This window comes from Micromonospora sp. LHW51205 (assembly GCF_003315815.1).
Taxonomy (GTDB): Bacteria; Actinomycetota; Actinomycetes; order Mycobacteriales; family Micromonosporaceae; genus Micromonospora; species Micromonospora chalcea.
This window is the reverse complement of sequence record NZ_QMEZ01000008.1, coordinates 1-57,671: the sequence shown is the minus strand read 5'-3', so window position 1 is coordinate 57,671 and position 57,671 is coordinate 1. Positions and strand designations below refer to the sequence as shown.

General features: G+C 71.9%; 49 protein-coding genes and 1 pseudogene (1 of these 50 running past the window's edge). 30 read left to right on the top strand and 20 right to left on the bottom strand.

What is annotated here, in order from left to right:
- The 5 genes and pseudogenes from DQE82_RS24955 to DQE82_RS24935 form a co-directional block, all read left to right on the top strand.
- A protein-coding gene (locus DQE82_RS24955) for a Na+/H+ antiporter subunit D (RefSeq protein ID WP_113974305.1) crosses the window boundary here: on the top strand, window positions 1-495 show its end. The gene continues 1,077 nt to the left of window position 1, outside the view; only the last 495 of its 1,572 coding nucleotides appear in the window; the start codon falls outside the window, past its left edge; the stop codon is at window positions 493-495.
- Complete coding sequence (locus DQE82_RS24950) at window positions 492-1,094, top strand: Na+/H+ antiporter subunit E (protein WP_113974303.1); 603 nt, start codon at window positions 492-494, stop codon at window positions 1,092-1,094. The genes DQE82_RS24955 and DQE82_RS24950 overlap by 4 nt, the downstream gene beginning before the upstream one ends.
- Complete coding sequence (locus DQE82_RS24945; RefSeq protein ID WP_043324755.1) at window positions 1,091-1,354, top strand: monovalent cation/H+ antiporter complex subunit F; 264 nt, start codon at window positions 1,091-1,093, stop codon at window positions 1,352-1,354. Before DQE82_RS24950 ends, DQE82_RS24945 begins: the two co-directional genes overlap by 4 nt.
- On the top strand, window positions 1,351-1,749 hold the full coding sequence (gene mnhG / locus DQE82_RS24940; protein WP_043324754.1) for a monovalent cation/H(+) antiporter subunit G: 399 nt from the start codon (window positions 1,351-1,353) through the stop codon (window positions 1,747-1,749). The genes DQE82_RS24945 and mnhG overlap by 4 nt, the downstream gene beginning before the upstream one ends.
- A gap of 31 nt (window positions 1,750-1,780) precedes the next feature.
- A pseudogene (locus tag DQE82_RS24935) lies at window positions 1,781-3,369 on the top strand (amidohydrolase).
- Between the two features lie 43 nt (window positions 3,370-3,412).
- On the opposite strand, the gene DQE82_RS24930 reads toward DQE82_RS24935, so the two are convergent.
- Both DQE82_RS24930 and DQE82_RS24925 read right to left on the bottom strand, forming a co-directional pair.
- Window positions 3,413-5,164, bottom strand: a complete 1,752-nt coding sequence (locus tag DQE82_RS24930; protein WP_113974301.1) for an exo-alpha-sialidase — start codon at window positions 5,162-5,164, stop codon at window positions 3,413-3,415.
- Window positions 5,165-5,351: 187 nt separating this feature from the next.
- On the bottom strand, window positions 5,352-6,083 hold the full coding sequence (locus DQE82_RS24925) for a FadR/GntR family transcriptional regulator (protein ID WP_104114786.1): 732 nt from the start codon (window positions 6,081-6,083) through the stop codon (window positions 5,352-5,354).
- Between the two features lie 137 nt (window positions 6,084-6,220).
- Between DQE82_RS24925 and DQE82_RS24920 the strand changes: the two genes are divergently transcribed.
- From DQE82_RS24920 to DQE82_RS24885, 8 genes are all read left to right on the top strand, one after another.
- Window positions 6,221-7,843 carry an ABC transporter substrate-binding protein gene (locus DQE82_RS24920; RefSeq protein WP_043324748.1) on the top strand — a complete coding sequence of 541 codons (1,623 nt, stop codon included), beginning with the start codon at window positions 6,221-6,223 and terminating at the stop codon, window positions 7,841-7,843.
- A 101-nt stretch (window positions 7,844-7,944) separates the two neighbouring features.
- A complete protein-coding gene (locus tag DQE82_RS24915) occupies window positions 7,945-8,901 on the top strand; it encodes an ABC transporter permease (protein WP_064446265.1) in 957 nt (318 codons plus the stop codon).
- Entirely contained in the window at window positions 8,901-10,859 is a 1,959-nt protein-coding gene (locus DQE82_RS24910; RefSeq protein WP_113974300.1) for a dipeptide/oligopeptide/nickel ABC transporter permease/ATP-binding protein, read from the top strand. Before DQE82_RS24915 ends, DQE82_RS24910 begins: the two co-directional genes overlap by 1 nt.
- A complete protein-coding gene (locus DQE82_RS24905; protein ID WP_043324745.1) occupies window positions 10,856-11,923 on the top strand; it encodes an ABC transporter ATP-binding protein in 1,068 nt (355 codons plus the stop codon). Before DQE82_RS24910 ends, DQE82_RS24905 begins: the two co-directional genes overlap by 4 nt.
- Window positions 11,920-12,858, top strand: coding sequence for a dihydrodipicolinate synthase family protein (locus tag DQE82_RS24900; protein ID WP_113974298.1), 939 nt, complete (start codon window positions 11,920-11,922; stop codon window positions 12,856-12,858). The genes DQE82_RS24905 and DQE82_RS24900 overlap by 4 nt, the downstream gene beginning before the upstream one ends.
- Window positions 12,859-12,860: 2 nt before the next feature.
- Complete coding sequence (locus DQE82_RS24895; RefSeq protein WP_113974296.1) at window positions 12,861-13,790, top strand: ROK family protein; 930 nt, start codon at window positions 12,861-12,863, stop codon at window positions 13,788-13,790.
- Window positions 13,787-14,476 (top strand): N-acetylmannosamine-6-phosphate 2-epimerase, encoded by a 690-nt coding sequence (locus tag DQE82_RS24890; RefSeq protein WP_113974294.1) that lies wholly within the window; start codon window positions 13,787-13,789, stop codon window positions 14,474-14,476. Before DQE82_RS24895 ends, DQE82_RS24890 begins: the two co-directional genes overlap by 4 nt.
- Window positions 14,467-15,438: an acetylxylan esterase gene (locus tag DQE82_RS24885; RefSeq protein WP_113974292.1), complete on the top strand. Its 972-nt coding sequence runs from the start codon at window positions 14,467-14,469 to the stop codon at window positions 15,436-15,438. Before DQE82_RS24890 ends, DQE82_RS24885 begins: the two co-directional genes overlap by 10 nt.
- Here the strand turns inward: DQE82_RS24885 and DQE82_RS24880 are convergent.
- The 10 genes from DQE82_RS24880 to DQE82_RS24835 all read right to left on the bottom strand — a co-directional run bounded on the left by DQE82_RS24880 (window position 15,435) and on the right by DQE82_RS24835 (window position 26,029).
- Window positions 15,435-16,478 (bottom strand): polyprenyl synthetase family protein, encoded by a 1,044-nt coding sequence (locus DQE82_RS24880; RefSeq protein WP_113974290.1) that lies wholly within the window; start codon window positions 16,476-16,478, stop codon window positions 15,435-15,437. The genes DQE82_RS24885 and DQE82_RS24880 overlap by 4 nt on opposite strands.
- A gap of 7 nt (window positions 16,479-16,485) precedes the next feature.
- Window positions 16,486-16,896 (bottom strand): hypothetical protein, encoded by a 411-nt coding sequence (locus DQE82_RS24875; protein ID WP_013477142.1) that lies wholly within the window; start codon window positions 16,894-16,896, stop codon window positions 16,486-16,488.
- A 191-nt stretch (window positions 16,897-17,087) separates the two neighbouring features.
- Window positions 17,088-18,470, bottom strand: coding sequence for a hypothetical protein (locus DQE82_RS24870; RefSeq protein WP_147265164.1), 1,383 nt, complete (start codon window positions 18,468-18,470; stop codon window positions 17,088-17,090).
- Complete coding sequence (locus DQE82_RS24865; protein WP_113974287.1) at window positions 18,467-19,708, bottom strand: OmpA family protein; 1,242 nt, start codon at window positions 19,706-19,708, stop codon at window positions 18,467-18,469. The genes DQE82_RS24870 and DQE82_RS24865 overlap by 4 nt, the downstream gene beginning before the upstream one ends.
- On the bottom strand, window positions 19,705-20,547 hold the full coding sequence (locus tag DQE82_RS24860) for a hypothetical protein (RefSeq protein ID WP_113974285.1): 843 nt from the start codon (window positions 20,545-20,547) through the stop codon (window positions 19,705-19,707). Before DQE82_RS24860 ends, DQE82_RS24865 begins: the two co-directional genes overlap by 4 nt.
- Window positions 20,544-22,727 carry a hypothetical protein gene (locus DQE82_RS24855; RefSeq protein WP_113974283.1) on the bottom strand — a complete coding sequence of 728 codons (2,184 nt, stop codon included), beginning with the start codon at window positions 22,725-22,727 and terminating at the stop codon, window positions 20,544-20,546. The genes DQE82_RS24860 and DQE82_RS24855 overlap by 4 nt, the downstream gene beginning before the upstream one ends.
- Window positions 22,728-22,969: 242 nt before the next feature.
- Window positions 22,970-23,818 carry a hypothetical protein gene (locus DQE82_RS30715; protein WP_158560006.1) on the bottom strand — a complete coding sequence of 283 codons (849 nt, stop codon included), beginning with the start codon at window positions 23,816-23,818 and terminating at the stop codon, window positions 22,970-22,972.
- Window positions 23,819-23,857: 39 nt separating this feature from the next.
- Window positions 23,858-24,559, bottom strand: a complete 702-nt coding sequence (locus tag DQE82_RS24845; protein WP_147265163.1) for a Crp/Fnr family transcriptional regulator — start codon at window positions 24,557-24,559, stop codon at window positions 23,858-23,860.
- 29 nt (window positions 24,560-24,588) lie between these two features.
- Window positions 24,589-25,164 (bottom strand): Pycsar system effector family protein, encoded by a 576-nt coding sequence (locus DQE82_RS24840; RefSeq protein ID WP_113974279.1) that lies wholly within the window; start codon window positions 25,162-25,164, stop codon window positions 24,589-24,591.
- A 61-nt stretch (window positions 25,165-25,225) separates the two neighbouring features.
- Window positions 25,226-26,029 carry a Crp/Fnr family transcriptional regulator gene (locus DQE82_RS24835; protein WP_233514776.1) on the bottom strand — a complete coding sequence of 268 codons (804 nt, stop codon included), beginning with the start codon at window positions 26,027-26,029 and terminating at the stop codon, window positions 25,226-25,228.
- Window positions 26,030-26,490: 461 nt separating this feature from the next.
- On the opposite strand from DQE82_RS24835, the gene DQE82_RS24830 reads away from it, so the two are divergent.
- The 5 genes from DQE82_RS24830 to DQE82_RS24810 all read left to right on the top strand — a co-directional run bounded on the left by DQE82_RS24830 (window position 26,491) and on the right by DQE82_RS24810 (window position 33,562).
- A complete protein-coding gene (locus tag DQE82_RS24830; RefSeq protein ID WP_113974275.1) occupies window positions 26,491-28,053 on the top strand; it encodes a phenylacetate--CoA ligase family protein in 1,563 nt (520 codons plus the stop codon).
- Between the two features lie 3 nt (window positions 28,054-28,056).
- Complete coding sequence (locus DQE82_RS24825; RefSeq protein WP_064446256.1) at window positions 28,057-28,497, top strand: hypothetical protein; 441 nt, start codon at window positions 28,057-28,059, stop codon at window positions 28,495-28,497.
- Window positions 28,494-29,576: a hypothetical protein gene (locus DQE82_RS24820; protein ID WP_113974273.1), complete on the top strand. Its 1,083-nt coding sequence runs from the start codon at window positions 28,494-28,496 to the stop codon at window positions 29,574-29,576. Before DQE82_RS24825 ends, DQE82_RS24820 begins: the two co-directional genes overlap by 4 nt.
- 2 nt (window positions 29,577-29,578) lie before the next feature.
- Entirely contained in the window at window positions 29,579-30,595 is a 1,017-nt protein-coding gene (locus tag DQE82_RS24815; RefSeq protein WP_113974271.1) for a nitroreductase, read from the top strand.
- Window positions 30,596-30,751: 156 nt separating this feature from the next.
- Window positions 30,752-33,562 (top strand): glycoside hydrolase N-terminal domain-containing protein, encoded by a 2,811-nt coding sequence (locus DQE82_RS24810; protein ID WP_113974270.1) that lies wholly within the window; start codon window positions 30,752-30,754, stop codon window positions 33,560-33,562.
- A gap of 52 nt (window positions 33,563-33,614) precedes the next feature.
- On the opposite strand, the gene DQE82_RS24805 is transcribed toward DQE82_RS24810, so the two are convergent.
- Window positions 33,615-34,328: a hypothetical protein gene (locus DQE82_RS24805; protein ID WP_043324727.1), complete on the bottom strand. Its 714-nt coding sequence runs from the start codon at window positions 34,326-34,328 to the stop codon at window positions 33,615-33,617.
- Window positions 34,329-34,401: 73 nt separating this feature from the next.
- Here DQE82_RS24805 and DQE82_RS24800 point away from each other — a divergent pair, with 73 nt between their 5' ends.
- Window positions 34,402-35,229 carry a PIG-L family deacetylase gene (locus DQE82_RS24800; RefSeq protein ID WP_113974268.1) on the top strand — a complete coding sequence of 276 codons (828 nt, stop codon included), beginning with the start codon at window positions 34,402-34,404 and terminating at the stop codon, window positions 35,227-35,229.
- A 46-nt stretch (window positions 35,230-35,275) separates the two neighbouring features.
- On the opposite strand, the gene DQE82_RS24795 is transcribed toward DQE82_RS24800, so the two are convergent.
- On the bottom strand, window positions 35,276-36,421 hold the full coding sequence (locus DQE82_RS24795) for a glutamate--cysteine ligase (protein ID WP_113974466.1): 1,146 nt from the start codon (window positions 36,419-36,421) through the stop codon (window positions 35,276-35,278).
- Window positions 36,422-36,569: 148 nt separating this feature from the next.
- Here DQE82_RS24795 and DQE82_RS24790 point away from each other — a divergent pair, with 148 nt between their 5' ends.
- Window positions 36,570-37,541 carry a hypothetical protein gene (locus DQE82_RS24790; RefSeq protein WP_113974266.1) on the top strand — a complete coding sequence of 324 codons (972 nt, stop codon included), beginning with the start codon at window positions 36,570-36,572 and terminating at the stop codon, window positions 37,539-37,541.
- 138 nt (window positions 37,542-37,679) lie between these two features.
- Here the strand turns inward: DQE82_RS24790 and glnA are convergent, their stop codons facing one another.
- On the bottom strand, window positions 37,680-39,104 hold the full coding sequence (gene glnA / locus DQE82_RS24785; protein ID WP_113974264.1) for a type I glutamate--ammonia ligase: 1,425 nt from the start codon (window positions 39,102-39,104) through the stop codon (window positions 37,680-37,682).
- Between the two features lie 234 nt (window positions 39,105-39,338).
- Here glnA and DQE82_RS24780 point away from each other — a divergent pair, with 234 nt between their 5' ends.
- Entirely contained in the window at window positions 39,339-41,123 is a 1,785-nt protein-coding gene (locus DQE82_RS24780) for an N-acetylglutaminylglutamine amidotransferase (RefSeq protein ID WP_113974262.1), read from the top strand.
- A gap of 32 nt (window positions 41,124-41,155) precedes the next feature.
- Window positions 41,156-41,419: a hypothetical protein gene (locus tag DQE82_RS24775; protein WP_222948895.1), complete on the top strand. Its 264-nt coding sequence runs from the start codon at window positions 41,156-41,158 to the stop codon at window positions 41,417-41,419.
- 67 nt (window positions 41,420-41,486) lie between these two features.
- Here DQE82_RS24775 and DQE82_RS30890 read toward each other — a convergent pair whose 3' ends face one another.
- From DQE82_RS30890 to DQE82_RS24760, 4 genes are all read right to left on the bottom strand, one after another.
- Window positions 41,487-41,657 carry a hypothetical protein gene (locus DQE82_RS30890; protein WP_013285860.1) on the bottom strand — a complete coding sequence of 57 codons (171 nt, stop codon included), beginning with the start codon at window positions 41,655-41,657 and terminating at the stop codon, window positions 41,487-41,489.
- Between the two features lie 449 nt (window positions 41,658-42,106).
- Window positions 42,107-42,364, bottom strand: a complete 258-nt coding sequence (locus DQE82_RS24770; protein WP_233514775.1) for a hypothetical protein — start codon at window positions 42,362-42,364, stop codon at window positions 42,107-42,109.
- Between the two features lie 31 nt (window positions 42,365-42,395).
- Window positions 42,396-43,391, bottom strand: coding sequence for a nitroreductase (locus DQE82_RS24765; protein WP_069090147.1), 996 nt, complete (start codon window positions 43,389-43,391; stop codon window positions 42,396-42,398).
- 106 nt (window positions 43,392-43,497) lie between these two features.
- The gene (locus tag DQE82_RS24760) at window positions 43,498-44,721 is read right to left on the bottom strand and encodes a CdaR family transcriptional regulator (protein ID WP_113974260.1); all 1,224 of its coding nucleotides are present in this window, start codon (window positions 44,719-44,721) and stop codon (window positions 43,498-43,500) included.
- 83 nt (window positions 44,722-44,804) lie between these two features.
- On the opposite strand from DQE82_RS24760, the gene DQE82_RS24755 reads away from it, so the two are divergent.
- From DQE82_RS24755 to DQE82_RS24720, 8 genes are all read left to right on the top strand, one after another.
- Entirely contained in the window at window positions 44,805-45,896 is a 1,092-nt protein-coding gene (locus DQE82_RS24755) for a ferredoxin reductase (protein ID WP_113974258.1), read from the top strand.
- A 14-nt stretch (window positions 45,897-45,910) separates the two neighbouring features.
- On the top strand, window positions 45,911-47,050 hold the full coding sequence (locus DQE82_RS24750) for an acyl-CoA desaturase (RefSeq protein WP_043324718.1): 1,140 nt from the start codon (window positions 45,911-45,913) through the stop codon (window positions 47,048-47,050).
- A 185-nt stretch (window positions 47,051-47,235) separates the two neighbouring features.
- Window positions 47,236-48,639, top strand: a complete 1,404-nt coding sequence (locus tag DQE82_RS24745; protein WP_113974465.1) for a glycosyltransferase family 4 protein — start codon at window positions 47,236-47,238, stop codon at window positions 48,637-48,639.
- A 437-nt stretch (window positions 48,640-49,076) separates the two neighbouring features.
- Window positions 49,077-50,246, top strand: a complete 1,170-nt coding sequence (locus DQE82_RS24740; protein WP_113974256.1) for an alanine--tRNA ligase-related protein — start codon at window positions 49,077-49,079, stop codon at window positions 50,244-50,246.
- Between the two features lie 145 nt (window positions 50,247-50,391).
- Window positions 50,392-51,855, top strand: coding sequence for a 26S protease regulatory subunit (locus DQE82_RS24735; protein WP_113974254.1), 1,464 nt, complete (start codon window positions 50,392-50,394; stop codon window positions 51,853-51,855).
- Window positions 51,856-51,871: 16 nt separating this feature from the next.
- Window positions 51,872-53,692 (top strand): acyl-CoA dehydrogenase, encoded by a 1,821-nt coding sequence (locus DQE82_RS24730; protein ID WP_113974252.1) that lies wholly within the window; start codon window positions 51,872-51,874, stop codon window positions 53,690-53,692.
- A 642-nt stretch (window positions 53,693-54,334) separates the two neighbouring features.
- Entirely contained in the window at window positions 54,335-55,051 is a 717-nt protein-coding gene (locus DQE82_RS24725) for a hypothetical protein (RefSeq protein ID WP_147265162.1), read from the top strand.
- Between the two features lie 280 nt (window positions 55,052-55,331).
- Window positions 55,332-56,273 (top strand): toll/interleukin-1 receptor domain-containing protein, encoded by a 942-nt coding sequence (locus DQE82_RS24720; RefSeq protein ID WP_113974248.1) that lies wholly within the window; start codon window positions 55,332-55,334, stop codon window positions 56,271-56,273.
- Between the two features lie 117 nt (window positions 56,274-56,390).
- Here the strand turns inward: DQE82_RS24720 and DQE82_RS24715 are convergent, their stop codons facing one another.
- Window positions 56,391-57,254 (bottom strand): tyrosine-type recombinase/integrase, encoded by an 864-nt coding sequence (locus DQE82_RS24715; protein ID WP_043330232.1) that lies wholly within the window; start codon window positions 57,252-57,254, stop codon window positions 56,391-56,393.
- Window positions 57,255-57,671 lie beyond the last annotated feature (417 nt).

Genomic DNA, 57,671 nt, shown 5'->3' with positions numbered 1-57,671 from the left:
CTCGGCGGGCTGGCCCGGCTGTCACCGCTGCTGGCGTTGCTGTTCTTCGTACCGGCGCTCAACCTGGCCGGCATCCCACCGTTCTCCGGGTTCCTGGGCAAGCTCGGCCTCGTGCAGGCCGGGGTGGACGACGGCGGGTTCCTGGCCTGGGCGCTCGTCGCGGGCGGGCTGCTGACCAGCCTGCTCACCCTCTACGCCATCGCCCGGGTGTGGAACCTGGCGTTCTGGCGGGCGCCGCACCCGGACATGCCGGAGGCCGGCGACGCCGACCGGGCCGCCCGCACCGGCGGCGCCGAGCAGCCGCACGAGGGCGCCTCGCCGGCCGGGGCCGTGCTGCCCCGGCTGATGACGGTGCCGACCGCCGCCCTGGTGGTGCTCGGTCTGGCGCTGACAGTGGTGGCCGGGCCGCTGTTCGAGATCAGCACCGACGCCGCAGACGACCTGCTGCGCCGTGCCCCGTACGTGGAGGCCGTGTTCCCGGAGGGACCGCCGTGACCAGTCAGCCGAAAGCGCCGCTGACCCCCCGCGACCGCTGGCGCAACCGCGCGATCGCCGTGACCGGCCTGGTCACCGTCTGGGTGCTGCTGTGGGGCACCTTCAGCTGGGCGAACGTCATAAGCGGACTGGTGGTCGCCGCCGTGTTGCTCGTGGTCTTCCCGCTGCCCCCGGTGACCTTCGCCGGCCGGATCCGGCCGGTGCCGCTGCTGAGATTCCTGGCCCGCTTCCTGCGCGACCTGGTGGTCGCGTCGGTCCAGATCGCCTGGCTGGCCGTCCGGTCCAGACACCCGCACTCGGCGATCATCGCGGTGCCGCTGCGGGTGAACACCGACCTCAACCTCACCCTCAACGCCGAAGCCCTGTCGCTGGTGCCGGGCAGCCTGATCCTGGAGGCCGACCGGCGTACCGGCACCCTCTACGTGCACGTCATCGGCATCCGCAGCCTCGACAAGGTGGAGCGCTTCCGGCAGAGCGTGCTGGAACTGGAGGGGCGCATCGTCGCCGCCGTCGGCTCGGCCGAGGAACTGGACCTGATCCGTCGATCCGCACCCACCGGCCCGTCCGGGTCGGTCGAGCTGGAAGGAGCACCGACGTGACCGTCGTCGCCGTGATCGTCACCGCGCTGCTCGTCGCGGCCGGTGGGCTCACCCTCGTCCGCATCATCCGTGGGCCGTCGATCCTCGACCGGGCCGTCGCCACCGACGTGCTGCTCGCCGTCGCGGTCGCGGCCATCGCCACCGAGGCCGCGTACAGCCGGGACGCCACCGCGCTGCCGGTACTCGTGGTCCTCGCCCTGGTCGGGTTCGTCGGCTCGGTGAGCGTCGCCCGCTTCGCGGCTCGGAGAAACCCGAAATGACGCTCGACACGATCCTGGACACTGTCGCCGGCGTCTGCCTGATCGCGGGCGCCCTGCTCTGCCTGGCCGCCGGCATCGCGCTGATCCGCTTCCCGGACGTGCTGTCGCGGATGCACGCGGCGGCCAAGCCGCAGGTGCTCGGGCTGCTGCTGGTGCTGCTCGGCTGCGCGTTGCGGCTGCGTACCGGGGTGGACATCACCACGCTGGTCCTGGTGGGCCTGTTCCAGCTCGCCACCGCCCCGGTCGCCGCGCACATGGTCGGGCGGACCGCGTACCCGCACGACGACATCCGGCGGGACCTGCTGATCACCGACGAGTTGGCCGGCGACATCGACCGGATCCGGGCGGACCGGGCCGGCGAGCCGCAGGACACGTCGCCGGCCCGCACGTCCTGAGACTCCGCCCCAGCGTCGAGGCAGGGAGCCCATGAGCGGCACGGTCTACGAGAACGCCCGCATCCACACGCTCGACCCGGCCCGCCCGCACGCCGAGGCGATGCTGGTCCGCGGCGAGCGGATCGTCGCCGTCGGCGACCTCGCCGAGTGCCGGGACCGGGCCGGCGGCGGCGCGCGCCGGGTCGACCTCGGCGGGATGGCCGTGCTGCCCGGGCTGATCGACAGTCACATCCACGCCGCGTCCTACGTGCGCGGGCTGGACCAGGTGGACCTGCGCGGCACGGCGAGCCTGGACGAGGCGCTGACCCGGATCGCGCGGCACGCCGCCACGCTGCCGCCGGACGCCTGGCTGTTCGGCGGCGGGTGGGACAGCAACAGGTGGACCCGGCCGGCGCAGCCGACCCGTACCGACCTGGACCGGGTCTGCCCGGACCGCCCGGCCGCGCTACCCAGCGTCGACGGCCACACCATCTGGGTGAACAGCGCCGCGCTGGCCCGCCTCGGCATCGACGCCGCCACCCCCGACCCGCCCGGCGGGCAGATCGCACGCGACGAGCACGGCGAGCCGACCGGCATCCTGCGCGAGGCGGCGGCCGACGCGGCGTACGCGGTGGTGCGCTCCCCGCACGCCGGTGACCTGGTCGCGCAGTTGCGCGCCCACCTGCCCCGGCTGCTCGCCGCCGGCCTGACCGGCATCCACGACCTGGACGGGCAGGACGCCCGCGCCGCCTACGAGACGCTGTACGCCCGGGGCGAGCTGCCGCTGCGGGTGCACAAGACGATCCCGGCCACGGCGCTGGACGAGGCGATCGACAGCGGCTGGGCCACCGGCGACGGGGACCGGTGGCTGAGCACCGGCCCGGTGAAGATCTTCACCGACGGCGCGCTCGGCTCGCACACCTGCCTGATGAGCGAGCCGTACGACGGCGAGCCCGGCAACCACGGCATCGCCGTCACCCCGGCCGAGGAGTTCGAGCGGCTGCTGGCCACCGCCGCCGGGGCCGGCATCGCGGTGGCGGCGCACGCCATCGGCGACGCGGCGAACCGGATGGTGCTGCGGGCGTACGCGCGCTGGCGCGATTCGGCCGGGCCTGGCGCGGCGCGGCTGCGGCACCGGATCGAGCACACGCAGCACCTGCTGCCCGAGGACGTGCCGCTGCTCGCCCGCTCCGGCGTGATCGCCTCGATGCAGCCCACCCACTGCACCAGCGACATTCCGCTGACCAGCCGGATGCTCGCCGGCCGGGATCTCGCCTCGTACGCCTGGCGCAGCCTGCTCGACGCCGGGGCCGTCGTGGCGTTCGGGTCAGACGCCCCGGTGGAGGACCCCGACCCGTTCTTCGGCGTGCACGCCGCGGTGACCCGGCAGCAGCCCGACGGGACCCCGCCCGGCGGCGTCGACCCGCACGAGCGGCTCGACCTCACACGGCGCTGCGCTGCTTCACCGGGGCCGGCGCGTACGCCTCCTACGAGGAGCACCTGAAGGGGCGGCTGCGCCCCGGCATGCTCGCCGACTTCATCGCGCTGCCCACCGACCCGTACCGGGTGGAGCCGGCGCGACTGCGGGACCTGACAGTGGCGCTGACCGCGGTCGGCGGCGTGGTGCGCTGGCAGCGCTGACCGTGTCCCGCCCGGACGCCGCTGTCCGGGCGGGACACGGCTCTCAGGCGCCCTTCACCCAGCCGAGGCTGAACCGGGCGAAGTAGATGCCGCCGGTGTCGCCCACCTCGTACAGGTTGCCGACCGTGCCGTCGGCCAGCACCGCCATCGTCGAGTAGCCGGCGCCGCCGGGCTTGACCAGTGCCCGCGCCGGCCAGCTCGCGCCGTCGTCGGTGGACAGCCGTACGGTGAGGTCGTTGCGCGCGCTCGGGTGCGCGTTGTTGCTGAACAAGGCCGTGCGGGTCCGCACCGGCGCCCGGTTCGCGCCGACCTCGGACGGCCGCAGGTAGGACATCTCGTCGGCGTTGCACAGCGGGTCGGTCAGCAGCGTGCTGGCCGTGGCCGCGCCGAACGTCGCGGCGCCGTCGGTGGAGGTGGCGTAGAAGCGGCTGCGGGTCGAGTTGTGCCGCATGTTCTGCACGATCGCGCCGGTGCCGCGCTCGATCGCCTTGCTCTCGTTGATGTTCCCGCCGGCGGATCCGCCACGGCGCCAGGTCGCGCCGTTGTCGTCGCTGTAGATGTTCGCGGCGTGGCTGGTGCCGGCCGAGTCCCGGTAGGCGATCGGCTGGATCAGACGGCCGGTGCTGGTCTGGATGCCGTGACCGGAGGAGAAGAACACCTGCCGCCAGGTGGGGTCCTTGACGGCCGGGTTCAGCTCGACGGGCGCGCTCCAGGTGGCGCCGTTGTCCCGGCTGGTGATGTAGCGCAGGTGCATGCTGTTCGGGTCGTCGGCGGTGTTCAGGCCGGAGCCGCCGGACCAGAAGCTGATGCCGGGCCGGGGGGAGTAGGTGAAGAAGCAGTAGACGACGCCGGTGGCGCGGTCCACGAGCAGGCTGGGGTCGCCGACGCCCTCGCTGGTGGTGGGCGGGGCGTGGATGACCCGGGGCTGCTCGAAGGTACGGCCGCCGTCGGTGCTGCGGATCATCACGATCTGGATGTTGTTGGTGCCGCCGCCGAGGTCGTACGAGCCGTTCACGCGGGCGTCGGCGACGGCGATGACGGTGCCGTTGTTGGTGACCGCCAGGCCGGGGATGCGGACCGAGGCGACGGTGCCGTCGTACCGGCCGCCCGGGCCGTTGAGGTCGCGGATCACGGTCTGCGTGGTGAGCAGCGTGGTGCTGGTCATCTGCGGGTTGCCGGTGGCCAGGTCGCAGGAGGTGGTGCCGCGCAGCGTGGTGTCGAAGCCGGGGGCGGTGACCCGCAGCGTGTAAGGGGCGCCGGCGCCGACGGTCCAGTAGTGCAGGTAGTTGCCGCCGGCGGCGATGGTGCGGGTCCACGGCGAGCCGGTGCGTCCGGGCCACGTGACGGTGAAGTCCCGGGCGGTCGTGGTGCGGTTCTCCAGCGCGAGCTGGAGGCGGCCGTTGGTGCAGTCGAAGCTGGTGAGCGCGGACATGCCGGTGCCGCAGTGGAAGAGGCCGGAGGCGGTCTCGTCCAGGCCGGTCGGGGTCGTGGTGCGCAGCGTGTACGGCGTGCCGGGGGCCAGCGTCCAGTACAGCTCGGCGGTGCCACCGGCGGCGACCGTGCGGGTCCACGGCGAGCCGGAGCGACCCGGCCAGGTGACTGTGTAGGTCTGGGTCGTGGTGCTGCGGTTGTCGAGGTCGAGCAGGAGCCGGCCGGCGGTGCAGTCGGCGCCGACGGTGGCGGTCACGCCGGCGGGGGCGGCGTGGGCCGGGGTGGCGGGGAGCACCGTGAGCAGGCCTAGGAGGACGGCCAGGACGGCGGTCACCCGGCGTGGTATCGCACGGACAGGGGGCACGGGGGATTCCTTCCGGACGGGTGGGGGATCGGAAGCGATGGCATCTGACGTCGGACGTCCGATGTTGGGTACGTACGCTAAGCCGATCGATGGGACCCGTCAAGGAATCGGACGATGTGGACCGTGCACAAAGGGCGCACGCAGGCCGGCCGGTCCGCGGCCGGCCTGCCGGTGTCCGGTCGCCGGCTCAGGCCTGGGCGGCGCGGGCGATGCTCGCCCGGATGGGCGCGTAGTGCTCGGCGATGGCCGAGCGCAGCGCCGCCGCGTCCCCGGCGGTGAGGGCGGCCACGATGGCCTGGTGCCGCTGGGCGGTGATGACCCGGTCCTCCGGCTCGGTGCGCAGGGTCGGCGCGACGATGGCCTGCACCTGCCAGAACGCCTCGGTCAGCTGGACCAGCAGGTCGTTGCCGAGCGGCTCCATCAGCTTCAGGTGGAAGGCCCGGTCGACGTCGAGGAAGTCCTCGCCCTGTGCCGCCCGGCTGCGCATCTCGTCGGCGAGCGCGGACAGCTCCGACCGGTGCTCCTCGTCCAGGGCGTCGATGACGGTGGCCGCCAGCCCCTGCTCCAGCGTCTGCCGGATGTCGACGACCTGGGCCAGTACGTGGTGGTCGTCCTCGCCGCTGAGCAGCCCTCGGAACGTCAGGCTCTCCACCAGGGCGTTGAGGGACATCCGGCCGACGAACGTGCCGTGGCCGTGGCGCACCTCGACGATGTCGAGCGCGGAGAGGATCTTGACGGCCTCGCGGACGCTGGAGCGGCTGGCGCCGACCGCCTCGCACAGCTCCGTCTCGGTGGGCAGGAGATTGCCCGGCTTGAGGCGGTTGCGCAGGATGTACTCCTTGATCCTGGTGGCGACCTCCTGCCGGCGAGGGCTCGGCCGCTCGGCGCCGCGTAGCGGACTGGCGTCAATGGTCGTCATCTGCCCCTTGCCCTTCGTTCCCGAATCTGACACCCTCACCCTACCGGCATCAGACGTCAGACGTCATACACCTTACACTTCACATCCCCGGCGCGAGCGGCGACGCGAGCGCATGAAGAGCCTATGGAGGCATCTACGTGAGCACCACCGGTAAGTCGCGGAGCTGGCGCGTGCCGCGCCGCCGCGTCCGCCCCCTGGCCGTCGCCTCCCTCGGAGCGACCCTCGCCCTCGGGCTGGTGGCCTGCAGCGGCGGTCCCGCCTCGACCAACGCGGTCAGCGGCGGGAAGGCGGGCACGTCGATCGAGGCCACCCTGGCGTTCACGCTCTCCAGCGGTTTCGACCCGGGCAACGCCTCCTCCGCCGTGGCGACCGCCGTCAACCAGCACGTCTTCGAGGGTCTCGTGGACCTCGACCCGATCACGCGGGAACCCTACAACGCGCTGGCCAAGAGCGACCCGACGCCCGGCGCCGACGGCCTCACGTACACCGTGACGCTGCGCGACGGCGCGAAGTTCTCCGACGGCACCCCCGTCACCGCCGAGGACGTCGCCTGGTCGTTCACCCGCGTGCTGAAGCCGGCGGACCCGAAGGCGCCGCCGCTGATGCAGGGCTTCGTCTCGTTCCTCGACAGCGTCACCGCCAAGGACGCGGCCACCGTCGAGTTCAAGCTGAAGTACCCGTTCGCCCTGTTCAGCGAGCGGATCTCGGTCATCAAGGTCGTGCCCAAGGCCAAGACCGGTGACGCGGCAGCGGCCAAGGCGTTCGACACCGCGCCGATCGGGTCCGGCCCGTTCAAGGTGGACAGCGCGTCCAAGGAATCCGGCATCAAGCTGAGCAAGAACGAGACCTACAACGGCCCGCGCCCGGCCAAGGTCGAGACGATGACGTGGAACACCACCACCGAGGCGTCGGCCCGGGTGTCGGACCTGCAGGGCGGCCGCGTGCAGGCCATCGAGGCCGTGCCGTACCTGAACGTCGACTCGCTCAAGGACAAGTACACGATCGACGTGAAGCAGGCCTTCAACCAGGTCTTCCTCATGTTCAACAACGCCGCCGCGCCGTTCAGCGACAAGCGCGTCCGCCAGGCCCTGCACTACGCCATCGACAAGGACGCGGTCATCAAGACCGCGCTCAACGGCTACGGCAGCCCGGCGACCAGCTACCTCGACGAGGGCAACAAGGCGTACCAGAAGGCCGCCACCGTCTACGACTACAACCCGGACAAGGCCAAGGCCCTGCTCCAGGAGGCCGGCGTCACCAACCTGTCGTTCCGGCTCGACACCACCGACAACTCGGTGGTCAAGGACGTCGCCCCGCTGGTCATCGAGCAGTGGAAGAAGATCGGCGTCAACGCCACGCTCAACACCGTGCCGTCCTCGGCCATCTACGGCGACATCGTCCCCAAGGACACGTTCCGGGTGCTCATGGCCACCGGTGACCCGAGCGTCTTCGGCGTCGACACCGACCTGCTGATGCGCTGGTACTACTTCGGCGAGACCTGGCCGGGCCAGCGTTACCGCTGGAGCGACGCCAACCGCAAGGCCATGGGCGACCTGCTGGACAAGGCCGCGCAGACCTCCGACGAGGCGGCCCGCAAGGCGCTGTGGAAGCAGGCCCTGGACATGGTGGCGGACGACGCCCCGCTCTACCCGATCCTGCACACCAAGGTCGTCACCGCGTACGACCCGGCCAAGCTCGACGGCTTCTCGGGCGCCTCGACCACCGGCCTGTACTTCCTGGGCACCGGCCGGACCGGCTGAGCCCACTCGGGGCTCCGCCCCCGCCTCCGTCCCGTCCGGCCGCACGTGACCCGTGCGGCCGGACGGGACGCCCCGGCGCCCCGCCACGAGAAAGAGAATCCATGCTGACCGTCCTGAACCTGGTCGCACGACGATTCCTGACGCTGATCCCCCTGGTGCTGGGCATCACGCTCTTCGTCTTCGTGATCATGCAGTTCTCCCCGATCGACCCGGCGCTGTCCGTCCTCGGCGACCAGGCCACGCCGGCGCAGGTCGAGGCGTTCCGCGCCGCGAACGGGCTGAACGACCCGCTGCCGCTGCGCTACCTGCACTTCCTCGGCGACCTCGTCCGCGGCGACCTCGGCATGACGTTCCCGCCGTCGGTCCCGGTCGCCGAGAAGATCGCCATGGCGCTGCCGCTGACCATCCAGCTCACCGCGCTCGGCGTCGTCGGCGCGCTGGTCATCGCGCTGGCCCTCGGCATCCCGGCCGCCCTGTACCGGGACCGCTGGCCCGACCAGGTCATCCGGATCGTCTCCATGGCCGGCATCGCCACGCCTTCGTTCTGGCTGGCCCTGCTGTTCATCCAGGAGTTCTCGGTCCGCCGCCCGATCTTCCCGACCGGCGGATACGTCAACCCCGCCGACTCGGTCGGCCTCTGGCTGCAGTCCCTCGCGCTGCCCGCGCTGGCGCTGGCCGTACCGGTCGGCTGCTCGCTGGCCCGCATCGTCCGCACGTCGATGGTCGAGGAACTCGACAAGGACTACGTCCGCACCGCCGTCGGCGCCGGACTGCCACCGCGCGTGGTGATCGGCCGCAACGTGCTGCGCAACGCGCTGGTCAACCCGCTCACCGCGCTCGGCCTGCGGATCGGCTACCTCATCGGCGGCACCGTCGTCATCGAGGCCATCTTCTCGCTGCCCGGCATGGGCACCCAGATCATGAGCGCCGTCCAGCAGAACGACACCGCGCTCGCCCAGGGCACCGTGCTCACCATCGCGCTGTGCTTCGTCCTGGTGAACCTGGTCGTCGACATCCTCTACCTCTTCGCCAACCCCCGACTGCGCGGAGGCCACTGATGCGCCGGTCCCTCACCACGCGGCTGTCCCGCCCCGGCATGGCCTTCGCCCGGCTCGGTCTCGCGGCCCGGTTCGCGCTCGGCTTCGTCGCGCTCATCGTCGTGGTCGGCGTGCTCGCCCCGCTGCTGCTGCGCCACGACCCCACCCAGACCGGCCTCGGACCGGCGCTGACCGGCCCGAACGGCGACTTCTGGTTCGGCCTGGACAAACTCGGCCGCGACGTCTTCTCCCGGCTGGTCGCCGGCACCCGGCGCTCCCTGATCGTCGGTTTCGGCGCGGCCGGCATCGCGCTGGTGCTCGGCGCGATCCTCGGCGCGCTCGCCGGCAGCAGCCGCACCGTCGTCGACGAGATCATCATGCGCTGCCTCGACGTGGTCATGGCCTTCCCCACGATCGTGCTCTCCGCGCTGCTGATCATCTCGTTCGGCAAGAACAGCCTGCTGGTCCTCGTCATCGCGATCGGGTTCGTGTTCACCCCGTCGGTCGCGCGCATCGTCCGCGCCAACGTGCTGTCCCAGTACGGCGAGGACTACGTGGCCGCCGAGCGCATCATCGGCGCCCGCCGCCCGCACATCCTCTGGCGGCACGTCCTGCGCAACTGCGCCGCCCCGATCCTCGTCTTCGTCACCGTCATGGTGGCCGACGCGATCGTCTTCGAGGCGTCCCTGTCCTTCATCGGCGGCGGCCTCGCCCCGCAGGAGGCGGCCTCCTCGTGGGGCTCGGTCATCGCCTTCGGCAAGGAGATGGTGCAGATCGGCGGCTGGTGGGCCACGTTCTTCCCCGGCCTGCTGATCCTGCTCACCGTGCTGGCGCTCAACGTGCTCTCCGAGGGCATGTCCGACGCCTGGGCCGCCCCGGCCGCGCGCCGCGCCACGTCCACCACCAGCGGTGACGCGCTGGAGCAGGCGCAGCCCGGCACCGGCGAGGTGGTCGAGCTGCCCGGCCTGGCCGAGGCGGCGCAGCGGCTGCGTGAGCGCGCCCGCCCGCTGCCGCAGGGCAAGCCGGTCCTTCAGGTCAGCGACCTGTCCATCGGCTTCGAGGGCCGCCACCGCGGCGTCGACATCGTCGACGGGCTCACCTTCGACGTACGCCCCGGCGAGGTCGTCGGCCTGGTGGGGGAGTCCGGCTCCGGCAAGTCGCTGAGCGTCCTCGCCGTCATGGGTCTGCTGCCGCAGGGCACCCGGGTACGCGGCGAGATCCGCTTCCAGGACACGGACCTGCTGAAACTCAACGCCAAGGGCCGCCGCGCCCTGATGGGCCGCGAGATCGCCATGGTCTACCAGGACGCGCTGTCGGCGCTGAACCCGGCGCTGCGCGTCGGCGCCCAGCTCGCCCAGATGATCCGCCGCGGCGGCACCCGCTCGGCCGAGGAACTGATGCGGCTGGTCGGGCTGGACCCGCGGCGCACGCTCGCCGCGTACCCGCACGAGCTGTCCGGCGGGCAGCGGCAGCGCGTGGTGATCGCCATGGCGCTGTCCCGCGACCCGAAGCTGATCATCGCGGACGAGCCGACCACAGCGCTCGACGTCACCGTGCAGGCCCAGGTGATGGCGCTGCTGCTGGAGCTGCGCGAGCGGCTCGGCTTCGCCCTCATCCTGGTCAGCCACGACCTCGCCCTGGTCAGCGACGTCTGCGACCGGGTCGTGGTGATGTACGGCGGGCAGATCGTGGAGACCGGCGTGACCGCCGACGTGATGGAGGCGCCCGCCCACCACTACGCCCGCGGGCTGCTCGGTTCCGTCCTGTCCCTGGAGACCGGCGCGGAACGGCTCACCCAGATCCGCGGCGTGGTGCCCTCACCGGCCGACTTCCCGAAGGGTTGCCGGTTCTCCGACCGCTGCCCGATGGCGACCGAGATCTGCCGGGACACCGCGCCCACCATGGCGGGCACGGACGGCCACGGGTACGCCTGCCACCACCCCGCCGTCACCGTCAGCGAGAAGGAGCCGGCCCGATGAGCGCCACCGCCGAGCACCGGCCGATCGCCGAGCTGAGCGACGTGCACGTGGTGCACGCCGCGCGCGGCGGCGGCATGTTCAGCCGGGAGAAGGTCTACGCGCTCACCGGCGCCGACCTGGTCATCCGGGCCGGCGAGACGGTCGGCATCGTCGGCGAGTCCGGCTGCGGCAAGTCCACCCTCGCCAAGGTGCTCGTCGGCCTGCAACGGCCGACCGCCGGCACGGTGTCCTTCGCCGGCAAGGACGTGTGGTCGATGACCGCCACCGAGCGGCGCGAGCACATCGGCGCCGGCGTCGGCATGATCTTCCAGGACCCGGCCACCTCACTGAACCGCCGGATGCCGGTACGCGACATCCTGCGCGACCCGCTCGACGTGCACCGCCGGGGCACCCGGCAGCAGCGCGAGCAGCGGGTGACCGAGCTGATGGCCCTGGTCGGCCTGCCCCGCTCGGTCGCCGACGTGCTGCCCAGCCAGCTCTCCGGCGGCCAGCGCCAGCGGGTGTCCATCGCCCGCGCGCTGGCCCTGGAACCGGGGCTGGTCATCGCCGACGAGCCGACCAGCGCGCTCGACGTGTCGGTCCGCGCGCAGATCCTCAACCTGCTGCTGGACCTCAAGGACCGGCTCGGCCTGGCCATGGTGCTGGTGTCGCACGACATCCAGACCGTCAAGCGGGTCAGCGACCGGGTCGTCACCATGTACCTGGGCCGCATCGTCGAGCAGACCCCCGCCGACCTGCTGCCCGAGGGCGGCCGGCACCCGTACACCCGGGCCTTGTTCTCGGCCACGCCGGGCCTGCTCTCACCGATCGAGCCCATTCCGCTGGTCGGCCCGGTCCCGTCGGCGACCCGGCCGCCGAGCGGCTGCCCGTTCCGGACCCGCTGCTGGGCCGCCACCGACGGCTGCGCCGTGGACATGCCCGCGCCGCGCCCCGCCGAGGGCGCGGGCCACGAGTTCCGCTGCCACCACCCGGTGCCCGCCGGCACCGCCAACACCGAACTGGTCGCGCTCGCCACCTCGGCGACCGGCCGCACCACAACTGAGTCTGTCGAGGAGAACCTGTGACCACCCCAGCCCCGCGGTTCGCCGGAGTCGTGCCGCCGGCCGTCACCCCCCTGACCGAAGAGGGCGAGGTCGACGTCCACTCCCTGGAACGGCTGGTCGAATGGCTGCTCGACGCCGGCGTCGACGGCATCTTCGCCCTCGGCAGCTCCGGCGAGACGGTCTTCCTCACCGACCGGCAGCGGGACCTCGCGCTGGAGACCATCGTCAAGACCGCCGGCGGCGCCGTGCCGGTCCTCGCCGGCTGCATCGAACCCACCACCCGCCGGGTCGTGGAGCGGGCCGAGGCGTCCACCCGGCTGGGCGCGGACGGCCTCGTCGTGACCGCCCCGTTCTACGCCATCGTCGGCCCGCACGAGATCGAGCGGCACTTCCGCGCCGTCGCCGCGGCGGTCGAGCTTCCGCTGCTGGCGTACGACATCCCGGTCTGCGTGCACAGCAAGCTCTCCGTCGACCTGCTGACCCGCCTCGCCACCGAGGGTGTGCTGGCCGGCGTCAAGGACTCCAGCGGCGACGACGTCGCGTTCCGCCAGCTGGCGCTCGCCATCGCCGAGCACGCGCCGGAGCGCGACTTCAGCCTGCTCACCGGCCACGAGGTCGTGGTCGACGCGATGATGCTCGCCGGTGGCTCCGGCTCGGTGCCCGGACTGGGCAACGTGGACCCGGCCGGGTACGTGCGGCTGCACCGCGCCTGCGTGGCCGGCGACTGGGCCGCGGCCCGCCGGGAGCAGGACCGCCTGACCCGGTTGTTCCGCATCGTCGACGCGGCCGACCCGGCCACCTCGGCGGGCGCCACCCGGGGCGTCGGCGCGTTCAAGACCGCGCTGTCCCTGCTCGGCGTCATCGCCGGCAACGCGGTGTCGCTGCCGCTGCGGCCGCTGGACGACGCCGAGACGGGCCGCGTGCGTACCCAGCTGGAACTGGCCGGGCTGCTCTGACCATGCCCGAGGTGAGCACGACCGGTCTGGTCGCCGCGCTCGACATCGGCGGCACCAAGACCACAGCCGCGCTGGTCACCGCCGCCGGCGAGGTCGTCGGCCGGCGTACCGCGCCGACACCCGGTCGCTCCGGCGCCGCAGCGGTGCTCGACACCGCCGCCGGCCTGGTCGAGAAGCTGCGGGCGGACGCGCCGGACGTCGTACGGGCGCTCGGCGTGGGCAGCGCCGGTGTCATCGACAGCGGCTCCGGCCTGGTGCTGTCCGCCACCGATGTGCTGACCGGATGGGCCGGCACGGACCTGCGCGGCGACCTGGGCCGGCGCCTCGGCGTGCCGGTCACCGTGGTCAACGACGTGCACGCCCACGCGCTGGGCGAGGCGCGTCACGGCGTCGCGGCCGGGTACGACACGGTGCTCTACGTCGCCGTGGGCACCGGTGTCGGGGCGTCGTTCGTCCTCGGCGACACAGTGCTCGCCGGTGCGCACAGCGCGGCCGGGCACGCCGGGCACCAGCCGTCGGCGTACGCCGGAACGCTTGCCTGCACCTGCGGCGGGCGCGGGCACCTGGAGGCGATCGCCGCCGGGCCCGCGCTCACCGCCGAGTACGTCCGGCGTACCGGCCGTCCGGTGGCCGACCTGCGGGCCGTCGCCGCGCTCGCGGCAGGTGGCGACGAGACGGCCCGCGACGTCGTCCGGCTCGGCGGCACGGCCGTCGGGTCCGCCGTCGGCGGCCTGGTCAACGTGCTCGACCCCGCCGCCGTGGTGATCGGCGGCGGCGTCACCGGCCTCGGCGAGCCGTGGTGGCGGGCGCTGCGTGACGCGGTGCCCGCCGAGACGCTGCCCGGCCTGGCCGGCGTGCCGGTCCTCGCCTCCACCCTCGGCCCCGACGCGCCGTTGCTCGGCGCCGCCTCGCTCGCCTGGAAGGTCTCATGAACTCCCTCGTCGACCAGATCCGCCACCGCCTGGTGGTCTCCTGCCAGGCGTACCCGGGTGAGCCCATGCGCGACCCGGACACCATGCGCCGGGTCGCGCTGGCCACCGCACGCGGCGGCGCCGCCGGCATCCGCGCCCAGGGACTGGCGGACATCGCGGCCATCCGCGCGGCGGTGGACCTGCCGCTGATCGGGCTCTGGAAGGACGGCGACGACGACGTCTTCATCACCCCGACGCTCGAACACGCGCTGGCCGTCGCCGACGCCGGGGCGCACGTCGTCGCGCTCGACGGCACGTCCCGGCCCCGGCCCGACGGCCGTACGCTCGCCGAGACGATCGCCGCCGTGCACGAGCGCACCGGCGCGCTGGTGATGGCCGACTGCTCCACGTTCGACGAGGGCATCGCCGCCGCCGCTGCCGGCGCCGACCTGGTCGGCACCACGCTCTCCGGGTACACCGCGTACACCACAAAGGGCGACGGACCGGACCTGGACCTGGTCGCCCGGCTCGCCGCCGCGGTCGACGTCCCGGTGGTCGCCGAGGGACGCATCCACACCCCGGAGCAGGCCGCGCAGGCGCTGCGGGCGGGCGCGTGGACGGTGGTGGTCGGCACCGCCATCACCCACCCGAGCACCATCACCGGCTGGTTCGCGTCCGCCGTACGGGAGGCCGCGTCGTGCCGCTGACCGACCTCGACCTGGCCGGCTGCCTCGCGTACCGGCCGGAGCTGGACGTGCCGGCGGACCTGGACGGATTCTGGGCGCGCACGCTCGACGGCGGCGGCGACCCGGCGGCGGCGGTCTACGAGCCGGTCGACACCGGGCTGACCCAGATCCGGACGTACGCGGTCACGATCCCCGGTTTCGCCGGTGAGCCGGTACGCGGATGGCTGCACCTGCCCGCCGGTGCCGACGGGCCGCTGCCCTGCGTGGTCGAGTACCTCGGCTACGGCCGGGGCCGCGGCCTGCCGCACGAGAAGCTGTTCTGGGCGGCGGCCGGCTTCGCGCACCTGATCATGGACAGCCGCGGCCAGGGGTGGAGCGCCGCCACCGGCGGCACGCCCGACCCGCACCCCTACCCGGCCGGCACCGTGCCCGGCTTCCTCACCCGGGGCGTCGCCGACCCGGCGGAGCACTACTACCGGCGGCTCATCACCGACGCGGTCCGGTTCGCCGAGGCCGCCCGGCGGCACCCGGCCGTCGACCCGGCGCGGGTGGCGGTGACCGGCTTCAGCCAGGGCGGCGGCCTCGCCCTGGCCGTCGGCGCGTTGTGCCCGGACGTCGTGGCCGTCATGCCGGACGTGCCGTTCCTGTGCGACATCCGCCGGGGCGTGCGCGTCGCCGGGCCGGACAGCCCGTACGCCGAGGTCGTCGAGTACCTCGCGCTGCACCGCGACCGCGCCGACCAGGTGTTCCGCACGCTGTCCTACCTGGACGCCGCAGTGCTCGCGCCGCGCGCCACCGCGCCGGCGCTGTTCTCCATCGCCCTGCGTGACCAGGTCTGTCCGCCGTCGACCTGCTTCGCCGCCTACCACCGCTACGGCGGCGACAAGGACGTGCGGGTGTACGAGTTCAACGACCACGAGGGCGGCGAGGCGGCACACCAGGGCGAACAGCTCACCTGGCTGCGCGGGATCCTGGGCGGCTAACGGGCCCGTTCCACCACGTAGTCGGTCAGCTCCAGCAGGAAACGGCCGTCCTCGGTGTCGGCGGCGGCGCCCAGCGCCCGCTCACCCTCACGCCGGGCCGCCAGCGCGAGATCCCGGGCGCTGCGCCGCGCCGACTCCACACAGTCGTACGCGAGCAGCCGCCCGTGCAGCCAGCGCACCTCGGCGTCGGTGCGCTGCGCGCGGGTACGGCTCAGCAACCGCACGAGCCGTTCACGTTCCTCCGGTGTGCACCGCCGCATGAAGTCGATCAGGATCAGCGTGCGCTTGCCCTCCCACAGGTCACCGGCGATCTCCTTGCCGTAGCGGGCGTAGTCGCCGGTGAGGTTGAGCGCGTCGTCCTGGATCTGGAACGCCGCGCCCAGATACCAGCCGTACCGATCCAGCACGTCGACCGCGTTCTCCCGGCCGGTCGCCACGAGGACGCCGGTGCGGCACGGGTAGATGCACGTGTACCAGGACGTCTTCTTCAGGCACATCCGGTAGTAGTCGTCGGCGTCCAGGTCGCACACGTTGTCGCGGATCCAGCCGATCTCGAGCGCCTGCCCCTCCAGCGAGTGGCGCATCATCAGCTCGGTCTCGGTGAACAGCCGCCAGGCGATCCCGGAGCCGAGGGCCGCCCGGTTCGCCGCCAGCCGCCGCAACGCCAGCAGGTTCGTCATGTTGCCGACGTTCAGCGCCACGCCCACGCTGTACTCGGCGTGCAGCGTCCGCCCGCCGCGCCGCTGCTCGCTTTCGTCCTGGATGTCGTCGTGGATGAGGAAGGCGTTGTGGAACAGCTCCACTGTCACCGCGGCGTTGAGGCCCACCGCGTCGCCGCCGCCGAACGCCCGGCACGTGGCCAGGCACAGCGCGGCGCGCAACCCCTTGCCCCACCGGCGCGGATACTCCGCGACCAGGTCGTAGAGGTATCGCGGGCCGCCGTCGGGCACGTCGTCGAGCAGCGCGCCGAGGGCGAGCCCGCGATAGCGCTCCAGCATCCGTTCCACGTGCCCGCCGGCCACCCCGGTGGTCGGCGCCATCGCGCGGCTACCGGTCCGTGGGCCGCTTCGGGGCCGGCGACGCCAGCCGGTCCGCGAGCCCGTTTGCGACCTCGGGGGCCAGCCGCGCCAGATTGAGTACGGTGTCCAGCGCGTCGTGCGCGTCCGACGTGTACCGCCGGATCACCTCACCGCGCTGGTCGTCGGCCATCTTCAGCTGCCCGACCACGGTGTCGATCAGGGCGTGCCCGTCGGTGCGGACCCGCGCGACGAGTTCGTCGAACGCCTCCGGGTCGACCCGGCGGCTTTCGGTCAGCTTCTCCTCGAGCCGCCGGGCGCCGGCCAGCCCCGCCGCGAGTTCCTCCTCCAGGACCGTGGCCGCGTGGGTCACGGTCTCCGAGGTCTCCTCGGCCACCTTCTCGAAGCGCTCGTTCGTGCGCTCACGCTCCACGTTCTCCATGCGGCGGAGTCTCCACCCGGCTCCGGTCGACGGGCTAGGCATGTGTCGCGATGGTGACCGACCGTCACTGTTGCGGATTGCTGTGCGGGAAAGCCGATGCGAACGGTGGTCACTTACCGGGCGGCTAACCCGGCCAGGCGGGGGCGGGCGGCGTGGGCACCCGGGTCGGGCCGGGCGCCCACGCGGCTGGGTCACGTGTTTTGGGCCTCGCCTGGCCCGCTGGCGGGTCCGCCGCCGATCGCCAGCACCGGCCGCCAGCCAGCGGCGAGCTGTGCGTCCAATTGCCGGCGCAAGCTGTCCAGTTCCTCGGCGAGGTCTTCCGGCCGATATCGGTTCAACAACTCAAGCGAGTGCCGCAACGCCGTCACCCGCAGCGCCGGGCTGGTCAGGCCCTCGAACATCCGCCCGTCGGCCGGGTCGTCGGCGCCGGGCGCGAGGAATCCTGGCGCAACCATGCCGGTCAGGCCGTGCCGGGCACGCGCCTCGGCTATCTCGGCCCAGGCTTCGGCGACATGCCGCTGGACCGCCGTCGCGGCCTCCTCCACGGCTAGGCGGAGTTCCTGCCAGCGTTTGGCGTGCAGGCCCAGGTACCGGTTCGCTTCATCGAGCAGGGCCTGGTAGCGAGCGACGGCGGCTTCGCGCCGCTGTTCGATCCGGGCTTTCCGGTCGGCGTACGGGTTGTGCGCGCTGGCTTTGAAAGCAACCGCTGCGACGGTGAGCAGCACCAACAGGCCCACGAGCGGCCAGCGCAGCTCGGGCTGGGGCAGCTTGGCTCCCCGCAGCCAGGCCCACAGGCCGAGCACCCCGACGACCAGGATCGCGAAGCTCACCGGCAGTGGCCAGCTCGCCCAGGGCAGCGCGTCATGTCCGCGCTCCTCGTCCTCGGGCCGCCACTCCACGAACACGCGGCGGAACAGCAGCCGCCAGCCCAGACGGCGTCGCAGCGATCGCCGGTCGGCCCGGCTCCGGTGCCGGAACAGGGGTATGGCCAGCCAGCTGCCGGCGAGGATCAGCGCCATGGCGATGCTGAATCCGGGCAGGTAGGAGATCCAGTACTCGAAGCTGAGCTTGTCGTCCGGGGCGTCGATCGCGTCCCGGAACGACGTGGCGAAGAAGACCGTGTCGTAGACCGCACTGACCAGGATCACGGCCCAGACGACCCAGGAGCGTTGCCATTGGGGCTGATCCCGCCGGTCCTCCGCGCCGTCGTCGGCGTGCTCCTGGTCGTTGCGGCGCTGGTCACGCGCCGCGTCGTGCAGCTCCCGCTCGGCTACGAGCATCGACAGCGGATGCAGCGCACTCTTCGCCCCATGCCAGGCGTCGATCAGGCGTTCTCCGGCCTCCCGCAGCGCCGGATGGGCGTCGGCCAGGGCCTGCTCCGCCTCGTTCCGCGAGCGGATAAGCCGGGCGGACTCGTGGTGGGACAGCTGATCGGGTCGGTGGGGTTCGGGCTCGGAGACGGGTCCGCCGGCCGCGAGCCGGGTGACCCCGAGTGTGATCGGCCGGGGGCAGGGGACCGGTAGGTATCGGCGGCCGTTCGGGCTGCCGGTCGTGCGTACGTCGTCCATCGTCATCCGCTCTCTGTGGTCATCACGATCTCCACCCTGCGGTTGCGTTGCAGGCACGCCTCGTCCCACGACCCGTTCGGCAGTTGTTCCCGGGTGCACAGCCGACCGGTCTCGCCGGCACCCCGGGTCCTGGGGGTGGGAAGACCGAGGCTGGTCAACTCGCGACCCACCGTGACGGCCCGCCGCTCCGACAGGTCCCTGTTGTACTGGTCGCTGCCGCGCGAATCGGTGTAACCGATCACCTCGAGTGCGGTGACCTTCGACCGGTCGACCTGCTTCGCAATCTCGGCGAGTCGCTGCCGGCCGGCTGCGCCGACCTCGTCGGAGCCGGTGGCGAAGAGCGCCGCCGAGTCGATGTTGAAGGTTTTCCGATCGGCCGGCGGGTTGGGCGGGCCGGCGCCGGGCGTGAAACGAACGACCGGGTCGGCGGGCGGAACGCCGCTGCTGCCGTCTCCACGCCGCACGACGGCAACCGGGGCGGTGGACACCTCGCACGATGCCGCCGCGGCGACCAGGCACAGCCGCTCCCAGTACTGCTGGAGCCAGGCCAGGTGGCCGGTTTCCAGCACCGGCTGGCCGTCGGCCGGGTGCCCCACCCCGAGCATCCGCAGGTGCACGCCCTTAACCGACGTCGGCCAGTCGGGTCGTTTCGGGCAGTCGTCCGCGGACGCCTCGATCAGCCGGGGAGCACCGACCGGTTCACGGCTCAGGTCGGCGCAGCCGGCGGTGGCGAGCCCGTCGGTGGCGAGGACGACGGTGCGCCGCGCGTCGCCGGCCGCCCCGGTGTGGGTGGCGGCGACGCTCATCGCTCCGAGCACGTCCGTGCCGGCCGTACGTGCTGTGATAGTGGCGGCTCGGGCGGCGAGCCGGCCGAGGCAGGCCTTTGTGTCCTTCCGCTCCACCGCCTGGTTGCTCGGTCGCTTGCTGGTCGCGGCGGTGGGATAGCTCTCGACGGTCCACGTCACGGTGGCGGCGGAGCCGTCGAAGGTGCCGATGGAGACCACGTCGGCGCGCTCGACGGCCGCGTCAAGCGTCGGGGCGACGGCGGCGGCGTAGTCGGGCGCGGGCCCGGCGGACCGGACGGACGCCGTGACGTCGAGCAGGACGACCGTGTTACCGACGCCCTCGACCGGCAGGCCCGGCTGGCTGGCGCAGTCCGGCTCCTCCTTGTCCCCGCCGCAGGCCACGGCTGCGCCGAGTGTCGCGACGAGCGCGGTCGCGAGCGCGATCCGGGCGGCCCTCATGAGGCGACCGTCGGCTGCGGCTCGGTCTCGACCGGAGCGGGGAAGGTGCGGTCGATGCCCATCTGCTTGCAGAACGTCTGGTACGCCAGGTCGTAGGCCGTGGCGAACTCGTACATGCCCACGTGCTCGTGGTCCTTGGCCGATTGGCGCAGCACGTCCGCCAGTTCCAGGACGGAGGCACGCCGGTGGTTGACAAGCCGGGCGAGGACGCCGGCGAATGCCGGATCGGTGAGCTGGGCGGCGTATGCGACCTTGGCGTCGTACCCGAGGCTGTCGAGCAGATCCCGCCACCGGCCGGTGAGTTCCCCGAACCGTACGGCCCGCAGCGTGCCGAGTGTTGCGTTGGCCTCCACGTCCAGCTCCTGCAACGCGTACGGCAGCAGGTGTTCCCGTACCCGCGGGTCGGGCAGCACCCGCACCTGGGCGCGGCAGCGCACCTTGCCGGCGTCGCCCGAGTAACACCAGTCGCTTTTCAGAGCCTCCTGCATGGCCTGCTCGGCGGCCGCCGAGTGGTACGGGGAGAACGTCCGGCCGATCGCCCAGATCCGTTCCCGCACGCTGTCCCGGGCGCTGCTGCTGAACACGCCGGCCTGCTCGGTCAGCTCGTCGTAGGTCATGTCGCGGCTGGACCAGATCAGGTGGGCGTGCACCTGGAACTCGAAGACGTCGCCGGCGCAGAGCGCGGTGACCAGGCTGCCGTCCCCAGCGGGCTGGTAGACGACCTCCGGCAAGGGGTGGGGCGGAACCGGCCCCGTCGGCGACGTGCCGCGGAACCAGTCGACCAGCCGGCGCCAGAGGTTACGCCGCGGCGTGTCGGGTCGGGGCTTCGTGCTGCTCACGGGTTACCTCCGGTGTCGGGTTCGGCCATCGGTCGAGTCGCGGGTGGTGCGCCCCAGCGCATGCCGGCCAGCCGGCGCGCGGTGGGGGAGTCCTTCCATCGGTGCGTCAGGTGGAACCGGCCGCGGACGGCCACTGGCCCGACAAGCACGCGGCTGACCAGGTCGACGACCCGTTCGGCCAGTTCCGGGTCGTCGTCGGCGAGTCGGAGCCAGGCGTACAGGATGTTCCAGGCCCGGTACGCGGTGGTCGGATCGGTGAGTGCCGCCCGCCAGAGCCGAGCCAGTTCCTCGGTGTCCGGAATGAAGTCCGCAGCCCCGGCCAGCAGCAGCGGCCAGCTCTCCCAGGGGGAGGGGCCGGCGCGACGGGCCAGCAGCGTCAGCCCTCGGGCGGCGTGTACCCGCAGCCGGTGCAGGTCGTCGTCGTGCCAGGCCAGCAGAGTTCGCCAGGTGGCCTCCGGGTCTCCCGGCGTCTCGGACAGGTATGCCTCGGCCGGGCGGTAGAGCACGAGCAGTGAGCGCGCCACGGATGCGCTGGCGTTCAGATCGTCACGGCTGGCCAGCGTGCGCAGTTCGCGCAGGGCATCCGTCGGGGCGAGCAGGCCGATCCGGGTGCCGTACGCGCGGGCTGCGGTGTCGTGGAGTTGCGCGTCGTTGCTGCGGACCCAATCGCGGATCCGGCTCTGTATCCGGCCGGCGATCTGGGCATCTCGGGCGGCAATATCCAGCGCCGACGCGGCCGCCTGTCGGACGGTGCCGCGCCCGTCGCCGGCCCATCGACGGACCAGGGCGTGCCACACCTCGTCGAAGTCGAGGGTGGCCAGCCACCCGGCAAGGCGGGCGGCCCGTTCCCGGACGAGGTCGCGGCGGGTGAAGACGAGTTGTTCCAGCCAGAGCAGCAGTGGCAGCCGAGCACCATCGAAGTCGTTCCAGGCCGCGTCCAGCATGGCGTTGAGCTGGAAGGGATCGACCAACCGTGCTCGTCGGGGCTGCTCGGCGAGGTCCGTCGCGGCCAGCGGGCCCTCGGCCTCCAAACGCAGCATCTGCGCGATGCCGCCGTCGAAGACCACCCGGCTCACCCGCTCCGCCCCGCTTTCCACCGCCTGTAAGATGCCCAGCAGCAGCTCAGCGGCATCGAAGACATCGGCTAGCGGGTGTTCGTCGAACGCGGCGTACGCGATCTGGAAGGCCTGTCGGCGTGGTGCCGCCTGCGGGTCCTCTTCGCCCTCGGCCGGGCGGGCCGACTTGCCGACGCCGAGCAGCCGCGCCGCGAAGTCGCGGCGGGTGCGCCGCAGGCCACCCAGCGCGGCGACGAGGTCACTGTCGACTCCGCTCCACTCGGCCAGCGCGGCCGCGAGTTCCACCGCCTGAGCCGGCCGGGGACGGGCAGCGAGTTCCTCGACGACCCTCGGCTGGGCGACGCACCGCTCGACGAACGCCCGTCGGCAGGCTCCCCGGCAGGGCGCGCAACCGGCGGTGCACCGCCTTCGGCGGGCTAGCATCCGCACCAGGTGCCGGCGCAGCACGTACTGCGGGTCCGGTGGCTCGTACGCGACCGCGTATGGCGTGAGCGCGGAGCCCGTCGCGTCGGTCTGGTCCACAAGGAGCACTACGTACGCCTTGCGCTCGCGGGCGAGGCGCTCGAACGCGCGTAGCGTCCCCGCGCCGACGCTGGCCTTCCCGGGCAGCTCCAGGACAGTGCCGTACTTCGGCAGCAGGAGGTCTTCCTTGCCGGCGAGCTCGGCGGCGGTCGCCTCGCTCTGGGCGCATTCGATGCCGGCGACCCGGTCGATGCCGGCGACCTGCCACAGCATCATGTCTGCGGTGGTCCTCCGCCCGGTCCCGTCGCCACCCGCCAGGAGGATCACATGCTGCTCCCGGAGCCGGGCGACGAGCTGCGGAAAGGCGGCGACCTCGACGTAGCCCCGGGCCGTCTCCCGCAGCCCTTCCGGCGTTCGCTGCGACCGAAGTACGCTGATCTGCCGTCCGTCGGGGAGGACGAGACTGAGCAGCGTGTGGTTGCCGTTGACCTGGATGCCGTAGGACTTCCGTTCGCGGTCCATGCGCCAGGACAACGTGTCGGCGGTGCCGGGCTCGTCGCTGCCGCCGTCCTGCCAGCTCGTGTCCCGCGCGTCGGACTGCTGCCTGCTCGCCCCTTCGTCCACCGGCCGGAACTGGTCCATCCGCCTCCGGTAGCCGGCGCCTAGCGCCGCCGCCGTTTCGCCGCTCGCCCCTCCCGTCGACGGGGACGGTCCGGTGCTCTCCTCCGCTGTCTCCGGCTTCGGGGAGCCCGTCGCCGAGGCGGGTGGGGTCACCGGCTGAGCCGGGGCCTCCGGTTGTCCGGCTGCCGCTGCATCACCCGGCCGGGGGACGGGCTCGGCGCCCGGCGAATCGCCGGCAGGCGCGGTGGCCGGGTCGTCGGCGCTCACGCCGAGCCTCCCCCGAGGTTGATGTCCCGAATCTGGAACTGGTTGTGATCGCCATTCACCTGACTGCCGATGTTTGTCACCTCGGAGCGTTCGGGCGGGGCGGGCCGCTCGTCCCGGCCGCCGGGCGATCTGTCCGACCGCGCTTCCCGTTTCGTCGCGGCGGGGGCGGACCGGGTGTCGAACTCCGACTCCGGTTCGTCCATCGGGTCGCTCAGGTACGGCGGGTGGTGGCCGGGCACGTGCAACCAGGCGGTCGTCTCGTAATCCTTCTCCGGCACAGCGGCGCGCACGCGTCGGAACATCTCCGGCCGTGTTCCCCGCTCTCCATAGGGCACGACCTGCCGGTAGACCGCATCGGAGACGACTGCGACGACCGGAGCGTGCGGCACTGCGACGGTGGCCTCCCGGGCGACGTCGCAGTCCCGCAGCCGAGCCGCGTTCACGATCGCGTCGCCACCCCGGGGCACACCGTCGGAGTCGATCTTGACCAGTCCGAAGTCGACACCGACCCGCAGCCGCAACTGGTGCGCGTCGTTCTTGTTGCGGTTCCAGGCCAGCACACCGGCCTCGAGCCGACGGAGGTAGTCGGTGAGTAGCCAGGCCAAAGGCACGTCGGCCGGGGCGAGAGTGAGTTCGCCGTCGCCGCGCTCGCGGCGGATCCATGGCCCGGGGTAGGGGCAGTCGCGCTGCGCCTCGGCGATCACGCTCTCGGTGGCGACCGCGAGGTCGGATTGACGCGGATAGCCGCCGTCGCTGGAGCGGACTATGTCGGACGAAATTGCCGTCCAAGGGCGTGGATGTTCCACGGAAATCACCTGCTTCGGTGGAAGGGGGTCGGTTGTCACTCTGCGGTGGTAATGTCGCGGCAAGCCAGTTGATCTACATCAGGTGATGCAATTCGCCCTCGCCTCGGCGATCGCCGACAATCCCGCTTCGTCCCGGATCAGAATCGATCCGTGCCGGGTGACCACCAGTCGCGCCTTCACGAACCGCCTCAAGATCCGGTGTACCGACACCTGCGAGGCGACCACCAGTCGTGCCAGCTCGCGCTGGGTCGTGTGGACGACGAGCAGGCCGCCGTCCGCCACCGCCATGTCGCACAGGGTGCCGGCCACCCGCGTGGCCGTGTCGTACGAGGCGGCCACCGTCCGCCGGTCGGCGGCGCGCAACCGGGCGGCCAGGAGTTGGGCGAAGGGCCGGTTGGCGACGGGGTGACGGTGCAGGAACCGGTCGAAGGAGGAGGCGGGGATGTGCTGGGCAACCACCGGTCCGACGGCGACCACCGAAGCGGACCGGGGACGGTCGTCGAGATAGGCCAGCTCGCCGACGAGGTCTCCGGACGAGCGCAGCGCGATTCCGAGGGGCTCCTGACGCGGGCCTTCCACCTCGACACGGACCCGGCCGCTGGTGAGCAGCAGGAGGTGACGTCCACTGTCCCCCTGCCGCAGCAGGCACTGGCGGTCGGGAAACTCTTCCCGGTTCCCGATGCGCAGCAGGGCCATCCGGTCGACCGGGTGGAGACGGCCGAGGAAACTGGCAGTGGACCAGCGGGTGGTCGCCCTCGCGTGCCGGTCGGGCTCAGGCACCTGTCGCTCCTCTCGCTCGGTCGTCCCGGTCACAGCAGGCTCACCGCGATCAGGGCGGCCGCGAACATGGCGAGGACCGTTCCGGCGCGGGTCCAGCGGTACTTCGTCATGGCGAGCCGGCTGATCCAGCAGAGCTGGGAGATCAGGCTGGGCATGGTGTCGTGGGCGGCGCGCTCGACATGGCGCCGGACCTCCTCAGGGTCACGCAGCCGGTGCACGTGCCCGAAGTAGGCGACCAGTCGCAGCTCCGGGTCCCCGCCGGTCCTGGGCAGCAGCGCCATCATGACGGCGGCCAGGGCCAGCGCCGCCGCCAGGCAGCCTGTCCACCAGGTCCAGACCGCCGTCCCGGTCAGCCGGTGCGGCGACCAGGACGCCCCGACCAGCCCGGTCGCGAGGGCGAGCAGCGCCCCGCCGAACAGGCCGAGCCACTGGGTGGCCTTGGCGTCCGCGCGCCGCAGTTCCTCGCGAGCCTCGGTGAGCAGCCGTTCGGTGAGGCGGGTGGCCGCCGTCGGGTGGGTGCCGGTACGTCGCTGCCATCGGACGGTCGCGGGGGTGAGCCGCGTCGGCCGCCGAGCGGCGAGCCGGGATCGGGTGGGGTGAACCATGACGCTCCTTCGTGGAGGGGCGGACACCGTTGGCGACAAGGGTCCCGGGAAAAGTCGGACCTCACGTTGTCGAGGACCACGGCGAATCTGTCGACATCGACACAGAGCCAGCCAACGACCGGAGCAAATCGGGCTCGACGACGACGATCCGCAGGCGACGCGTCGACACGATGTGGCGGTTGCGCAGCACACGGAGCGTGCGTGCCACCACCTCTCGCGAGGTGCCGACCGCCGCGGCGAGGTCCTGCTGGCTCAACGGCAGGTCGAGCAACATCCCGTCGGCGGTCCCGACCCCGTGTTTGTCGAGCAGTTCGACGAGCAGGCCGATCAGGCGGTTGTCGCCGTTGCTGGACCCGTACTCGACTCGGCGGCCGTCGGCCTCCCGCAGGCTGGCGGCCAGGTGGCGGAGCAGGGACAGGGCGATCTCGGGCCATTCGGCGAGGCAGGTGTGCAGCCGTTCGGCGGTGATGAGGGTTGCGTGCACCGGCGACAGGCCGGTCACCGTGGCCAGACGGGGACGGCCGTCCACCGCGGACAGTTCGCCCAGGATGTCGCCGGGGCCGCGGATGGCCAGCAGTGCCTCCCAGCCCCGGCGAGAGGTGGAGGTGACCTTCACCCAGCCCTGTTCGACAAGCACCACGTGACGAGAGGGGTCGCCCTGGTGGAACAGGGGTGTGCCCGCCCGGTAGCGGTGCCGGGTGCCCGCGGCGGTGAGGGCGGCACGCGCGGACGGCGATAGGCTCGCCCCGAAGCTGCCGGGCGTGGCGTCGGGCGGATCGGCTTGCCGGCCGTCCCCCGGGTCATGTCGGAAGCGGGATGTCATCAGGCCCTGCTCCTTTCGTCGTAAACCGTCCGTGAACTGCACAGTCCCATGGACGGGACCGCGTACGGTGTTCCGGCGGCCTGTGCGAACAAACAGGATGGGAACCTTTCTATCGGCCGGTCCAATGTGCCGTGATCCGCCGAATGGATGCCGACGAGCCGACGAAAGGCAATGATTGGTGGCACTGCCGTCGCACGTCCGGAGAAAACGCCGACTATTCATTCAGGCATCCCCGGCCGGTGTGGCCCAAATATCACCGCCGAATGGTGAGCGCACGCCGTGTCCATTCGGCAGACGGTCGGCGGCGGGGCAGGTGAATGCACCGGTCAGCGGCACTGCGTCCGCCGTAGGCCGCGGTGGCCGGCGTAAATGTCACGGCCGGTCCCGTCGCCGGAGGAGCAGTCGGATCCCGGACAGTGCCGGCGTCACTGGGTACGGGTACTCAGCGCAGTACCGTCCCGTCGCTCATGTGCGGGCGCGGCGGCGTCGACAGGATCCTTGTCATGGCCGAGACGCTGCACCGACACGCCGCCTTGCGTACCGTCGACACGCCGCTGCCCGCCGAGGCCGCGCTGGCCCCCGCCGGCCGCGCGGTCGCCGCGCTGGCCCGGCTCATCGCCCACCACCCCGCCGGCTGGAGGTGGCTGGCCCGGCGCCACCACCCGGTCCTCGACCGGCTCGCCGCCGCGAACGCCCGGTCCACCTGCGTCCGCGCCGCCCGGCGGGTGCCCGCCTACCAGGCGTTCCTGCGGGCCCGCCCGGGCGGGCTGCGCCGCCGGCTGCGGGACTTCCCGGAGACCGACAAACGTGGGTACGTCATGGCGTACGACGCCTCGGCCCGGTGCCGGGACGGGCGGATGCCGGAGCGGGGCGTGGTGGTCGACGAGTCGGCCGGCTCGTCCGGGCGGCCGTTCAACTGGCCGCGCGGCGAGCGGGAGCTGCGGGCGGTGCACCGCGACATCGCCGGGTACACCGGGCTGGCGTTCCCGATGCGTCGACCGTTCGTCATCAACGCGTACTCGATGGGCGCCTGGGCGACCGGCACCACGACCGGCGCGGCGATGGCCCGGATCGCGACGGTGAAGAACACCGGCCCCGACCTGGGGAAGATCGTCGACACGCTGCGCGAGTTCGGCCCCGGCCACGACTACCTGGTGACCGCGTACCCGCCGTTCCTCAAGCACCTGCGGGACCGGCTCGACGCCGAGGACTTTCCGTGGTCGCGGTACCGGATCTTCGCCAGTTGCGGCGGCGAGGGGATGACCGAGGCGTTGCGCGACTACCTGGAGCAGCGGTTCGTGCGGGTGCGGTCGGCGTACGGGGCGTCGGACCTGACCATCGGCATCGGCGCGGAGACCCGGTTCACGGTCTGGTTGCGGCGGCGGCTGCGCACCGACGCGGGACTGCGCGCGGAACTGCTGGGCCGCGGCGAGCAGCGGCTGCCGATGGTGTTCCAGTACAACCCGTTCGCCACCTACCTGGAGACCAACGACCGGCGGGAGCTGCTCTGCACTGTCACCGGCCCGCACGTGCTCCAGCCCCGGCTGCGCTACAACGTCGGCGACGAGGCGCTGCTGGTGCCGTACCGGCGGATCGTCGAACTGGCCAACGCCGACCCGGTGCGTCGCGCCGAGTTCCGTACCGCGGTGGCCGAGGAGCGGATGACGCTGCCGTTGCTGCTGTTGTTCGGCCGCAGCGACTCCACGGTGTCCTACCTGGGCGCGAACCTCTACCCGCAGGACGTCGAGTACGGCCTCTACACCGGCAACCCGTACGCCGCCGAGATCAACAGGTTCTGTCTCACGCTGCACGAGGACGCGGCGCTGGAGACCCGGCCGGTGATCCACGCGGAGCTGCGCCGCCCGCTGGACGCCGCGGCCCGCGCGGCGCTCGCCGACGCCTGCCGCGACGGGGTACGCGCGCACCTGACCTCGGTGTCGCGGGACTTCGCGCAGTCCCTGGTGGAGGACCCGACCGCCGGTGACCTGCGGGTGGAGCTGCACGAGCCGGGCGGCGGCCCGTTCGCCGCCATGCAGAAGATCAAGAACGTCTACCTGGTGAGGTGAGCGATGCGTACCCGTGACTTCTCCCGCGCCCCGGCCCAGGCCCGCGCCGGCGCCATGTTCATCGGCGGCACCCGGTACGCGAACCCGCTGGTGCTGCTGCGCCTGGCCCCCGACTGGATCCGGATGGTGCGCGACATGCGCCGGATGTCCGGCTACTGCTGGCACACCGTCTACTGGCAGTTCCCGCTGACGCTCGGCACCATCGCGTTCTTCACCGACCGCGACGCGCTGCTGCGCTTCGCCCGGACCCGGCACCACCGCAAGCTGATGATGTGGCTGACCGACGGCAACCGCAACGCCACGGCCGGGTTCATCCGCCTCTACACCGCCTCCCCGGACGGCTACTCAAACGGCGCGTGGCGGGCCGAGGACGGCGCGATGGGCCACATCGAGCGGTTCACGCCGCTGGGCGCGGAGACGACCGGACCGGCGGTGCGCCGGTGACCGGCCACCGGCTCGAGCGTGTGACCGGCCGGCGCGGCCTGCGCGACTTCCTCACCCTCACCGACCGGCTGTACGCGGACGAGTCCCGCTACGTGCCGACGCCCCGGCAGCAGATCCGCCGCTGGTGGCGCGACGGCGTGCCGATGTACGTGCTGCGCGACGCCTCCGGCGCGGTGGTCGGGCGGACCACGCTGCACACCGACGCCGACCTCGACGCCAAGCTCGGCCGCCGGTGCCAATTGTTCGGGCTCACCGAGTTCACCCCGCACGCCGCCCGGCCGCTGTTCGACGCAATCGCCACGCACGCCATGCCCGGGCGGGACCTGCTGTTCGGGCCGGTGGCGCTGCTGCCCAACCAGGCCGGTGGCGTGATCACCTCCGGGTACGCCGACCGGGGTTTCGTGGACAGCGCGTGGAACCCGCCGCACTACCCGGACGCGTACGAGGAGAACGGGTTCACCGGACGGTTCGTCTCCGACACCTGGATCTGCCCGGTGCCGCCGCCGACCGGACCGCCGCCCGCGCTGGGCGTCCAGCCCGACGGCTCCCGGCTGGACCTGCACCGGGGGAACAGCCGGCGGCTCGACGAACAGCTGGACCTGCTGCGCGGGATGCTGAACGACTCCTTCGCCCAGCTCGGCTACTACACGCCGATCTCGGCGGCGCAGTTGCGGCGGCAGACCGACGGGCTGGCGTACCTGCTGGATGACTCGCTGCTGCTCTACCTGACCCGCGACGGGCAGCCGGTGGCGTTCGTGCTCTGCGTGCCCGACATCAGCGACTTCCTGGTCGCTGTGCGCGGCGACCTGAACCCGGTCAACCAGCTGCGGCTGCTGGCCACCCGCCGCCGGTACCGGCGGGAGGCGGTGCTGATCGTCAAGGGTGTGGTGCCGCGGTTCCAGGGGCGCGGCTACCAGCGGCTGCTGTCGGAGCACCTGCACCGCAACCTGCACGAGGGCGGATACACGGCGCTGCGCAGCACGTACGTCGGGCGGGACAACCCGGCGTCGGCCGCCCAGTACCGGCGCCTCGGCGGACGCCCGCTGCACGGCTACACGTTCTACGCCAGGGAGCGGTGAGCATGGACCTCGCCGCGTTCCGCGCGCTGGAGCCGCTGTGCTGGCGGGCGCCGAGCGCGCACAACACCCAGCCGTGGCGGCTGCGCTACGAGCGCTGGGCGATCACCGTCGGCTGGGACCCGGCCGACACGCTGCCCGCCGGCGATCCGACCGGGCGGGACCTGCGGCTGTCGCTGGGCGCGTTCGTGGAGACCTGCCTGATCGTCGCCGCCGACGCGGGGTTGCGGCTGGACTGGGCCGCCGACCACGACGAGTCGGACCGGCGGGTGGGGCGGCTGCGTCCGGCCCGGCAGCCGTACCGGACGCCGTTTTGCGCCGCCGACGTGTGGGATCGGCGTACCCACCGGGGCCGGTTCACCGGCGGCCCGGACGCCGACGTGGTCGCGGCCGTGGACGCGGTCGCCCGCCGGGCCGGTGGCGCGGCCCGCGTGGTGCCGGCGGCCGGGCGGCTGCGCGCGCTGCTGCGCACGGCCGACCGGCACGTGTACGCCGACCCGTCGGTGGTCGCCGAGCTGCGCCGCTGGCTGCGCCTGGACCGGGCGTGCCCGCGCTACCGGAGCGACGGGCTCAGTGACAGCTGCCTCGGGCTGGGCCGGGCGGCGGCCACCGGACTGCGGGCGGCGCTCGCGGCGTACCCGGCGTTGCGCCCGCTGGGGCTGCCCCGGCTGCTCGCCGCCGCGGGCGGTGATCCACTGGCGCAGGGCGGCGGGGTGCTGGCGCTGATCGCGCCGCCCGGTCTGGACGCGGCCGGGCAGGTCGAGTTCGGACGCGTGCTGATGCGGATGTGGCTGACGCTGCACACGGCCGGGCTGGCCGCGCACCCGCTCAGTCAGCTCGTCGACGTCGCCGCCACCCGTGGCGCGCTCGGCACGCTGCTGGACGTGGCGCCGGAGCGGATCGTGCACGTGGCCCGGGTGGGCCGGCCGGCCGCGCCCGCGCCCCGCTCGGCCCGGCGAGTGCGCCACGGATCGCGTCTGTTAGCGGTAACACCCCTTGACGCGATGTCACTTCATCCATGAGAGTCCTTGTTGGCCGACGTGTCGCCCGGTCGGGAGCCCTGGGCGCGGAGTGGCAGGAACGCGGCGTCCGGGTGTGCGAGGCGCAATCTGTTAGCGATAACAGGGCAGCGCCGCGCATCCGGACCCGCCTCTGATCCGCGCGGTTGGGAGAAAAGCATGTCTGAAGTGACACGACGCAACGTCATCAAGGCCGCAGCGGCCGGCACCGGCGCCGCGCTGGTGCCGGCCGCCTGGAGCGCCGCCGCCCGCGCCGGCTCGGCGGCGCCGGTGCAGGTGCTCGCCGCGAACGACCTGGCGCTCTGGTACGACGAACCGGCCGGCACCGACTGGCTGCGCGCCCTGCCGATCGGCAACGGGCGGCTCGGCGCGATGGTCTTCGGCAACATCGACACCGAACGGCTCCAGCTCAACGAGGACACCGTGTGGGCCGGCGGCCCGTACGACTCGGCGAACACCAGGGGCGCGGCCAACCTGGCCGAGATCCGGCGTCGCGTCTTCGCCGACCAGTGGACCTCGGCCCAGGATCTGATCAACCAGACCATGATGGGCAGCCCCGGCGGTCAGCTCGCCTACCAGACCGTCGGCGACCTGCGGCTCTCCTTCGGGTCGGCGAGCGGGGCGACGCAGTACAACCGGACGCTGGACCTCACCACCGCCACCGTCACCACCACGTACGTGCTGAACGGTGTCCGGTACCAGCGGGAGGTGTTCGCCAGCGCGCCCGACCAGGTGATAGTGCTCCGGCTGACCGCCGACCGGGCGAACGCGATCACGTTCTCCGCCGCGTTCGACAGCCCGCAGCGGACCACCGTGTCCAGCCCGGACGGCGCGACAGTCGCGCTCGACGGCATCTCCGGCTCGATGGAGGGGGTCAACGGCTCGGTGCGGTTCCTCGCGCTGGCCAACGCCGCCGTCACCGGCGGCACGGTGAGCAGCTCCGGCGGCACGCTGCGGGTGTCCGGCGCGACCAGCGTGACGGTCCTGATCTCGATCGGCACCAGCTACGTCAACTACCGCACCGTCAACGGCGACTACCAGGGCATCGCCCGCAACCGGCTGAACGCCGCCAAGAGCGTCGACGTCGACCAGCTCCGCACCCGCCACCGCGCCGACTACCAGGCGCTGTTCGACCGGGTCACGATCGACCTGGGCCGCACCGCCGCCGCCGACCAGCCCACCGACGTACGGATCGCGCAGCACGCAAGCACGAACGACCCGCAGTTCGCCGCGCTGCTGTTCCAGTTCGGGCGGTACCTGCTGATCTCCTCGTCGCGGCCGGGCACCCAGCCGGCGAACCTGCAGGGCATCTGGAACGACTCGCTCACGCCGTCCTGGGACTCGAAGTACACGGTCAACGCCAACCTGCCGATGAACTACTGGCCGGCTGACACCACGAACCTGTCCGAGTGCTTCCTGCCGGTCTTCGACATGGTCAAGGACCTCACCGTCACCGGCGCGCGGGTCGCCCAGGCACAGTACAGCGCCGGTGGCTGGGTCACCCACCACAACACCGACGCCTGGCGGGGCGCGTCGGTGGTGGACGGCGCGTTCTGGGGCATGTGGCAGACCGGCGGGGCCTGGCTGAGCACGCTCATCTGGGACCACTACCTGTTCACCGGCGACCTCGGCTTCCTCCAGGCCAACTACCCGGCGCTCAAGGGCGCCGCCCAGTTCTTCCTCGACACCCTGGTCGCCCATCCGACGCTCGGCTACCTGGTGACGAACCCGTCGAACTCGCCGGAGCTGGCGCACCACGCCAACGCCAGCGTCTGCGCCGGACCCACGATGGACAACCAGATCCTGCGCGACCTGTTCGACGCCGCGGCCCGGGCCAGCGAGGTGCTCGGCGTCGACACCACGTTCCGGTCCCAGGTGCGGACGGCCAAGGATCGGCTGCCACCGAGCCGCGTCGGTTCGCGGGGCAACGTGCAGGAGTGGCTCGCCGACTGGGTCGAGACCGAGCGCACCCACCGGCACGTCTCCCACCTGTACGGGCTGCATCCCGGCAACCAGATCACCAGGCGGGGCACCCCGGCGCTGTACGAGGCCGCCCGCAAGACGCTGGAGCTGCGCGGCGACGACGGGACCGGCTGGTCCCTCGCCTGGAAGATCAATTTTTGGGCCCGGCTGGAGGACGGCGCCCGCGCCCACAAGCTCCTGCGCGACCTGGTCCGCACCGACCGGCTCGCGCCGAACATGTTCGACCTGCACCCGCCGTTCCAGATCGACGGGAACTTCGGCGCCACCTCGGGCATCGCCGAGATGCTGCTGCACAGCCACACCGGGGAGCTGCACCTGCTGCCCGCGCTCCCCAGCGCCTGGCCCGCCGGGCAGGTCGCGGGACTGCGCGGCCGGGGTGGCTACACGGTGGCGCTGACCTGGAGCAACAGCCAGGCCGACGAGATCAGCGCCCGCGCCGACCGCGACGGCACGCTGCGACTGCGGTCCCGGCTGTTCACCGGCAGCTTCACCCTCACCGACGTCACCGACGGCAGCACGCCCGCCACCACCCGGCCGGAGTCCGACGTCGTGGCGCTCACCGTCCACGCCGGCCACACCTACCGGGCGGCCCGGCCGGGCGTGACCCCCTCGCCGACCGTGACGCCGACGCCGACGTCCACGCCGTCACCGACCCCGACCCCGACCACCAGTTCCCCGGCGCCGTCCGGCGCGCGTGCCACGTACGCGATCACCGGCTCCTGGTCGGGCGGCTTCCAGGCCGAGGTCACGGTGACCGCCGGCGCCACCGCGATCCGCGGCTGGACGGTGTCCTGGACGTTCCCGAACGGTCAGGTGATCAACCAGATCTGGAGTGGCACGCACACCCAGAGCGGCGCGAACGTCACGGTGCGCAACGTCGACTACAACGGCTCGGTGCCGGCCGGCGGCTCCACCACGTTCGGCTTCATCGGCACGGCCGGCGGCACCAACAGCCCGCCGACGAACCTCACCTGCACGACCACCTGACCGCTGACGCGCCCCGCCGCGGCAACCCGGCCGGGGCGGGGCGTGCCGCCGGTCAGGCCAGCAGCGTCTCGCGCAGCCGCGCGCCCAGATTGAACTCGCCGACCACCCGGGGACCGGCCGGGTCGTACACGGCGATGCGGTGGTTGCGGCGCATCATCTCCCGCACCGCCGGCGGCAGCCGGGGCGGGTCGTCCATCGTCGCGAGCACCCGCGCGCCGGTGCCCATCAGCCGCTCCACCAGCGACGCGCTGTCGGTGTCCACACGCACCCGGCCGAACTCCCAGCCGGCCGTGGTCAGGTCGAGCACCTCGAACAGGCGCGTCACGAACGGCTGCGGATCGGTCACCTTGTCCAGCCGGTCGGCCCGCCCGCCGACCGCCGCCACGGCGCCGGCCACCTGCGCGTACGGGTGCAGCCCGCTGGGCAGCGCGCCGAGCGGCCAGCGCAGCGCGGGCCCGGCCTCCTTCCACAGGGGCCGGTAGTTGCGGCGGTGCACCAGCAGTCGCCGGCCGGTACGCCGGAACACCTCGTGCGCCTGGCCCAGCAGGTCGGCGTGCGCCTGGTCGGCGGCCTCGCAGACGATCCCGGCGGCCACCACGAGACCGTCGTCATCGGACAGCAGCCGGGTGATCGCGTCGGCCTGCTCCGGGAACCGGAGGCGGGCGTGCGCCCCGTAGGACTGCCGCACGTCCCGCAGCAGCTCCTGCTGACGTGTCGGGTCCAGTTCGACCCGTCCGCCACCGAGCAACCGCTGGAGCCAACCCATCGCGCCTCGCTTCCGTCGCCGTCTGCGGACCGGGCAATGCTAGTTCGTCGGCCGATGCTCGTATGGTGACGGGGTGACCGATCGATCCCTGACCCTGATGGCGGTGCACGCGCACCCCGACGACGAGGCGACGAGCACCGGCGGCATCCTGGCGCGCTACGCGGCCGAGGGCGTGACCACTGTGCTCGTTACCTGCACCGACGGGGGGTGCGGCGACGGCCCCGGCGGAACCAAGCCGGGCGACCCCGGGCACGACCCGAAGGCCGTGGTCGAGATGCGCCGCGCCGAGCTGGCCGCGAGCTGCGAGGCGCTCAAGGTGACCCACCTGGAGACGCTCGACTACGGCGACTCCGGGATGATGGGCTGGGCCACGAACGACGCGCCCGGCGCGTTCTGGAACACGCCGGTGGCCGAGGCGGCCGGCCGGCTGGCCGAGCTGATCCGGCGCTACCGTCCCGACGTCGTCGTCACCTACGACGAGAACGGCTTCTACGGCCACCCGGACCACATCCAGGCCCACCGCATCACCATGGCCGCCGTCGAGCAGACCGGCATCCCGGCCAAGGTCTACTGGACCACCGTGCCGCGCAGCGCGTTCCAGCAGTTCGGCACCGTCATGCGCGAGATCGGGGTGGAGTTCCCCGAGCCGGAGGCGACCGACGAGACGCCGGCGCTGGGCCTGCCGGACGACGAGATCACCACCTGGGTCAACACCAGCGGCTACGGCGGGCAGAAGTTCGCGTCGCTCGCCGCGCACGCCAGCCAGGCGGAGAACATCTTCTTCCTGCGCCTCGGGCAGGAGCGGTTCACCGAGCTGATGGGCATGGAGACGTTCGTGCGGGTGCGGGACACCACCGGCGCGCCGACGCCGGAGGACGACCTGTTCGCCGGGCTGCGCTGACCGGGCGCGGGCCCGATCCGGCGTGTCGTCGGCCGGGCCGCTCATCTCAGGCCGCGACGGTCTGCGCGGCCAGGTGCGCGAGCACCACGCGGACGTCGCCGCCGGTGTCGGCCATGACCTGACGTTGCCGGGTGGCGCCGGTGCCCTCGCGGCGTACCCGGTCCGTCTGGCGCCGGACCAGGTCCAGGTCGCCGTGGCGGGTCAGCGCGGGCGTGACGATGTCGAGCATGTCGTCGACGAGGTCCCAGGCGGGCCGGGGCCGCCCGGTGCGCAGATCGACCAGGTCGCCGTCCACGCCGTCGTGCGCTGCCCGCCAGTGTGCGGCGGCGACGAGGCAGTCGCGGATGCGCTGGGCCGGCACGCCGTCGCGGATGTCGTCGATCGCGGTGGCGACCAGCGCCCGGACCAGCCCGGCGATCAGGACGGTGTCGTCGACCGTGGGGCAGACGTCGCCGACGCGGATCTCCACTGTGGGGTACGCCGCCGACGGCCGGGCGTACCAGTAGACCATCGCCGCGTCGAGCATGATGCCGGCGGTGATCAGGTCCCGGACCGTGGCGTCGTAGTCGGCGGCGGAGTGGAAGTGCGGCGTCGGCCCGATGCTCGGCCACCGTTCCAGCTGCATCGAGCGCCAGCTGGCGTGCCCGGTGTCCCGCCCGTCGTGCAGCGGTGAGTTGGTGGTGAGCGCCTGCACCACCGGCAGCCACGGGCGCAGGTGGTTGCAGACCTGCACGGCCAGTTCCCGGTCGGGTACGCCGACGTGCACGTGGCAGCCGCAGACCGCGGGGTCGTGCGCCACCGGGCCGAACCGGCGGGACATGTCGTGGTAGCGCTGCTCGTCGGGCACCGTGCGGTGGACCTCGCAGACCGGCGTGGCGCCGACCGCCACCAGTCGCGCCTCGGCCGCCTCGGCCGCCTCGGCGGCCGCTCGCCGCAGCGTGACCAGGTGCTCGCGGAGCCGGCCGAGGTCGGGGCTGACCGGGGTCACCATCTCCACCATGCTGTGCCGGAACTCCTGCCGGCTCTGCTCGCGTGCGGTCCCGGAGAGCGCCTCGCGGACCCGGTCGGCGACCGGCATGCTCTCGCCGGTGACCGGGTCCAGCAGCAGGAACTCCTCTTCCACCCCGAGGGTCAGGACGGTGGGGATCTCCGGTGTCGGGGTGGTGGCGGTGGTGGTGGGCCGCGGCCTCACCGACGGCTCCACCGGCACGGAACGGTCGGCAGCTCGTCGTGAGGCGGGATCATGTCTCGACGGTACGAGGGCGGAGGCCGGCCCGAGGCCGTTTTCCGCCGACCACCGCCCCCACGGGTGGCGGCACGCAGAGCGGCAGAATGACGAGGTGACCTCACCTGGTGTCTCATACGGCGACCTCGACCTGCTTGCCGACGCCGGACGCTGGCACGACCTGCTGAGGTTCGCTGCCACAGTCGAGGCGGGGCCGGTCGACCAGCGGCGGGAGACGGCCCACGTCGTGGCATTGGAAGCGCCGGCCGGGATCGCCGCCGCCGCAGCCGAACTGTTTCCCGACGACGACAAGGGCGTCCCGGGGCCCCTGTGGGAGGTGGTAGCCCAAAACCACACGTGGCGAGAACTGACCCCACATCTGGCCGACCCACGCACGCGGCATCTGACAGCCCACACTCGCGTGCTGCACGGCGAGGATCTCCGGGCGGCCGCCGACCTCGATCCACAGCTGCTCGATGCCCCGCTGTGCCTTCAGCCGTGGGAAGCCGCCAACTGGTACAGCACCTTGGACATCCCCGAGTACGACCGGTCCGGCAGCTCGGGATGCACCATCTGGGCCTGTCCAAGCCAGTTGGCCGACCCGAAGCCGCTACCTGTGACCACTGTACGGCCGGCACCGCACACCGCGGTGGCACTCCTCGACGGCCTGTCACCGGCCACGCAGGCGTACGCGTTCCACGGCACCGCATGGGAAGCGGCCTCGATGGTGGCCACCGACCGTGCCAGGATGCCCAGGGGTCAACGGTGGCAGGGCCTGCGGGGCCGCGAGGGATCACAGGTTCGCTTCGCCGATGTCTACCCCAGCTTGGTGCACCTGGCCACCGGCGAAGGGCCTTACGCGCGTCGGACCGGACAGGCGCTGGGACGGACAGCTCTCTGGAAGGCACTCGCCGCCATGGCTGACGTGACCCCTGCCGCAGGTCCGGGCAGCGTCAGCGCGCTTGTCAAACGTCTGCACTGCGTCGTCTGGCAGGAGCCCGACGACGAGATCTGGTACCTGCACCTGGCGATGGAAGACCCTGCGCAGGGCATCGCCTGGGTCATCACCGGCAACGCCTTCGACTGACCGGACAACGCCGTCAGCGCCTCGAAGCAGCGGCCATGTCGGCTATGAGCCGAGCATGACCGCCGTCCGTGAGGTCTACCAGCCTGTACCCGAGATCAGCAGTGATTCTGTTGATCCAGGTCAGCGCCGTGTTCGGTCTCAGCAGTCGTAGTACATCGCGAACTCGTGCGGCGTGGGCCGCAGGCGTACCGGGTCCACCTCGTTCGTGGTCTTCCAGTCGACCCAGGTCGAGATCAGGTCGTCGGTGAAGACCCCGCCGTCGAGCAGGTAGTCGTGGTCGGCCTCCAGCGCCGCCAGGGCCTCGGTCAGGGAGCCCGGGACCTGCTTGACGTCGCCCCACTCCTCCGGCGGGAGGTCGTAGAGGTCCTTGTCGATCGGCGCCGGCGGCTCGATCTTGCTCTTGATGCCGTCGAGGCCGGCCATGAGCATCGCGGAGAAGGCGAGGTAGACGTTCGCCGACGGGTCGGGGACCCGGAACTCGACGCGCTTGGCCTTGGGGTTGCTGCCGGTGACCGGGATGCGGGTGCAGGCGGAGCGGTTGCGCTGGGAGTAGACCAGGTTGACCGGGGCCTCGAAGCCGGGGACGAGGCGGCGGTAGGAGTTGATGGTGGGGTTGGTGAAGGCGAGCAGCGAGGGGGCGTGGTGCAGGAGGCCGCCGATGTACCAGCGGGCGGTGTCGGACAGGCCGGCGTAGCCGGTCTCGTCGTAGAAGAGGGGTTCGCCGCCGCGCCAGAGGCTCTGGTGGGTGTGCATGCCGGAGCCGTTGTCGCCGAACAGCGGCTTGGGCATGAACGTGGCGGTCTTGCCGTGCGCCCACGCCTCGTTCTTGATCAGGTACTTGAAGAGCTGGAGCTGGTCGGCCGAGTGCAGCAGCGTCGAGAACCTGTAATTGATCTCGGACTGGCCACCCGTGCCGACCTCGTGGTGCGACCGTTCCACAGTGAACCCGGCATCGACCATCCGGCGGACCATGCTGTCGCGCAGGTCGGCGTAGTGGTCGACCGGGGGCACCGGGAAGTAGCCGCCCTTGTAGGCGGTCTTGTAGCCGCGGTTGCCGCCCTCCTCGATCCGGCCGGTGTTCCAGGCGCCCTCGATCGAGTCGATGTAGTAGAACGACTGGTGGGCGGAGGTCTCGTGGCGGATGGAGTCGAAGATGTAGAACTCCGCCTCCGCGCCGAAGTACGCGGTGTCGGCGATGCCGCTCGCCGCCAGATACGCCTCGGCCTTCTTCGCCACGTTGCGCGGATCCCGGGAGTACGCCTCCCTGGTGAACGGGTCGTGGACGAAGAAGTTCAACGCGACGGTCTTCTGCGCGCGGAACGGGTCCACGAACGCGGTCGCCACGTCCGGCAGCAGCAGCATGTCCGATTCGTGGATCGACTGGAAGCCGCGGATCGAGGAGCCGTCGAAGGCGAGGCCGTCGGTGAACACGCTGTCGTCGAACGACTCGACCGGCAGGTTGAAGTGCTGCATCACGCCGGGCAGGTCACAGAAACGTACGTCGACGAACTTCACGTCCTCGTCGGTGAGGTATCGCAGGAGTTCCTCGGAATTGGCGAACACACGTCCTCCTGGCAGGCGTCGTTGATCCTGGCCACGTCCCGTGGCCGGACCGCCCGGGGACATGGCCCGTACCGCCACCGTACGACGGCGCGCCGTGCCCGGCTCGCCAACCGCCCATCCGGGTTTCCTTCGCCACAGGCCGGGTAGTCGCCGTACCCGGCGGACCGCCCGGGGAGACGACGCGGCGGGAGGTTGGCATGGTGGGTGCTCCGCGACTGACCGGTGGGCGCTGAGATGTGCGGGATCAGCGGTGAGGCCAGGTTCGACGGGGTCACCCCCGACACCGACGCGGTGAACCGGATGACAGCGGCGATGCGCTCACGCGGCCCGGACGGTGAGGGCGCGTGGGACGACGGCTGGATCGCGCTGGGGCACCGCCGGCTGACAGTCATCGACCTGTCCGAGGCCGGCGCGCAGCCGATGGTCCGCGACGACCTCGGCCTGGCGCTCGTGTTCAACGGCTGCGTCTACAACTACCCGCAGCTGCGCGACGAACTGCGCGCCGCCGGGCACACGTTCCACAGCACCAGCGACACCGAGGTGATCCTGGTGGCGTACGCGCAGTGGGGTGAGCGGTTCGTCGACCACATGGTCGGCATGTTCGCCGTGGCGCTGGTGGACCGGCGTCGCCGCCGGCTCGTGCTGGCCCGCGACCGGCTCGGCATCAAGCCGCTCTACCTCGCCGAGTCCCCGGGCCGGCTCCGGTTCGCCTCCACGCTGCCGGCGCTGCTGGCCGGGGGCGACGTCGACACCGGCATCGACCGGGTCGCGCTGCACCACTACCTGTCGTGGCACTCGATCGTGCCGGCGCCCCGCACGATCCTGCGCGGCATCCGCAAGCTGCCCCCGGCCACCGTGCGGGTGGTGGACGCCGACGGGCACAGCCGCGAGCGCGTCTACTGGCGGCCCGAGTACCGGCGCGACACGGCCCACGACGGCATGGACGCCGCCGACTGGCGGGCCGCCGTCGGGGACGCGCTGCGCACGGCCGTACGCCGCCGGCTGGTCGCCGACGTGCCGGTCGGGGTGCTGCTCTCCGGCGGCCTCGACTCCAGCATGATCGTCGCGCTGCTCGACGGCGCCGGGCAGCACCACCTCCAGACGTTCAGCATCGGGTTCGACAGCCGCGGCGACGAGGCCGGCGACGAGTTCCACTACTCCGACCTGGTCGCCCGCGCGTTCGGCACCGACCACCACCGCATCCAGCTCTCCGACGGCGATCTCGGTCCCGCCGTACGCGCCACCGTGGCGGCCATGACCGAACCGATGGGCAGCCACGACGTGGTGGCGTTCCACCTGCTCTCCGAGCAGGTCGCCCGGCACGTGAAGGTGGCGCAGTCGGGCCAGGGCGCCGACGAGGTGTTCGCCGGCTACGGCTACCACCACCGGCTCGCCGACGCGGCGCGGGAGAACGCCGCGGCCGAGTTCACCGCCGCGTTCTTCGACCGCGACCACGCCGAGCTGAACCGGGTGGTCGACCCCGCGTACACCTGTGAGCGCGACGCCAGCGGCGAGCTGGTCGCCGCGGACCTGGCCGCGCCCGGCGCGCAGACCGCCGTGGACGCGGTGCTGCGCCTGGACACGCACCTGATGCTGCCCGACGACCCGGTCAAACGGGTCGACAGCATGAGCATGGCCTGGGGACTGGAGGTGCGCACGCCCTTCCTCGACCAGGACCTGGTGGCGCTCGCCGCGGCCTGCCCGCCCGAGCACAAGCTGGCCCAGGGCGGCAAGGGCGTGCTCAAGGAGGTGGCCCGGGAAGTGCTGCCGGCCGAGGTCATCGACCGGCCCAAGGGCTACTTCCCGGTGCCGGCGCTGCGCAACGTCGACGGGCCCGTGCGAGAGTTGGTGGTCGAGGCGCTCAGCGCGCCCGAGGCACGCCGGCGCGGGTTGTTCCGTCGGGAGTACGTCGACGAGCTGCTGGCCGAGCCGGACCGGGCGCAGGCCGCCGCCGGCAGCAACAAGCTGTGGCAACTGGGCCTGCTGGAGTTGTGGCTGCAGTCGCACGGCGTGAGCTGAAGGGCCGCCCGGCCCGGGGCGGCGAGAGGAGCATGGTGAAGTTCGTCATCGAGAGCGAAGCCGACGGCACCGTGGGGTTCACCGTGGTCGGCGGCGACGGGCGGGTGCTCGCCACCGGGCAGCCCTGCCCGGACAAGGGCGCGGCGCTGGCCGCGGTGGGTGAGCTGATGCACGGGCTGGGTGAAGCCTGCATCGAGGACCGCACCGGGGCGACCGCCGGGCCGGTGGCCGGCACCCGGACCGAGATCGGCGACGACATGTCCGACATCGGCCGCTCCGGCATCCCGCCGGTCTGAGGCTGCTTCCGTGGCCGCCCTCCGGGGCGGCTGGAACCCGCCCGGTCGGCCGGGCGGGTTCGTGCGCTCACTGCTCGTCGTCGAGCACGTCCGTGTGGCCGTCGCGGGTGACGGTGGGCGGGAGGTGCTCGTCCGGCTGGGGCGCCTCGGCCAGCGTGTGGTGCGGGTCGCCGTCGGGCGAGAACAGCACCCGATCGGTCTTGCGGGTCTTCTCCTGCTCCTCCTCCGGCTCAGTCACCGCGTTCTCCCTCCGCTCACCGGCGCCCCGGGCAGGCCACCTCGCCCCACGCTATGCGCCGGACGGGCCCCGGGAGCGGGTTTCCGCCCGACGGCCGCCCCGCACCCGGCCCTGGTCGTCCCGACATGTCGACCCCCTCGCCGTCACGTACGGTAGTGCCAAAGCTGAGCCCGCATGGTTGACCTCGGGCCACTTTGCTCTGCAGCCATCGACGCGACGGTGACTCACGGCTACCGCCGCGTATGAGGCTGCAGAGCAAAGTCGGCGGAGAGGCAACAGCATCGTCAACGACCAGTTGAGCATTTTGGCTGCTCAGGCGCAGTGTGCGCGGAAAGGCGGTGCATTCGCCCCAGAAACCGCCCATCACTGAATGTGACGATGCGCTGCATCGGGATCGGGGTGACGGACAGTCACCACCTGGCCTGGGCTCGGGTCGCCGAAGGGGCCGATCAGGGCGGCCACGGTGGCGTGCCGCGCGGCCGGATCGGCGCGGGTGGCCCGGGCGACGACCGCGCGTTCCGCCAGCCGGACAGGCCGTCGGGCGGGTGGCGAAGCGTGCGACCGAGCGCGTGGGCCGTGAGGCGGTCGTCGACGGTCGCGCCCCGGGTCAGCTCCTGCGGCGACAGGTAGCGGCGGGACCCGGGCAGCCGGCCGGAGTCGAGCACGAACGGTCCCCGCCGGTACTCGTCCAGGTCGATCAGCCACATCCGGCGGGCATCGAAGTCGTAGAGGCCGGAGTCAGTCCACCACCTCGATGACGTCGCCCGGCGCGCGGCGCGGCGCCGGCGGCAGCTCGGCCTCCGGGCCCCAGCCGACCCGCACGATCAGGTACGGGCTGCCGATGCCGGCGAGCAGGTCACGCATCATCCGGCGCGGCCAGGCCAGCTCGACGGCGTCGCTGAGCGGTGCGCTGGCCAGCCCTTCGGCGGTGGCGGTGAGCAACAGCGCCGACAGCGCCTCGCCGCCGCGCAGCCAGGCGGCCGGCTCGTCGTCCTCACCGAACAGGATCAGGTACGCCGCGCCGCGGTCGAAGTCCGTGCCCGCGCTGAGGCCGGCCGCCCCGCCGGGCGCGTAGTCGCGCAGCGGCACCCGCCGTGGGGAGGGCCGCACGGCGGTGGCTGCGGGCACGCCGTCGCCGCTGCCCGCCGGCCGGTTGGTCCACCGGTTCAGCTCCTCCCGGTACGCGGGGTCGGCCAGCTCCGCCTCGGCGGCGCGGCCGGTGGACACGGCGAGCATCGGCATCTGGTCCGGCCGGACCACGTGCAGGTGGGCGCCCTCTGCCTCGACGGCGTCCCCGAGCCGGGCCAGCACCGCCTCCGGCACCGGCCGGTCGCCGTACGCCCGCCGGTCGGTGCGGCGGCGCGGGATCGCGTCGACGAGCCGGCCCGCCGGCACGTCCAGGTCGATCGGGCCGGTCGTGCGGATCCGGGCCAGCAACGACGGGTCGGACGGGTCGGGCAGTCGCTCGACCACCGCCGCCCAGCCGAACGCCGCCAGCGACACGCGCGCGTGGTGCAGGGCGGCGCCGCAGCTCAGCATCAGCAACCGGCCGTCCGGGTCGGTGTGCGTGAGCTGCCGATCCGGGTCGCCGCGCAGCTCCAGCGCGTCCGCGGTGATCCGCCAGCGCCAGGGCTGGGTGTTGAACACCGACGGGGCGTGCAGGGACTGCCGGGCGGCCGCCTCCAGCACCCGTACCCTCGGGTCCTGGCCGGTGCGGGTCGGTGTGCTGTTCATGGCGGCCCTCCTGGTTGCTCGTCCCCTTCCGACCCTGCCCGCCGCCGTCGCGGGCGGACAGGGCCGGAGGTCCCGGCCGCACCGGGCCGTGCGCCCCGGCGCGACGTCAGACGGCGTCCGCCTCCGGGGGTACGGCCAGCGCGATCGTGAGGTCGAGGACGGCGGCGGGGTCGAGCAGCCGGTCGCCGAACAGCTCACGGAGCTTGCCCATCCGGTAGCGGACGGTCTGCGGATGCACGAACAGGTCGGCGGCCACGTCGTCGCGGCGTCCCTGGTGCAGCAGCCACGACCGCAGCGTCTCGGCCAGCCGGTGCGCGGTGGCCGGGGGCAGCGCGGCCAGCGGCGCGAGGGCCTGCGCGCGCAGGTCGGCCAGCGCCTCCGGGTCCACGCTGAGCAGCAGCGTGGCCAGGTGACGCTCAGTGTCGACCGGCCCGGCGTCCGGCTCGCCGAGGCCGAGCGCGAGCGCCCGGGTGGCCCGCTGGTACGACGCGGCGACCCGGTGCCAGGGGCGGGCCGGGCCGAGCACCGCCCGGTGCCCGTGCAGCAGCCGGGTGAGCTGGCGGCGCCGGCCGCCGTGCATGTCCGGCACCAGCAGTACGGCCAGCTCCTCGACCGGGTTCATGCCGGGCAGGTCCTCGCCGCTCTCCAGCGTGTGCGGGCTGAGCAGTGCCAACACGGCGCGCAGGTGCCGGCGGGGCAGCAGCACCACCGTCAGCGTCTGCGGCGGCGGCCAGTCGGCGCGCTCCGCGCTGCGCCGCAGCGACTCCTCCGGCTCACCGGCCAGCAACTGCTGGGTGAGCCGTTCCAGGCTGCGGCGGCGCATCCGGCCGGCGCTGGCCAGCTCGTCGGCGTGCCCGGCCACGCTCGCCGCGGACAGCTCGTCGATGTACGCGAACATCAGCTCGGCGAACTCGGCCACCGTCTCGGCGGCGAGCCCGCTGCGCACCGTCGTGGTGGACACCTCACGCCAGGCCACCCGTGCGCCCACCCGGTACGCGGCCAGCAGCGCGTCCATGCTGCGCCCCGAGCGGGCCTCACCGCTGCCCAGCGCGTACGCGGCCTCCAGCGCCGGGGCCAGGGGAGTGCTCGGGTCGAACGCCTGGGTACCCTCGATGAGCTGGAGGAACGTGCCGAGCGCGATGCGTACCGCGTTTTCGATCTTCGCCCGCATGGCGCCGGTGAGCGCGCCTGAGTAGTCCGGCACCTCGGCGGTGATCGCGGAGACGGTCCGTTCGGCGACCATCGGCAGCCGGTCGCGCAGCGTCGCGGCCATGCCGGCCTCGAGGTTGAGGTGCGCGGCGCGCTGCCCAGTGCCGGCCTCCAACGTCATGTTGTTCCCTCCGAACAAAAACCCGCGACCTTTTCACCTTTGCTGGTCAAGATGTTATGCGATCGGGCGGTCACGCTGGTCATATGACCACAACTGCCTCCCGCCGCCCTCAGAAGGTCACCTTCCGGGACAGGCTGCTGCGGCTGGCCGGAACGGTCACCACGCCGGTGCTGCCCGACGACTACCTCGACCTGATCGCGCCGCTGCGCGCCGGCGCACCGCTGCGCGGCCGGATCGTCGCCGTCCGCCCGGAGACCCGGGACGCGGCCACGCTGGTGATCCAGCCCGGCCGCGCCTGGCAGGGGCACCTGCCCGGGCAGTACATCCGCCTCGGCGTCGACGTCGACGGCGTGCGCCAGTGGCGCGCGTACTCGGTCACCTCTGCGCCGGACGCCCCCGACGGCCGGATCAGCGTCACCGTGAAGGCCATCCCCGACGGCAAGGTCAGCAACCACCTCGTACGCCGGCTCCGGCCCGGCACGATCGTGCACCTCGACCAGGCCCAGGGCGAGTTCGTGCTGCCCGCCACGACGCCCGAGCGGGTCCTGTTCCTCACCGCCGGCAGCGGCATCACCCCGGTCATGGGGATGCTGCGCTCCGGGCTGGCCGACCGGGCCGACGTGGTGCTCGTGCACTCCGCGCCCACCCGCGACGACGTCATCTTCGGTACGGAACTGCGCACGCTCGCCGACCGCGGCGCGCTGCGGCTGGTCGAGCGGCACACCGACACCGACGGCCTGCTCGACGTCGCCGAACTCGCCGCCCTGGTGCCCGACCACCTCGACCGCGAGGCGTGGGCCTGCGGCCCGATCGGCATGCTCGACGCGGTCGAGGGGTACTGGTCCTCGAACGGCCTCGTCGAACGGTTGCACACCGAGCGGTTCCGCCCGACGGTGATCACGCCGGGCGAGGGAGGCACGGTGACCTTCACCGGAGCAGGGGTGACAGTCGAGTCCGACGGCGCCACCACCCTGCTCGACGCGGGGGAGAACGCCGGAGTGCTGATGCCTTCCGGGTGCCGGATGGGCATCTGCTTCGGCTGCGTCGTACCGCTGCGCCAGGGCGCCGTCCGTGACCTGCGCAACGGCGACGTCACCACTGCCGTACCGGGGGACGGCGTGCTCGTCCAGACGTGCGTGTCGGCCGCCGCCGGTACCTGCGACATCGATCTCTGACAGGAGCCACCCACGTGACCGTCATCCAGAAGAAGGCCGTCAACCCGATCGCCCACCTGAGCGCCGAGGACATCGAGATCATCGGCAAGGAGTTGGACGCGATCCGGGACCGGGTCCTCGCCGACCGGGGGGAGCGGGACGCCCGCTACATCCGCAAGGTGGTCAAGACCCAGCGGACACTGGAGATGAGTAGTCGCGCGGTGCTGTTGTTCTCGCTGTTCCCGCCGGCCTGGATCGTCGGCACGGCCGGCCTCACGGTCGCCAAGATCCTGGAGAACATGGAGATCGGGCACAACGTCCTGCACGGCCAGTGGGACTGGATGCGCGACCCGAAGATCCACTCCACCACCTGGGAGTGGGACCACGTCTCCCCGGCCGACCAGTGGAAGCAGTCGCACAACGAGCTGCACCACCGCTACACCAACGTCGTCGGCAAGGACAACGACCTCGGCTACGGCATCATGCGCGTCGACGAGGACCAGCCGTGGCACCCGATGCACCTCGGCCAGCCGCTCTGGAACCTGATCAACGCCATGTTCTTCGAGTACGGCATCGCCGCGTACGACATGGAACTCGGCGACCACCTCAAGCAGCGCAAGCTCAAGGACCCGAAGTTCCGCGCCAAGGCCCGCGCCGTCGGCCGCAAGATCCGCCGCCAGGTGCTCAAGGACTACGTGGTGCACCCGCTGCTGTCCGGCCCCTCGTTCCTGACCACGCTCGCCGCCACGTTCACCGCGAACCTGCTGCGCAACGTGTGGAGCCACTCGGTGATCATGTGCGGGCACTTCCCCAACGGCGTGGAGACGTTCGAGAAGACCTCCATCGAGGGCGAGACGCGCGGCGAGTGGTACCTGCGCCAGATGCTCGGCTCGGCCAACATCAGCGGCAGCCGGCTGCTGCACATCATGACCGGCAACCTGTCGTACCAGATCGAGCACCACCTCTTCCCCGACCTGCCCAGCAACCGCTACCAGGAGATCGCGCCGCAGGTACGCGCGCTGTTCGACAGGTACGGCCTGCACTACACCACCGGCCCGCTGCCCAAGCAGGTCGCGTCCGCGTGGTGGAAGGTCATCCGCCTGTCGCTGCCCAACCGCAACGACAGCCGGCAGCCGGTCGCCCCGGCCCCGCTGGTCTCCTCCGGCACGGCCTGACCGGGGCCGTTCGGTGCACGGCCGGTGAACTTCCACCGGCCGGCACCCGACCAGCCGCTGCACAGTCGGTATCCGCGCAGCTCAGAGCGGTCTTCGCGGCCGTCGTGACAGCCCCGCGTCCCCGTACACTCGCGCCCGTCCGGGCGTACGGGTGAAGGGGTGGAACGCCGATGCGGCGCGTGGTCATGCTCGTCGACAACGCGGTCGAGGGTGACTCGCGGGTGCAGAAGACGGCCCGCTCGGCCGCCGACGCCGGCTGGGACGTCACGCTGATCGGCTGCGCCCACGTCGACGCCGAACGCCGCTGGCGGCTCGGCGACGCCGAGGTACGCGTCCTGCCGCTCGCCGCCGCTCGCGCCACTCCACCCGCCACCGCATCGGCCGTCCTCTCCAGCCCGCGCGGCGGCGCCTCCGCCTCGGGCCGTGACGCTGGTTCGCGCGACGGCTCCGGCCTGCGTGGCGTGTCCGGTCTGCGCAGCGTTTCCGGGCTGCGGGCTCGGCTGGTGGCCCGGGGCGGACTGCCGTTGCGCGCGGCGCGGCTGGCCCGCCGGCCCGTCGAGCACGCCGAGGTCCGTTTCTGGCGGGCCCGGCTGCGCGACGGGGCCTGGCGGCGGCTGGAGCCGGGCCTCTGGGACTACGAACGGGTCGCCGGACCGGTCGTCGACGACCTGCGCCCCGACCTGATCCACGCGCACGACTTCCGGATGCTCGGCGTGGCCGCCCGCGCCGTGGACCGCGCCCGCGCCGCCGGACGTGACGTCAAGCTGATCTGGGACGCGCACGAGTGGCTGCCCGGGGCGCGGCCGCGTCGGGACAACGCCCGCTGGCTGCCCGCCCACCTCGGTTACGTCCGCGAGTACGTCGGTCACGCCGACGCGGTCGTCACCGTCTCCGACACGCTCGCCGACCTGCTGGTACGCGACCACGCCCTGCCCGAACGCCCGACCGTGATCCTCAACGCCCCGATCGCCGCCACCACGGAGACATCCGCTCCCGATCTGCGGAAGCGCTGCGGTCTGCCACCGGACACGCCGCTGCTGGTCTACAGCGGGGCGATGGCCGTGCAGCGCGGCGTGGACACGGTGGTCGAGGCGTTGCCGCTGCTGCCCGGCGCACACCTGGCGCTTGTCGTCGCCGACCCGGCTGCCGCCTACGTCCGCCAGGTCGTCGCCCGTGCGGCCCGGCACGGGGTGGGCGACCGGGTGCACGTGCTGCCGTACGTGCCGCACCGCCAGCTCGTCGCGTTCCTCGCCACCGCCGACATCGGGCTGATCCCGCTGCACCACTGGCCCAACCACGAGATCGCGCTGATCACCAAGTTCTTCGAGTACGCGCACGCGCGGCTGCCGATCGTGGTCAGCGACGTCCGCACCATGGCCGAGACGGTCCGGGCCACCGGGCAGGGCGAGGTGTTCCGTGCCCGCGATGCCGCCGACCTGGCCCGCGCAGTGCGGGCGGTGCTCGCGGATCCGGCCCGTTACCGCGCCGCGTACGAGGGTGAGGACTCCCCGCTCCCGGGGTGGACGTGGGAGGCGCAGGCCGAACGCCTCGACGCCCTCTACCGCCGCCTGCTCACCCCCATTCGCTGACGCCCGCCTCCCGCCACCCACCTCCCGCTTCCCGCCTCGCTCGGGTGGAACACCACGGGTGTCTCCGGCCCGTTTTGACACCCATGGCGTTCCACCCGCACCCCGGGGGCGGCATGGTCAACTCCAGCTCGGCGAAGTGGCGGCATCCGAGGGGCGCCGACCCCGCCATTTCGGGGGAGTGGTGTTGATCATGAGACGCGAGGGCGGGGCGCGGGAAAAGTGGTGGGCGGGACAGGGGCGGCCGGGCTAGCGTCGATGTATGCAGAGCAGGCGCAGTCTTACCGCCGCGGCCGCGCGAGCTTCCCGCTCGCCGGTTGCCGCCGCCTGACCTGCCCCACACCCACGCCGGCGACCGGAAACGGTCCGCCGGCGTCGTCGTGTCGACGCCAACGCGCGCGGCGGGCCGTCCGGTCACCCGTACCCGGAAGGCACCCGCCATGACACCCGACGACATCACCCGGACGTTCCTGGACCACTACCACCGGCACGACCATCAGCGCGCGCCGGAGAGCTCACTCATTCCGCCGCCCGGTGACCCGGTGCTGTTCACCACGTCCGGCATGCACCCGCTCACGCCGTACCTGCTGGGGCGCCCGCACCCGGGCGGGCGGCGATTGGCGAACGTGCAGCGGTGCCTGCGCACCACGGACCTGGACGAGGTCGGCGACGACACGCACCTGACCGTTTTCCAGATGCTCGGCTCGTGGTCGCTCGGCGACTACGACATCGCGACCAGCCTGCGCTGGGGCTTCGACCTGCTCACCGACGGGTTCGGCATCCCGGTGGAGAGGCTGCACGCCACGGTCTTCGGCGGTGGCAGCGGTGAAGGACCGGACGTCACCGCGCGGGACACCTGGACCGGGCTCGGTGTGCCGGTGGAGGCGCTGGGCGAGGACAACTGGTGGTCCAACGGCCCGACCGGCCCCTGCGGACCGGACTCGGAGATCTTCGTGTGGACCGGCGACGGCCCGCCCACCGGCATGCCCAGCAGCGACGCGCGGTGGGTGGAGGTGTGGAACCACGTGCAGATGCGCTACCACCGGCACCCCGACGGGCGGCTCACGCCGCTGCCGCACTCCAGCATCGACACCGGCATGGGCCTGGAACGGCTGGAGATGGTGTTGCGCGGCGACCGGTCCGTGTTCACCGGCGACGGGCTGCGCCGGTGGGTGGACGAGGTAGGCAACTGGGGCCTGCGCGGCACGGACCTGCGCGTGGTCTCCGACCACCTGCGGTCCGCGGTGGTCGTGCTCGGTGACGGGGTACGCCCCGGCAACACCGGCCGCGGGTACGTGCTGCGGCGGCTGCTGCGCCGCGCGCTCACCGTGCTGTGGCGCGACGACCCGGCGCGCACCCTCGACGACCTGCCGCCCGAGCTGTACGCGGACACGCTGCGCCGCTTCCGTCAGCCGGCCGACGTCGGCTCGCTGCACGCCACGCTGGTGGACGAGGAGCGCCGCTTCCGCGGGCTGCTGCGACGCGGACGGCCGCTCGTGGACCGGGTACGGGAGCGTGGCCCGCTGACCGAGCGCGACTACCACTGGCTGCACGACACCCACGGGCTGCCCCGCGACCTGGTCGACGGCCTGCTCGCCGAGACGAGCTGAGCAGCGGCCGGGGGAGCGGGCCGGGCGGGCACCAGCCGGGGAGCAGCAGCCGGCTCAGCGGTGGCCGCCCGGCCGGGCCGGTGCCAGACTCGGAGGCGGACGCCACGCGAGGGAAGCGGACGCCGCCGTGAGGAGAGGGCTGCCGATGACCGAGGTACGGCCGGACGAGGAGACGGTGCCGCTGCTCGGCGCCGAGGTGCGCATCGCCGACGCGGCGGGGCTGCTCGCCGCCGCCGTCGACGGGCCGGTGGAGCTGCTGGTCGACGGCGACTTCCCGGCCCCGGTGCGGGAGGCGCTCTGCACCGTGCGCGCCGACACCGCGCACGGGCAGCCGGCGCACCGCTTCGAGGCGTACCTGCGGGTGGAGAGCACCCCGGCGGGCCTGCTCGCTCTCGGTCTGGCCGGGCCGGTCGGCGTGCTGCTCGCCGAGCGGCTGGCCGCCCGCGGCGGCGACGGCCCGGCCGCCGCGGTGGGCCGGATGGCCGCGGAGGCCGGACGGCGGATCTGGCCGCGACCGGTCGCCACGCTCGCCGCGCCGCCCGGCGACGAGGCCGGCCGTGAGGTGCTGCGCGCGGCCCGGGAAGCCGGGCTGCGGCCCCGCGTCGACCAGGACAACGGCACGGTACGCATCCACGCCGACGTACCAAGCGCCGACGTGGGTCCGGCGCACCTGACGGCGATGCTCGGCCTGCTGCTCCAGGCGGTACGCGAGTTGTCCGGCGACAGCGACGAGCCGACCGTGCTGCGCGGACGGACGTACGTCGTGGGGCGGCGACCGGTGACGACGGCGGCCGGGCCGCGCAGCGCGACAGTGACCCTCGACCAGGTCGGCGGCCTGTCCGACGTGGTCGCGCAGTTCCGCGAGGTGGCGGTGTCGTTCCGGCACCCGGCGGCGATGGCCCGCTGGGGCGCGCGCCGGCCGCAGGGCATCCTGATGTACGGGCCGCCCGGCACCGGCAAGACCATGCTGGCCCGGGCCCTCGCGAACGAGATCGGCGCGGACTTCGTGGAGATCCGCACCCCGGAGATCCTGGACAAGTACCTCGGCGGCTCGGAACGCAACATCAAGCGCATTTTCCGGGAGGCACGCCGCTACCGGCGGCCCACAGTGATGCTGTTCGACGAGTTCGACTCGATCATCAGCTACGCCGGCGCCGGCGGCGACGCGGCCAGCCAGGCCGTCAACGCGGTAGCGGGCATCTTCAAGCAGGAGATGAACACGCTGTTCGAGGAGAACCCCGACGTCATCGTGGTCGCCACCACCAACTTCCCGCACCGCGTCGACGCCTCGCTGATCCGGTCCGGCCGCTTCGACCTGAAGATCGCCATTCCGGCGCCGGACGAGGCCGGACGCGCGGAGATCCTCACCAAGATGGTCCGCGAGCTGATCGACCGGCACGAGCGGCCCGGCTTCACAATGTTCGCCGACGACCTCGACCCGGCCGCCCTCGCGGCCGACACGGCCGGGCTGACCGGCGCGGACCTTCGCGAGGCGCTACGCCGGGTGCAACTCGCCAAGGCACTCCGGGAAGCGGCGGAGGGTGCGCCACCGGCTCCGATCAGTCAGGATGACCTGCGGGAGGCCGTCGCCGGGTTGCGCCGCGGCTGACCGGAAGGAGTCCACATTGTCCTCGTCCGATCTGCTGCTGTCCCGCCGTGACCTCACGTTCCTGCTGCACGACTGGCTGGACGTGACCCGGCTGACCGAGCGACCCCGCTACGCCGAGCACACCAGGGAGACCGTCGACGCGGTGCTGGACCTCGCCGCCCAGGTGGCCGCCGAGCGCTTCGCCCCGCACAACCGGGCCGCCGACACCGGCGAGCCCACGTTCGACGGGCAGCGCGTACGGACCATCCCGCAGGTCAAGGCCGCGCTGGAGGCGTTCGCCGAGACCGGGCTGCTCGCCGCCACCATGGACGAGTCGGTCGGCGGCCTGCAACTGCCGCACACGGTGGCCGCCGCCGCGTTCGCCTGGTTCCAGGCCGCCAACGTGGGCACGTCGGCGTACCCGATGCTCACCCTCGGCAACGCCAACCTGCTGCTCGCCCACGGCAGCGCCGAGCAGATCGCCACCTGGGTACGCCCCATGGTCGAGGGCCGGTTCTTCGGCACCATGTGCCTGTCCGAGCCGCAGGCCGGCAGTTCCCTGACCGACCTCACCACGCGGGCCGAGCCGCAGGACGACGGCACGTACCGGATCGTCGGCACCAAGATGTGGATCTCCGGCGGCGACCACGAGCTGGCCGAGAACATCGTCCACCTGGTCCTGGCCCGCATCCCCGGCGCGCCGGCCGGCGTGAAGGGCCTGTCGCTGTTCATCGTGCCGAAGACGCTGCTCGACGACGACGGCAACTTCGGGCCGCGCAACGACGTGGTGCTGGTCGGGCTCAACCACAAGCTCGGTTACCGGGGCACCACCAACACGTTGCTGAACTTCGGCGAGGGCGTGCACCGGCCGTACGGGCGGGCCGGGGCGGTCGGCTACCTGGTGGGACAGCCGCACCGGGGACTCGCGGTCATGTTCCACATGATGAACGAGGCGCGTATCGGCATCGGCGCCGGCGCCACCGCGCTCGGCTACACCGCGTACCTGAAGTCCGTCGCGTACGCCCGGCAGCGCCCGCAGGGCCGCCCGGTCGCCGACAAGGACCCCACCACGCCGCAGGTGCCGATCGTGGCCCACCCCGACGTACGCCGGATGCTGCTGGCCCAGAAGAGCTACGTCGAGGGCGCGCTCGCGCTGGTGCTCTACTGCGGACGGCTGCTCGACGAACAGAAGACCGCGCCCGCCGAGGCCGACCGTGAAAGGGCGCAACTGCTGCTGGACCTGCTCACCCCGATCACCAAGAGCTGGCCGGCGCAGTGGTGCCTGGCCGCAAACGACCTGGCCATCCAGGTGCACGGCGGGTACGGCTACACCCGCGACTACGACGTCGAGCAGCACTGGCGCGACAACCGGCTCAACGCCATCCACGAGGGCACCCACGGCATCCAGGCCCTCGACCTGCTCGGCCGCAAGGTCACCATGCGCGACGGCGCCGCCCTGGAACTGCTGCTGGAGACGATCCGCGGCACCGTCAACCGGGCGTGGAAGGCCGACGGGTTCGCCTCCGAGATGGCCGGACAGCTCGCCGCCGCGGTGGACCGGATCGCCGTGGTGACGCGGCGGTTGTGGGCGCCAGGCGACCCGGAGCTGGCGCTGGCGAACGCCTCGGTCTACCTGGAGGCGGTCGGGCACGTGGTGATCGCGTGGATGTGGCTGGAGCAGGTGCTCGCGGTGGAGGCGCTGGGGTCACCGGACGGGGCCGAGGGGGAGTTCCTGGCGGGGAAGAGGCAGGCGGCGCGGTACTTCTACAGGTGGGAGTTGCCGAAGGTGGGGGCGCAGTTTGACCTGCTGGAAGGGCTGGACCGGACGACGCTGGACATGCGCGAGAGCTGGTTCTGAGCTGCTCAGGGTTGCGTGAGGCCGACGGATGCCGTCACCACCAGAGCCATTGCGCACCGTGTCGGCGTTGCCGGGTGTTCGAGACGGTGTCGGCCCCCCGGTTACCACGGTGCTCCTTCGCGGCGTTGCGGCATGCGGCTTTCGCGGCCTGACGCTACCTGCTGGTCAGACGGAGTCGATGAACCAGCGCGGTAGGCCTCGCCGCCGACCAGTGACCGCAGGCCGGCTCGCGGGGCCATGCGGACCGTCTTGGTCCGTACGAGGCATGGTCGCGTCTTTCGGAGCCGCGGGCGCAGCCACCCGGGGGGAACGAGCCTAGGCTGTGCGTCATGGAAGGGATGGCGGTGCTGCTGCTGTGCCCCTGCGTGTTCTTTGTGTTGCTGTTCTTCGCCGCGACCGTGATCCTCTGGTTTCAGACCAAGCCGAGCGGCCGGTAGCTGAATCGGCCGTCGGAAGGTGTGGCTTCCGACCCGAACCGGAGCCGGTTCTTCAGCAGGTTCAGAAGTTGCCGGCACAGCCGCTCGTTCGGCGAGCATGGCGCGCTGATCGCGGCATGAGAGCATGCCTGAGCACCTACCCGAAACGAACCGTCGCCATGCCATCCACAAGTGAGGGTGCAGGTTTCCTCATATGATACCCGTTATGGCAGCAGCTACAGTTGACCAGATACCAGCATGGATCACCGCCGCCATCGCCGCAGCCGCTGCCGTCGCAGGTGCGATCGCCGCAGCTGCGGCAACCGTTCTGGCTGCCAACAAGAGGGTGCGCGAGGTCGAAATTGGCTATCTTCAAAAGATTCAAGAAAGTTACCTCGAAAACGCACGAGCCTACACGCAGGGTGTGTACGTTCCGATTGCTATTCAGCTGACCAAGCTTTCGACCGCGTTCGACAAGTTCCGCGTTGATGCCAGCATCGATTCGATTGATGCGGGGGTGAGAATCAACTTGGAGCAGTCGATGGCCGATTTTGTGGAAATAGTCCAGGTGTTGCTAGAACGCGGGGCGTCGGCCTTTCTCACTACCACGCTTGAGAGTGAGCTCGAGGACTTCTTGGCTTTCGTCACGGCATCGCGGACTGCGACGTCAACTCTCAGGCAGGCCGTGGTGCGGTACAGCGTGTTGGGTGTTGGCGTTGAGGGAGAGATCCAATCAGAAGCCATGATTCGCCAAGCCTATCTAATGAGAAGCTTTAATGTGCTTCCCTTCATGGTGGCAAGAGTTCACATTAGGCGTGACCAAGTGCTTGCGGCGGTACCGGGGACCAAAGACTTTGAAGTTGCACTCGTTGAGGGCATCGGACGCTTGCGCGTCCTCATTAAGGAAGTCACGCTTGGATCCCAGGCGCGTCAGTCACCTTGAGCAGCAGATGCGCCTTTGGGGGGTGGTTCGCGAACTGGCTCCACCCGCCCTCTCATCGGCAAATCAGTTGCAATCGCGGAAGCGCCTCGGTGGCACACTCAACTCGGCACGACCGTGTTCCACCCTGCGCGGCTCGCGAGAAGCGTGACGCCTACACTGGCCGCGCCCGGGCGGCGGCAAATGAGGATGCCGGTGCGGCATGACCCGAGACACGGATCGATCCACACGAGGTCAGATTGCCGACCGAGTGATCTCCCCTGCCACTCACTAGTCTCCAAGGATGGACTCGGATCAGTTCGACTTCTTCATCAGCTACGCGGCACCAGATCGAGCCTGGGCTGAGTGGATCGCAGCACAGTTACGGGAGGCCGGCTGGACGGTTTGGCTGGACGCCTGGGAGATCAGGCCGGGTGGGAACTGGATGCAAGCTATCGCCGCTGCCGTCGACCGCTCACACAGCGTGATCGCCGTCATCTCGCCCCAATCGCTTGGATCGCAACGACACACGACCGAAGAGTGGTTCAGCTTCCTCGTCGGAGGTCCGGAGAAGCGCGTTATCCCGGTCCTGGTTGCACCCACCGAGGTGCCGACGCTACTGCGTCCGATCAGCCAGATCCGGATATATGGTCTCTCCGAGGAGGAGGCTCGAACTGCTCTACTGTCAAGTCTGGCGCCTCCGCGAGCAAGACCATCGACCACGCCGACCTTCCCCGGCGCGAAGACCGGCGATCGGCGGCTCGACCCGGATGCCATGTCCCGTCCCGCCAAGCGACGAGACAAGAAGAAGGTGTTCATCAGCTACAGCCACAAAGATGCCGATTGGCTTGAACGCCTACTGGTCTTCCTGAAGCCGATTCACCGCGACGGCATCATCCAGCTTTGGTCGGACAAGGACATCAAGCCTGGCCAAAACTGGCGCGCTGAGATTAACGTAGCGTTGAACGTGGCCGGCATGGCCATACCGCTGATCAGTTCGGACTTCCTCGCATCGGACTTCATCGTCAACGAGGAATTGCCTAAGCTGTTCCAGGCCGCCGAGCACGAGGGAACGAAAATCATGCCGCTTATCCTGCGACCGAGTCGGTTCGAGCGAACGCCGATTCTGTCGGCGTTCCAAAGTGTTAACCCGCCGTCCCACCCGTTGTCAGCCCTTCGCAGGTCGCAGTGGGAAAAGATTTTGGCCAACCTCTCCGATGCGATCGAGGACGAGCTCAGCGAATGAAGTGCGGCGCCTAAAAATCTGCCGGAGGGATTCTGACGCTATCCAAGGGGTCAATCAAGCTGGCGGAGCGCCTGCAATTACGACGAGTTCACTACTCGGCAAAGTCGCGAGCGCTGGCTATGTCCCGGAGGCCATGTACGCGGCCAGGATGTAATTGGGGTGGCGGTCGAGGTTCTTGCGTGCCCGGTCGTAGCGCATGGTGGTACGCGGGTCGGCGTGGCGGGCGGCGATCTGCACGTCACGCAGGCTGACACCGGCGTCGAGCATCGTCGTCACGAACGTGTGGCGCAGCATGTGGGGATGCATCCTCGGCATCCGGATCCCTGCGGCTCGGGCCAGGTGCTTGAGCCGGCGGGTGGCGGCGTGCCGGTCCATCTGCCGACCATGGGCGTTGCGCAGGATCGGCCCGCTGGTGCGCTCGTCAACGGCCCGATCCATGGCTCTGGCTACCGCGGGTGGCAGTGGGACGAGGACGACCTTGCCGCCTTTACCGCGCACGCGTAGGACCCGATGCCCGTGTTCCTCACCGAGGTCGGCAATGTTCGACCCGCAGGCTTCGAAGATCCGCAGCCCGAGCAGGCCCAAGAGCGCGACCAAGGCGAAGTCGTTCGGGTTCGAGGACTGTCGGGCGGTGCTGATCAGCGCTTCGAACTGCAGGTGACCCAGTCCGAGGGTCGGTGACTCGGCCGGCACCGTGGGCCGGCGGACGTAGTCGGCCGGGGAATGTTCCAGGATGGCGTCGATGACGCAGACCCGGTAGAACCCGACCACGACCGACAGGCGCCGCGAGACCGTCGAGGGCTGGTACCGGCGTACGTCCTGCAGCCAGCGTACGTACCGCTCGATGTCCACGCGCACCGCAGCCAGTGGGTCAAGGTCTTGGTCGGTGCACCAGCGTAGAAAGATCCGCAGGTCGGACTCGGTATGAACACGAGTCTGGCCACGGTAGCGGCCCAAGAAGGCGGACACCGCGGCGCGCACCACGAGTTGATCGGCCGGTACGACATGGGAAGCGGAAGCAGGAGAGGTAGTCATACATCACCGTGCGTCACCACCGGCGATGAACACCAGTCCACCCGGAGGCGGCAGATCCGGATGCCAGGTAGTGCGCTTCAGCCGGAAGGCTCCTTCCCGAACTTCGCTGTAGATACACCGCTGCGATACAGGTTGCCCTGCGTGCCCATCGTCGATCTGCTACGAGCCGTACTGACCGCACCGGGCCTGACCGGGCACCGTGGATCGGGGCATCCCGCTGGAACTCAAGCGCCTAATACTCCAACGTCACTTCGCTCGTCTGCGCTGGTAGTGGGATCGACGGGCTCGGGCTTGGGATGTTCGTCGCCAGATCGACCAGTGCAGGGTGTGCGCTGATGGTGGTGCTGTGGCGAGGACGAACGC

Coding starts and splice junctions, on each gene's coding strand:
- DQE82_RS24875 (WP_013477142.1), bottom strand. CDS start 16,896: ATGGAGAACGTGGAGCGTGAGCGCACGAACGAGCGCTTCGAGAAGGTG.
- DQE82_RS24755 (WP_113974258.1), top strand. CDS start 44,805: ATGACCACAACTGCCTCCCGCCGCCCTCAGAAGGTCACCTTCCGGGAC.
- DQE82_RS24910 (WP_113974300.1), top strand. CDS start 8,901: ATGCGCCGGTCCCTCACCACGCGGCTGTCCCGCCCCGGCATGGCCTTC.
- DQE82_RS24745 (WP_113974465.1), top strand. CDS start 47,236: ATGCTCGTCGACAACGCGGTCGAGGGTGACTCGCGGGTGCAGAAGACG.
- mnhG (WP_043324754.1), top strand. CDS start 1,351: ATGACGCTCGACACGATCCTGGACACTGTCGCCGGCGTCTGCCTGATC.
- DQE82_RS24855 (WP_113974283.1), bottom strand. CDS start 22,727: ATGGACCAGTTCCGGCCGGTGGACGAAGGGGCGAGCAGGCAGCAGTCC.
- DQE82_RS24840 (WP_113974279.1), bottom strand. CDS start 25,164: ATGGTTCACCCCACCCGATCCCGGCTCGCCGCTCGGCGGCCGACGCGG.
- DQE82_RS24915 (WP_064446265.1), top strand. CDS start 7,945: ATGCTGACCGTCCTGAACCTGGTCGCACGACGATTCCTGACGCTGATC.
- DQE82_RS24735 (WP_113974254.1), top strand. CDS start 50,392: ATGACCGAGGTACGGCCGGACGAGGAGACGGTGCCGCTGCTCGGCGCC.
- DQE82_RS24890 (WP_113974294.1), top strand. CDS start 13,787: ATGAACTCCCTCGTCGACCAGATCCGCCACCGCCTGGTGGTCTCCTGC.
- DQE82_RS24905 (WP_043324745.1), top strand. CDS start 10,856: ATGAGCGCCACCGCCGAGCACCGGCCGATCGCCGAGCTGAGCGACGTG.
- DQE82_RS24740 (WP_113974256.1), top strand. CDS start 49,077: ATGACACCCGACGACATCACCCGGACGTTCCTGGACCACTACCACCGG.
- DQE82_RS24880 (WP_113974290.1), bottom strand. CDS start 16,478: ATGGCGCCGACCACCGGGGTGGCCGGCGGGCACGTGGAACGGATGCTG.
- DQE82_RS24775 (WP_222948895.1), top strand. CDS start 41,156: ATGGTGAAGTTCGTCATCGAGAGCGAAGCCGACGGCACCGTGGGGTTC.
- DQE82_RS24780 (WP_113974262.1), top strand. CDS start 39,339: ATGTGCGGGATCAGCGGTGAGGCCAGGTTCGACGGGGTCACCCCCGAC.
- DQE82_RS24760 (WP_113974260.1), bottom strand. CDS start 44,721: ATGACGTTGGAGGCCGGCACTGGGCAGCGCGCCGCGCACCTCAACCTC.
- DQE82_RS24870 (WP_147265164.1), bottom strand. CDS start 18,470: ATGACGATGGACGACGTACGCACGACCGGCAGCCCGAACGGCCGCCGA.
- DQE82_RS24770 (WP_233514775.1), bottom strand. CDS start 42,364: ATGTGGCTGATCGACCTGGACGAGTACCGGCGGGGACCGTTCGTGCTC.
- DQE82_RS24815 (WP_113974271.1), top strand. CDS start 29,579: ATGGACCTCGCCGCGTTCCGCGCGCTGGAGCCGCTGTGCTGGCGGGCG.
- DQE82_RS24895 (WP_113974296.1), top strand. CDS start 12,861: ATGCCCGAGGTGAGCACGACCGGTCTGGTCGCCGCGCTCGACATCGGC.
- DQE82_RS24865 (WP_113974287.1), bottom strand. CDS start 19,708: ATGAGGGCCGCCCGGATCGCGCTCGCGACCGCGCTCGTCGCGACACTC.
- DQE82_RS24720 (WP_113974248.1), top strand. CDS start 55,332: ATGGACTCGGATCAGTTCGACTTCTTCATCAGCTACGCGGCACCAGAT.
- DQE82_RS24805 (WP_043324727.1), bottom strand. CDS start 34,328: ATGGGTTGGCTCCAGCGGTTGCTCGGTGGCGGACGGGTCGAACTGGAC.
- DQE82_RS24765 (WP_069090147.1), bottom strand. CDS start 43,391: ATGAACAGCACACCGACCCGCACCGGCCAGGACCCGAGGGTACGGGTG.
- DQE82_RS24725 (WP_147265162.1), top strand. CDS start 54,335: ATGGCAGCAGCTACAGTTGACCAGATACCAGCATGGATCACCGCCGCC.
- DQE82_RS24810 (WP_113974270.1), top strand. CDS start 30,752: ATGTCTGAAGTGACACGACGCAACGTCATCAAGGCCGCAGCGGCCGGC.
- DQE82_RS24925 (WP_104114786.1), bottom strand. CDS start 6,083: ATGACGACCATTGACGCCAGTCCGCTACGCGGCGCCGAGCGGCCGAGC.
- DQE82_RS24825 (WP_064446256.1), top strand. CDS start 28,057: ATGCGTACCCGTGACTTCTCCCGCGCCCCGGCCCAGGCCCGCGCCGGC.
- DQE82_RS24830 (WP_113974275.1), top strand. CDS start 26,491: ATGGCCGAGACGCTGCACCGACACGCCGCCTTGCGTACCGTCGACACG.